The organism is Nocardioides sp., from assembly GCF_047606145.1.
In the GTDB taxonomy this organism is placed as follows: domain Bacteria; phylum Actinomycetota; class Actinomycetes; order Propionibacteriales; family Nocardioidaceae; genus Nocardioides.
On the sequence record NZ_JASGET010000114.1, the window covers coordinates 1 to 56,581 of the forward strand.

At 71.9% G+C, this 56,581-nt stretch carries 51 protein-coding genes (1 of these 51 cut by a window edge); 33 read left to right on the forward strand and 18 right to left on the reverse strand.

The window, feature by feature from the left end:
- Positions 1-263: 263 nt before the first annotated feature.
- Positions 264-896: an RES family NAD+ phosphorylase gene (locus QM638_RS14410; protein ID WP_415142836.1), complete on the reverse strand. Its 633-nt coding sequence runs from the start codon at positions 894-896 to the stop codon at positions 264-266.
- Between the two features lie 7 nt (positions 897-903).
- Positions 904-1,491: a hypothetical protein gene (locus QM638_RS14415; protein WP_415142837.1), complete on the reverse strand. Its 588-nt coding sequence runs from the start codon at positions 1,489-1,491 to the stop codon at positions 904-906.
- A gap of 561 nt (positions 1,492-2,052) precedes the next feature.
- Here QM638_RS14415 and QM638_RS14420 point away from each other — a divergent pair.
- Positions 2,053-3,165, forward strand: a complete 1,113-nt coding sequence (locus tag QM638_RS14420; protein WP_415142839.1) for a hypothetical protein — start codon at positions 2,053-2,055, stop codon at positions 3,163-3,165.
- Between the two features lie 85 nt (positions 3,166-3,250).
- The gene (locus QM638_RS14425) at positions 3,251-3,928 is read left to right on the forward strand and encodes a TetR/AcrR family transcriptional regulator (RefSeq protein WP_415142841.1); all 678 of its coding nucleotides are present in this window, start codon (positions 3,251-3,253) and stop codon (positions 3,926-3,928) included.
- A gap of 14 nt (positions 3,929-3,942) precedes the next feature.
- Here the strand turns inward: QM638_RS14425 and QM638_RS14430 are convergent, their stop codons facing one another.
- The gene (locus QM638_RS14430; protein ID WP_415142843.1) at positions 3,943-5,085 is read right to left on the reverse strand and encodes an acyl-CoA dehydrogenase family protein; all 1,143 of its coding nucleotides are present in this window, start codon (positions 5,083-5,085) and stop codon (positions 3,943-3,945) included.
- A gap of 76 nt (positions 5,086-5,161) precedes the next feature.
- On the opposite strand from QM638_RS14430, the gene QM638_RS14435 reads away from it, so the two are divergent.
- Genes QM638_RS14435 through QM638_RS14445 form a run of 3 tightly spaced genes read left to right on the forward strand, consistent with a single transcriptional unit; the run spans position 5,162 to position 9,250 of the window.
- Positions 5,162-5,782, forward strand: a complete 621-nt coding sequence (locus QM638_RS14435; protein WP_415142844.1) for a MerR family transcriptional regulator — start codon at positions 5,162-5,164, stop codon at positions 5,780-5,782.
- Positions 5,783-5,833: 51 nt separating this feature from the next.
- Positions 5,834-7,045, forward strand: a complete 1,212-nt coding sequence (locus tag QM638_RS14440) for an acetyl-CoA C-acetyltransferase (RefSeq protein ID WP_415142846.1) — start codon at positions 5,834-5,836, stop codon at positions 7,043-7,045.
- A gap of 27 nt (positions 7,046-7,072) precedes the next feature.
- A complete protein-coding gene (locus QM638_RS14445; RefSeq protein WP_415142848.1) occupies positions 7,073-9,250 on the forward strand; it encodes a 3-hydroxyacyl-CoA dehydrogenase NAD-binding domain-containing protein in 2,178 nt (725 codons plus the stop codon).
- Between the two features lie 158 nt (positions 9,251-9,408).
- Here QM638_RS14445 and QM638_RS14450 read toward each other — a convergent pair whose 3' ends face one another.
- Together QM638_RS14450 and QM638_RS14455 are read right to left on the reverse strand one after the other, a co-directional pair.
- Positions 9,409-10,065, reverse strand: a complete 657-nt coding sequence (locus QM638_RS14450; RefSeq protein ID WP_415142850.1) for a response regulator — start codon at positions 10,063-10,065, stop codon at positions 9,409-9,411.
- Positions 10,062-11,015, reverse strand: coding sequence for a HAMP domain-containing sensor histidine kinase (locus tag QM638_RS14455; protein ID WP_415142851.1), 954 nt, complete (start codon positions 11,013-11,015; stop codon positions 10,062-10,064). Before QM638_RS14455 ends, QM638_RS14450 begins: the two co-directional genes overlap by 4 nt.
- A gap of 122 nt (positions 11,016-11,137) precedes the next feature.
- Here QM638_RS14455 and QM638_RS14460 point away from each other — a divergent pair, with 122 nt between their 5' ends.
- Together QM638_RS14460 and QM638_RS14465 are read left to right on the forward strand one after the other, a co-directional pair.
- Positions 11,138-11,701, forward strand: coding sequence for an SPFH domain-containing protein (locus tag QM638_RS14460; protein ID WP_415142853.1), 564 nt, complete (start codon positions 11,138-11,140; stop codon positions 11,699-11,701).
- Positions 11,698-12,984: an SLC13 family permease gene (locus QM638_RS14465; protein ID WP_415142855.1), complete on the forward strand. Its 1,287-nt coding sequence runs from the start codon at positions 11,698-11,700 to the stop codon at positions 12,982-12,984. Before QM638_RS14460 ends, QM638_RS14465 begins: the two co-directional genes overlap by 4 nt.
- Before the next feature lie 9 nt (positions 12,985-12,993).
- Here QM638_RS14465 and QM638_RS14470 read toward each other — a convergent pair whose 3' ends face one another.
- The gene (locus QM638_RS14470) at positions 12,994-13,359 is read right to left on the reverse strand and encodes a VOC family protein (RefSeq protein WP_415142857.1); all 366 of its coding nucleotides are present in this window, start codon (positions 13,357-13,359) and stop codon (positions 12,994-12,996) included.
- A 170-nt stretch (positions 13,360-13,529) separates the two neighbouring features.
- Here QM638_RS14470 and QM638_RS14475 point away from each other — a divergent pair, with 170 nt between their 5' ends.
- From QM638_RS14475 to QM638_RS14505, 7 genes are read left to right on the forward strand one after another with little or no spacing between them, the layout of a single operon-like run.
- On the forward strand, positions 13,530-14,135 hold the full coding sequence (locus QM638_RS14475; protein WP_415142859.1) for a TetR/AcrR family transcriptional regulator: 606 nt from the start codon (positions 13,530-13,532) through the stop codon (positions 14,133-14,135).
- Positions 14,132-14,917: a TIGR03084 family metal-binding protein gene (locus tag QM638_RS14480; protein WP_415142862.1), complete on the forward strand. Its 786-nt coding sequence runs from the start codon at positions 14,132-14,134 to the stop codon at positions 14,915-14,917. Before QM638_RS14475 ends, QM638_RS14480 begins: the two co-directional genes overlap by 4 nt.
- The gene (locus tag QM638_RS14485; protein WP_415142864.1) at positions 14,910-16,640 is read left to right on the forward strand and encodes an acyclic terpene utilization AtuA family protein; all 1,731 of its coding nucleotides are present in this window, start codon (positions 14,910-14,912) and stop codon (positions 16,638-16,640) included. Before QM638_RS14480 ends, QM638_RS14485 begins: the two co-directional genes overlap by 8 nt.
- Complete coding sequence (locus QM638_RS14490) at positions 16,640-17,770, forward strand: acyl-CoA dehydrogenase family protein (RefSeq protein ID WP_415142866.1); 1,131 nt, start codon at positions 16,640-16,642, stop codon at positions 17,768-17,770. Before QM638_RS14485 ends, QM638_RS14490 begins: the two co-directional genes overlap by 1 nt.
- 17 nt (positions 17,771-17,787) lie before the next feature.
- A complete protein-coding gene (locus tag QM638_RS14495) occupies positions 17,788-19,437 on the forward strand; it encodes an acyl-CoA carboxylase subunit beta (RefSeq protein WP_415142943.1) in 1,650 nt (549 codons plus the stop codon).
- Positions 19,434-21,353, forward strand: a complete 1,920-nt coding sequence (locus QM638_RS14500) for a biotin carboxylase N-terminal domain-containing protein (protein WP_415142868.1) — start codon at positions 19,434-19,436, stop codon at positions 21,351-21,353. Before QM638_RS14495 ends, QM638_RS14500 begins: the two co-directional genes overlap by 4 nt.
- A 4-nt stretch (positions 21,354-21,357) precedes the next feature.
- Complete coding sequence (locus QM638_RS14505; protein ID WP_415142870.1) at positions 21,358-22,539, forward strand: acyl-CoA dehydrogenase family protein; 1,182 nt, start codon at positions 21,358-21,360, stop codon at positions 22,537-22,539.
- 165 nt (positions 22,540-22,704) lie between these two features.
- On the opposite strand, the gene QM638_RS14510 is transcribed toward QM638_RS14505, so the two are convergent.
- Positions 22,705-23,403 carry an RDD family protein gene (locus QM638_RS14510; protein WP_415142872.1) on the reverse strand — a complete coding sequence of 233 codons (699 nt, stop codon included), beginning with the start codon at positions 23,401-23,403 and terminating at the stop codon, positions 22,705-22,707.
- Positions 23,404-23,484: 81 nt separating this feature from the next.
- Here QM638_RS14510 and QM638_RS14515 point away from each other — a divergent pair, with 81 nt between their 5' ends.
- The 10 genes from QM638_RS14515 to zwf all read left to right on the forward strand — a co-directional run bounded on the left by QM638_RS14515 (position 23,485) and on the right by zwf (position 37,193).
- The gene (locus QM638_RS14515) at positions 23,485-24,834 is read left to right on the forward strand and encodes a YihY/virulence factor BrkB family protein (RefSeq protein WP_415142874.1); all 1,350 of its coding nucleotides are present in this window, start codon (positions 23,485-23,487) and stop codon (positions 24,832-24,834) included.
- 162 nt (positions 24,835-24,996) lie between these two features.
- Complete coding sequence (locus QM638_RS14520; RefSeq protein ID WP_415142876.1) at positions 24,997-26,481, forward strand: MFS transporter; 1,485 nt, start codon at positions 24,997-24,999, stop codon at positions 26,479-26,481.
- A gap of 117 nt (positions 26,482-26,598) precedes the next feature.
- Positions 26,599-27,342 (forward strand): enoyl-CoA hydratase-related protein, encoded by a 744-nt coding sequence (locus QM638_RS14525; RefSeq protein ID WP_415142878.1) that lies wholly within the window; start codon positions 26,599-26,601, stop codon positions 27,340-27,342.
- Between the two features lie 48 nt (positions 27,343-27,390).
- A complete protein-coding gene (locus tag QM638_RS14530) occupies positions 27,391-27,909 on the forward strand; it encodes a SigE family RNA polymerase sigma factor (RefSeq protein ID WP_415142880.1) in 519 nt (172 codons plus the stop codon).
- A gap of 1 nt (position 27,910) precedes the next feature.
- Positions 27,911-29,254, forward strand: coding sequence for a hypothetical protein (locus tag QM638_RS14535; RefSeq protein ID WP_415142882.1), 1,344 nt, complete (start codon positions 27,911-27,913; stop codon positions 29,252-29,254).
- 363 nt (positions 29,255-29,617) lie between these two features.
- Positions 29,618-31,816, forward strand: a complete 2,199-nt coding sequence (locus QM638_RS14540) for a HelD family protein (protein ID WP_415142884.1) — start codon at positions 29,618-29,620, stop codon at positions 31,814-31,816.
- Positions 31,817-31,912: 96 nt separating this feature from the next.
- Positions 31,913-33,916: an anthranilate synthase family protein gene (locus tag QM638_RS14545; RefSeq protein WP_415142886.1), complete on the forward strand. Its 2,004-nt coding sequence runs from the start codon at positions 31,913-31,915 to the stop codon at positions 33,914-33,916.
- Positions 33,917-33,946: 30 nt separating this feature from the next.
- A complete protein-coding gene (locus QM638_RS14550) occupies positions 33,947-34,495 on the forward strand; it encodes an anthranilate synthase component II (protein ID WP_415142887.1) in 549 nt (182 codons plus the stop codon).
- Positions 34,492-35,685 carry an anthranilate synthase component I family protein gene (locus QM638_RS14555; protein ID WP_415142889.1) on the forward strand — a complete coding sequence of 398 codons (1,194 nt, stop codon included), beginning with the start codon at positions 34,492-34,494 and terminating at the stop codon, positions 35,683-35,685. The genes QM638_RS14550 and QM638_RS14555 overlap by 4 nt, the downstream gene beginning before the upstream one ends.
- A 47-nt stretch (positions 35,686-35,732) precedes the next feature.
- The gene (zwf, locus tag QM638_RS14560) at positions 35,733-37,193 is read left to right on the forward strand and encodes a glucose-6-phosphate dehydrogenase (RefSeq protein ID WP_415142891.1); all 1,461 of its coding nucleotides are present in this window, start codon (positions 35,733-35,735) and stop codon (positions 37,191-37,193) included.
- A gap of 34 nt (positions 37,194-37,227) precedes the next feature.
- Here zwf and QM638_RS14565 read toward each other — a convergent pair whose 3' ends face one another.
- From QM638_RS14565 to QM638_RS14575, 3 genes are read right to left on the reverse strand one after another with little or no spacing between them, the layout of a single operon-like run.
- The gene (locus QM638_RS14565; protein ID WP_415142893.1) at positions 37,228-37,854 is read right to left on the reverse strand and encodes a hypothetical protein; all 627 of its coding nucleotides are present in this window, start codon (positions 37,852-37,854) and stop codon (positions 37,228-37,230) included.
- On the reverse strand, positions 37,851-39,284 hold the full coding sequence (locus QM638_RS14570; RefSeq protein WP_415142894.1) for an ATP-binding protein: 1,434 nt from the start codon (positions 39,282-39,284) through the stop codon (positions 37,851-37,853). The genes QM638_RS14565 and QM638_RS14570 overlap by 4 nt, the downstream gene beginning before the upstream one ends.
- Complete coding sequence (locus tag QM638_RS14575; protein ID WP_415142896.1) at positions 39,281-39,982, reverse strand: response regulator transcription factor; 702 nt, start codon at positions 39,980-39,982, stop codon at positions 39,281-39,283. The genes QM638_RS14570 and QM638_RS14575 overlap by 4 nt, the downstream gene beginning before the upstream one ends.
- A gap of 119 nt (positions 39,983-40,101) precedes the next feature.
- Here QM638_RS14575 and QM638_RS14580 point away from each other — a divergent pair, with 119 nt between their 5' ends.
- The 6 genes from QM638_RS14580 to QM638_RS14605 all read left to right on the forward strand — a co-directional run bounded on the left by QM638_RS14580 (position 40,102) and on the right by QM638_RS14605 (position 45,859).
- Positions 40,102-40,701, forward strand: a complete 600-nt coding sequence (locus QM638_RS14580; RefSeq protein ID WP_415142898.1) for a glucose-6-phosphate isomerase family protein — start codon at positions 40,102-40,104, stop codon at positions 40,699-40,701.
- A complete protein-coding gene (gene xylB, locus QM638_RS14585; RefSeq protein WP_415142900.1) occupies positions 40,698-42,215 on the forward strand; it encodes a xylulokinase in 1,518 nt (505 codons plus the stop codon). The genes QM638_RS14580 and xylB overlap by 4 nt, the downstream gene beginning before the upstream one ends.
- The gene (locus tag QM638_RS14590; protein ID WP_415142901.1) at positions 42,212-43,162 is read left to right on the forward strand and encodes an NAD(P)-dependent oxidoreductase; all 951 of its coding nucleotides are present in this window, start codon (positions 42,212-42,214) and stop codon (positions 43,160-43,162) included. The genes xylB and QM638_RS14590 overlap by 4 nt, the downstream gene beginning before the upstream one ends.
- 68 nt (positions 43,163-43,230) lie before the next feature.
- Complete coding sequence (locus tag QM638_RS14595) at positions 43,231-43,878, forward strand: bifunctional 4-hydroxy-2-oxoglutarate aldolase/2-dehydro-3-deoxy-phosphogluconate aldolase (protein ID WP_415142903.1); 648 nt, start codon at positions 43,231-43,233, stop codon at positions 43,876-43,878.
- Positions 43,875-44,804, forward strand: a complete 930-nt coding sequence (locus QM638_RS14600; RefSeq protein WP_415142905.1) for a shikimate dehydrogenase family protein — start codon at positions 43,875-43,877, stop codon at positions 44,802-44,804. Before QM638_RS14595 ends, QM638_RS14600 begins: the two co-directional genes overlap by 4 nt.
- Positions 44,801-45,859: a phosphotriesterase gene (locus tag QM638_RS14605; protein WP_415142907.1), complete on the forward strand. Its 1,059-nt coding sequence runs from the start codon at positions 44,801-44,803 to the stop codon at positions 45,857-45,859. Before QM638_RS14600 ends, QM638_RS14605 begins: the two co-directional genes overlap by 4 nt.
- Positions 45,860-45,872: 13 nt before the next feature.
- On the opposite strand, the gene QM638_RS14610 is transcribed toward QM638_RS14605, so the two are convergent.
- Positions 45,873-46,622, reverse strand: a complete 750-nt coding sequence (locus QM638_RS14610) for an ABC transporter permease (RefSeq protein ID WP_415142909.1) — start codon at positions 46,620-46,622, stop codon at positions 45,873-45,875.
- Positions 46,622-47,692, reverse strand: coding sequence for an ATP-binding cassette domain-containing protein (locus QM638_RS14615; RefSeq protein ID WP_415142911.1), 1,071 nt, complete (start codon positions 47,690-47,692; stop codon positions 46,622-46,624). The genes QM638_RS14610 and QM638_RS14615 overlap by 1 nt, the downstream gene beginning before the upstream one ends.
- Before the next feature lie 19 nt (positions 47,693-47,711).
- Between QM638_RS14615 and QM638_RS14620 the strand changes: the two genes are divergently transcribed.
- Together QM638_RS14620 and QM638_RS14625 are read left to right on the forward strand one after the other, a co-directional pair.
- Positions 47,712-48,605, forward strand: a complete 894-nt coding sequence (locus QM638_RS14620; protein ID WP_415142913.1) for an AAA family ATPase — start codon at positions 47,712-47,714, stop codon at positions 48,603-48,605.
- A 7-nt stretch (positions 48,606-48,612) separates the two neighbouring features.
- On the forward strand, positions 48,613-50,034 hold the full coding sequence (locus QM638_RS14625) for a VWA domain-containing protein (RefSeq protein ID WP_415142915.1): 1,422 nt from the start codon (positions 48,613-48,615) through the stop codon (positions 50,032-50,034).
- A 74-nt stretch (positions 50,035-50,108) separates the two neighbouring features.
- On the opposite strand, the gene QM638_RS14630 is transcribed toward QM638_RS14625, so the two are convergent.
- The 5 genes from QM638_RS14630 to QM638_RS14650 all read right to left on the reverse strand — a co-directional run bounded on the left by QM638_RS14630 (position 50,109) and on the right by QM638_RS14650 (position 54,773).
- On the reverse strand, positions 50,109-50,669 hold the full coding sequence (locus tag QM638_RS14630; protein WP_415142917.1) for a cysteine hydrolase family protein: 561 nt from the start codon (positions 50,667-50,669) through the stop codon (positions 50,109-50,111).
- 47 nt (positions 50,670-50,716) lie between these two features.
- Positions 50,717-52,069 (reverse strand): hypothetical protein, encoded by a 1,353-nt coding sequence (locus QM638_RS14635; protein WP_415142919.1) that lies wholly within the window; start codon positions 52,067-52,069, stop codon positions 50,717-50,719.
- The gene (locus QM638_RS14640) at positions 52,066-53,007 is read right to left on the reverse strand and encodes a hypothetical protein (protein ID WP_415142920.1); all 942 of its coding nucleotides are present in this window, start codon (positions 53,005-53,007) and stop codon (positions 52,066-52,068) included. Before QM638_RS14640 ends, QM638_RS14635 begins: the two co-directional genes overlap by 4 nt.
- Complete coding sequence (locus QM638_RS14645; protein WP_415142922.1) at positions 53,004-53,366, reverse strand: hypothetical protein; 363 nt, start codon at positions 53,364-53,366, stop codon at positions 53,004-53,006. Before QM638_RS14645 ends, QM638_RS14640 begins: the two co-directional genes overlap by 4 nt.
- A gap of 234 nt (positions 53,367-53,600) precedes the next feature.
- A complete protein-coding gene (locus QM638_RS14650; RefSeq protein WP_415142924.1) occupies positions 53,601-54,773 on the reverse strand; it encodes an aminotransferase class I/II-fold pyridoxal phosphate-dependent enzyme in 1,173 nt (390 codons plus the stop codon).
- Between the two features lie 83 nt (positions 54,774-54,856).
- Here QM638_RS14650 and QM638_RS14655 point away from each other — a divergent pair, with 83 nt between their 5' ends.
- Positions 54,857-56,353, forward strand: coding sequence for a potassium/proton antiporter (locus QM638_RS14655; protein WP_415142926.1), 1,497 nt, complete (start codon positions 54,857-54,859; stop codon positions 56,351-56,353).
- A 108-nt stretch (positions 56,354-56,461) separates the two neighbouring features.
- On the opposite strand, the gene QM638_RS14660 is transcribed toward QM638_RS14655, so the two are convergent.
- On the reverse strand, positions 56,462-56,581 hold the final stretch of the coding sequence (locus tag QM638_RS14660; RefSeq protein WP_415142928.1) for a LytR C-terminal domain-containing protein. The gene runs 420 nt beyond the window's last position; only the last 120 of its 540 coding nucleotides appear in the window; its start codon lies beyond the right edge, outside the window; the stop codon is at positions 56,462-56,464.

Here is a 56,581-nt window from a genome sequence, read left to right on the forward strand (position 1 = left end):
CACCACCCGCCGCGCCGAGAGCGCGTCCGGCGACACCCGGCGTGGCGGGAGCCGCGGCGGCGGAGCGGGAGCTGCCCCTACCGGCCAGGGCCGGGCGGATCGGAGCCGGGCGGGCCAGAGTCGAGCGGGCCGGACCGGCCAGGGCCGGACCGGCGCCCAGCGCCCTCGCTGAACGCCGGCTGAGCACGCCTGGCCGCGGGATCTCTCACCCCGGCTGGACACCGAGCGGTTCGGTCGCGGAGCCGGGAGCTCGAGTAGTTGGATCAGATCAGTCGATAGCTCGGATAGCGACGGGTGATCTCGCGCAGGATCGCCCACATCGGCGCGGCCTCGAGGTATTCGGAGAACTCCGGGCTCGCGGGGAACGCGTCGACTGCCCGCGTCCACAGCGTCACATTCGTACGCCCGGTCAGCGTGCTCTGGCTCCACAGCCCGTCGAGGTCGGACCAGGTCTCGGCGATCGTGCGCGCCCACGTCCGGCATGTCGACCGCGGCCCCGACGCCAACGAGTGCGAAGCCCCGTTGCGCAGCGCCCAGTCGTCGGTCAGGTTCAGCAACCGCAGCGGCCGGGTCGGCCGCCACGACGTCGCTTTGGGTCTGCCCCTGGCGGTGTCGATGAGCCGCTGCTGCTGGAAGGTCTCCGTGACCGCCGTCGCGACGTCGAGCGCCGTGTAGGTGACCCCGAGCTCCGGGTGTTCGCTCGGTGGCGGCGGGTGCGGGTCGAATCGCATGGTGTCTGCGGGACCCCAGTGACGTAGGGACGACCAGGGCAGCACGTGATCCCCCACGGTCCGGTGGATCCGCCACAGCACCGGCTGCTCGACCAGGACGTCCTCGTCCAGGCGCGTCAGTGGCCCAGCTGGCCGCGTCGGACGCTTCGGATACGACGAGCTCACGTAGCGATCACCAGTGCCCCAGCGCGACCAGCCGGTCCGCGACGACCTCGACCACCCCGTAGGAGCACAGGTGGTCCACCGGTGACCTATCCCCCAGGTCCTCCAGCGGCTCGGTCATGAACGACTTGACCGCCAGCGGGTGCATGTCCCGCGGGATCGCGGGCACGATCTCCGCCAGCCCGGGGATGACATCGCTCACCACCCCTCCGGGGTCCGCACGGAACTGCCACCGAGGCAGGTAGCGCCGACCCTGGATCGTGAACGCATACAGGCTCTGACCGCGGAGTCGGTGCGAGATCCGCGATCGCGACAACCCGAGCGATGTCGCGGCCTCCTCGATCGTCAGGCTCGTGGCCAGCAGCTCCTCGAGCGTCCGCGCCGCGGCGATCGCCCGGTTCTGCTGGACCACGGTCTCGTCGTACTCGTCGAGCGCCGCTCGGGCCTCCTCGCCGCCATGTTCGGTGAGGAACCGCAGCGCAGCTGCCGAGATCGGCGTCGCCCCGGCCGCCGGCGTGCGGCTCAGCTCGGCGTCCACCTGCTCCGGGGAGAGCCCCGGGAAGTGCCGAGCGAGGACGTCCTGCGCGGTGGTGGTCATGCGCATAATCTATCAACTAATGCGCTCATATGCGTGCTGGGACGGCCTCTCCTCAGTCTCACCCGCTCTCACCCGCTCGGCCCGCCAGGGTCGGTGCACCGACCAGGCAGACCGCGGCGACACCCGAAGAGCCGAGACAGGAGGATCCCGGCGAGCCACTGGCCGAGCGCCTTGGTGACCACTCCCGGTGCAGCGGGAGCCGCTCAGCCTTCAGCCTGGGCTGGGGCGGGTGCCGTCCCGGTGGTTGCGGTAGTTCTCGGCCGCGCGTTGATTGCCGCCCTCGCCGTGGAGCCACGGCACGAAAGATAATTGTTCACCAATAACGGTGGTCAATGAGTTGGAAAGGACCTTCAATTGGATGAAGCCGATGTCTCCACGGAGACATCACCTGGCCGACTTCGACGAGTAGGCCGCATCTCATCGAAAGGCTCGGACCGTGACCGTACGCCGCGATCACTCGACATGCGGCGCCGGGAGTTCGAGGCGCTGGCGAGCCGATGACCGCGCGTGGGCCGCGCGCGGCGGACCCGTGATGACCGAAACGAACTGAAGGAGATGGGTATGCGGCAATACATGCCGACCGGTGCGCCCCCCAGTGGCGCCAAGGTGGCCTGGGCGAGGCCCGGCTTCGACCAGGCGTCGTACGACGCCTCGCGCGCGGGCCGGAACGCGCACGCGATGCACGAGCTCTATCGTCGGTTCCCCGACGACGAGCTCAATCCCGAGGTCTTCGCCCACTGGGCGTCGTACGGCGTCCGCAAGGAGATGTTCGAGGCGGGCACCGAGCACCGGTACGCCGTCTACACGCCGACGGACATGGACCCGACCCAGCGCTATGCGCTGGTCTACGTCTCCCACGGCGGCAGGGAGCCGATCAACAAGACCGAGACCTCCGGCTTCCCGGCGCTGGTCGGCTCGCAGAAGTTCATCTGCGTCCTGCCGAACAATCTCGGCGAGTCGAACGAGGGCGTGGAGGAGGAGTTCCCGCGCATCCTGGGTGAGCTGGTCCGGGCCGGTTATCCGATCGATCACGGCCGGATCTACGCCGCGGGCTACTCGGCCGGCTCGGACGCCACCGGCGTGCTGGCGTGCGTCTATCCCGGCGTGCTCGCGGCGGTCTCGCCGAGTCCGGGAGGGAACCTGTACGCCAAGGGCCGGTGGTACGCCGACCCGACCTCCTACGCCCGGAACGCGCCCTATCAGCTGCCGCTGATCTCGGTGGCCGGCACCATGGACGGCGGCGATCGCTATCCGTTGGAGGAGTCGGAGCACCTGGCGAACTTCGGCATCTGGATGGAGCACATCGCCAAGGTCGCCGACTTCACCGCGCCGAGCCTTGCGGAGTCCCAGGAGCTGGTGACGAGCAGTCCCGACGCCGCCAAGCGCGCCTTCGGGTTCGACTTCCACCGAACCTTCAGCACCGAGCTGGAGGAGGTCGAGTGGCTCGTCGGCGACTTCCTGGGTCCGGCCGGTCACGTCGCCGCCCGGTTCGTCACCGGAGTCGGCCTGCCGCACGCGCAGACCGGCTATCACGTCCCGCTGATCTGGGACTTCATCAAGCACTACAGCCGCGACCTGACGACCGGCGAGAGCATCTACTCGCCGGTGGTGATCGACGGCATCCGGTCCGCGGCCGCGGCGTCGCAGCAGCCGGCGGAGCAGGTCGCGGGGTAGATGGGACAGGTGGCGGGATGCCGGGCCGGTGGCGGGGGCCTCGGCGGCGCTGACTCCCGACCGCGTCCGGCTACCCTGTGATCCTATGGACGGTCGGGCGAGGCGGTGGCAGGAGCACAACGACCAGCGCCGCCGCATCGTCGTGGACGCCGCCATCGAGCTGATCGAGGCCGAGGGGCCGCTGGTCAGCCTGCAGGCGATCGGCGAGCGGGCGGGTCTGTCCCGCTCGGTCGTCTACCGCCACTTCGCCGACCGCCGGGAGCTCGACGTCGCCGTCCAGGCCCAGGTGCTCGAGTCGCTGTGGGAGATCCTGCTGCCGAGCGTCCAGCTCGAGGGCACGATCCGCCAGACGGTGGAGCGGGTGATCGCCGCCTACGTCGGCTGGGCGGTGGCGCACCCGCAGTTGCACCAGCTCGCCGACGCCGACACCGTCTCCGACGGGGAGCGCCCGCTGCAGCAGGGTCTCGACATGATCTCCGAGCGGATCGGCGAGCTGGTCGTCCTCGCGCTCTCCCTGTCGGGCATCGGCCCCGAGGTCATGCAGCGGGCGGCGGCGGACCCGCTGATCCACGGCTTGGTCGGCATGGTCTTCTCCACCGTGCGCCGCTGGGTGCACCTGGGCGAGACCTATCCGAGCGCCGAGGAGCTGATCGTCTCGATCACCGACGCGGTGGTGGTGCTCTTCGGCGCCCGGGCCCGCTCGTACGGGCTCACCATCGACCCCGACATCCCGCTGGAGCAGGTCGTCGTCAGCCCGGCCTGAGCCACGGGCGGCTCTCACACGCCCAGGAACCTGCCGATGATCTCCTTCTGGATCTCGGTGGTGCCGCCGTAGATCGTCTGGACCCGGCTGTCGACGTACGCCTTCGCGATCGGGTACTCGCTCATGTAGCCGTAGCCGCCGTGCAGCTGTACGCCGGCGTCGACGACCCTCTTCTGCAACTCGGTGCACCACCACTTGGCCATCGAGGCGAGCGAGGTGTCCACCTCGCCGGCGTTGAGCCGCAGGATGCAGTCGTCGAGGAAGACCCGGGCGATGTGCGCCTCGGTGGCCATCTCGGCGAGCAGGAACCGGTTGTGCTGGAACCTGCCGATCGGCCGTCCGAAGGCTTCGCGCTGCTTGGCGTAGTCCAGACAGAGGCCCAGCACGTGCTCGATGACGGCGACGCCGATGGTGGCCACCGAGATCCGCTCCCGGGGCAGCTCGTTCATCAGATGGACGAAGCCGCCGTTCAGCTCGCCGAGCAGGTTCTCCTTGGGCACGGCGACGTCGTCGAAGAAGAGCTCGGCGGTGTCCTGCGCCTTCATCCCGATCTTGTCCAGGTTGCGGCCGCGCTCGAAGCCGGCCATGCCGCGCTCGACCACCAGCAGGCTGATCCCGTGCGCGCCGGCCTGCGGGTCGGTGGTGGCCACCACGATGACCAGGTCCGCCAGGATGCCGTTGCTGATGAACGTCTTCGAGCCGTTGAGCACGAAGTGGTCACCGGCGTCGACGGCGGTGGTGGCGATGCCCTGCAGATCGCTGCCGGCGCCGGGCTCGGTCATCGCGATGGCGGCGATCCTCTCGCCGGAGACGAGGTCCGGAAGCCAGCGCTGCTTCTGTGCCGGCGTGCCGAGGTGGGTGAGGTAGGGGACGATGATGTCGGTGTGCACCGGGAAGCCGAGCCCGGAGGCACCCACCCGGGTGATCTCCTCGGCGAGGACCGCGTTGTAGCGGAAGTCGTCGATGCCGGCACCGCCGTAGGTCTCGGGGACGTCGAAGCAGAGCAGCCCGGCCGCACCGGCCTTGCGCCACACCTCGCGGTCCACCTGCCCGGCCGCCTCCCAGGAGGCGTGGTGGGGGACGACCTCACGCTCGAGGAAGGTGCGTGCCAACGCACGGAAGTCCTCATGGTCGGCTTGGTAGATCGATGACTGCATGGCGGCCTCTCATCGCACGCGAATAGTGACAGTAGAACTGTCACATTAGTCCGGTCGCGATGCTAGGGTCGACCGCATGGCAGCAGCTGCGCTCACCATCGACGAGCTCTCGGCCGCCACCGGCGTCTCGGTCCGCACCACCCGCTACTACGCCAGCCTCGGGCTGATCCCGCCGCCGACCCGGCGTGGGCGGGTGGCCTACTACGGACCCGAGCACCGCGCCCGGCTGGAGTTGGTCCGAGCGTTGCAGGAGCACGGCTTCACCCTGCAGGCGATCGAGCGGCAGCTGCGGGCGCTCCCGGGCGGGGTCGGCGTGGACGACCTGGACATGCTGCGGATCATGATCACCGCCTGGACGGCCGCTCCCGGGGATGACATCCAGGCGCGGATCGGGCGCGAGCTGCTCGAGCTCGGGCTGCCCCGGGACACCATGGCGGCCTCCTACGAGGCCACCTCGCGGCACATGGCCGGCCTGGCCGCCGAGCTCGGTGAGATCCTGCGGGTCAAGGTCGTCGAGGAGTTCGTCCGGCGCCCGCGCGACCCCGCCGAGATGGCGCGTCTCGCCGAGGTGCTGCCCAGGCTGCGGCAGCTGACCATCGAGGCGGTGGTCGTCTCCTTCCAGGACGCCGTCAACCGGGTCATCGCCGAGGCGCTGCAGGCCCACGAGCCGCCGCTACCGAAGATGGATCAATCGTGACAGTCTTAGTGTCACCATCACATCAATCACCGCGAGCTTGGCGAGGAAGTCATGGCTGAGGCATTCATCTACGATCACGTGCGCACGCCCCGCGGGCGCGGCAAGAAGAGCGGCGCCCTCTACGAGGTCAAGCCCATCGATCTGGTCGTCGGGCTCATCGACGAGATCCGCAAGCGCAACCCCACCCTCGACCCCGACCGGATCGAGGACGTCGTCCTCGGTGTGGTCTCCCCGATCGGCGACCAGGGCATGGACATCGCCAAGACGGCCGCGCTCAAGGCGGGCCTGCCGGAGACCACCGCGGGCGTCCAGCTCAACCGCTTCTGTGCCTCCGGGCTGGAGGCGGTCAACCAGGCGGCCTCGCGGGTGCGGGGCGGCTTCGAGGAGCTGATCCTCGCCGGTGGCGTGGAGTCGATGAGCCGGGTGCCGATCGGCAGCGACGGCGGTGCCTGGGCGATGGACCCGGCCACCTCGCTGGCGACCGACTTCGTGCCGCAGGGCATCGGGGCCGACCTGATCGCCACCCTCGAGGGATTCGGCCGCGCCGACGTCGACGCCTACGCCGCTCGGTCGCATGCCCGCGCCGACCATGCCTGGCGATCCGGCCACTTCGCCGATGCGGTGATCCCGGTGCACGACCTCACCGGCCAACTGGTGCTCGACCACGACGAGCTCATCCGGCCGGGGACCACGGTCGAGACGCTGGCCGGTCTCAAGCCGAGCTTCGCCCAACAGGGTGCCGACGCGGGGTTCGACGACGTGGCGCTCTCGAAGTACACCTGGGTGGAGAGGATCGATCACGTCCACCACGCCGGCAACTCCTCCGGCATCGTCGACGGCGCCGCGCTGATGCTGATCGGCTCCGAGCAGGTCGGCGCCGACCTCGGCCTCTCCGCCCGAGCCCGGATCGTCTCGGCGGCCGTCTCCGGTGCCGACCCCACGATCATGCTCACCGGCCCGGCGCCGGCCGCGCGCAAGGCGCTCGCCAAGGCGGGACTCGAGGTCGGCGACATCGATCTGTGGGAGATCAACGAGGCCTTCGCCGCCGTGGCGATGCGCTTCATGAAGGACATGGGCATCACCGAGGAGATCACCAACGTCAACGGTGGCGCCATCGCGATGGGTCATCCACTGGGCGCCACCGGGGCGATGATCCTCGGCACCCTGGTCGACGAGCTGGCCCGTCGGGGCCAGCGCCGTGGCCTGGCCACCCTGTGTGTCGGCGGCGGCATGGGTATCGCCACCGTGGTCGAGCTGGTCTGAGTCGGGCAGAGAGAACGGAAGACGACAATGAACGACGCAACCTCCGCCGTACGCCTCGAGCGCGACGCCGACGGCATCGCCACCCTGGTCCTCGACGACCCGCACGGCTCGGCGAACACCATGAACGACCTCTGGGTGACCTCGATGAAGGACGCCGTCGACGAGCTCGCGGCACAGCTCGACGACATCGTCGGGGTGGTGGTCACCAGCGCCAAGAAGACGTTCTTCGCCGGTGGTGACCTGAAGAAGATGAGCCGGGCCACCCGCGCCGACGCCGCCACCGTCTTCGCCGAGACCGAGGGGGTCAAGGCGACCCTGCGCCGCCTGGAGACCCTCGGCAGGCCGGTCGTGGCGGCGATCAACGGCGCTGCCCTCGGCGGGGGCCTGGAGATCGCGCTCGCCTGCCACCACCGGATCGCCGCCGACGCGCGCTACGACATCGGCCTGCCCGAGGTGACCCTGGGCCTGCTGCCCGGGGGTGGCGGCGTGACCCGGACGGTGCGGATGTTCGGCATCATGACGGCGCTGATGGACATCCTGGGCCAGGGCACCCGGTTCAAGCCCGCCGCCGCGCTGGAGAAGGGCCTGGTCGACGAGCTGGTCGCACCGGAGGCCCTGCTGGAGACCGCGAAGGCGTGGATCCGGGCGAACGCGGACGATCCCGAGGCGGCCACGCAGCCGTGGGACCGGGCCGGCTACAGGCTCCCCGGCGGCACGCCGAGCAGCCCCAAGCTGGCGGCCTTCCTGCCGGCCTTCGCCCCGATCCTGCGCAAGCAGCTCAAGCAGGCCGACATGCGCGCGCCGAAGGCGATCCTGGAGGCGGCGGTCGAGGGTGCCCAGGTCGACTTCGAGACCGCCACCCGGATCGAGTCGCGCTACTTCGTCGACCTGGTCACCGGCCAGCAGTCCAAGAACATGACCCAGGCATTCTTCTTCGACCTCGGCGCCATCAACGCGGGCACCCTGCGGCCGGACGGCCACGAGAGGTACGCCGCCACCAAGGTCGGCGTCCTCGGCGCCGGGATGATGGGCGCCGGGATCGCCTACGCCTGCGCCCGGGCCGGCATGGACGTCGTGCTCAAGGACGTGGCGGCGGAGAACGCCGAGCGGGGGAAGGCCTACACGGCCGGGCTCAACGAGAAGGGCGTCGCCCGCGGGAAGATCAGCCAGCAGAAGGCGGACGAGATCCTCGGCCGGATCACCCCGACCGCGGACCCGGCCGACCTGTCCGGCTGTGACCTGGTGATCGAGGCGGTCTTCGAGGACGTCGCGCTCAAGCAGGGGGTGTTCGCCGAGATCGCGTCCCATGTCGCCCCGGACGCGTTGCTGTGCTCGAACACGTCCACACTGCCGATCACCGAGCTGGCCAAGGGGATCGACCGGCCGGCCGACTTCATCGGCCTGCACTTCTTCTCCCCGGTCGACAAGATGCCGCTGGTGGAGATCATCCGCGGGGCGGAGACCTCGGACGAGGCGCTCGCCAAGGCCTACGACGTGGTGCAGCAGATCAAGAAGACCCCGATCGTGGTGCACGACAGCCGCGGCTTCTACACCTCGCGGGTGATCGGCACCAGGATCGAGGAGGGGCTGGCGATGCTGGCCGAGGGGCTGGCGCCGTACACCCTGGAGCGTGCGGCCACCCAGGCCGGCTACCCGGTGGGCCCGCTGCAGCTGGCCGACGAGCTCAACCTGGAGCTGATGGTCAAGATCGCCTCGACCACCCGCGCCGCCGCCGGTGTCGTGGAGCCGACCGTGACCGAGCGGGTCTGCGGCGCGATGATCGAGGCCGGCCGGCCGAGCAAGCTGAAGGGGGCCGGGTTCTACTCCTACGCCCAGGGTCGCCGCGGCTCGATCTGGCCCGGCCTCGGGGACCTGTTCCCGGTCTCGGCCGAGCAGATCCCGCTCGCCGACGCCCGGGAGCGGATGCTGTTCCGGGAGGCGATCGAGACCGCCCGCTGCTTCGAGGAGGGTGTGCTGACCTCGGCCGCGCACGCCAACATCGGGTCGATCTTCGGCATCGGCTTCCCGCCCGCGACCGGCGGCGCCGCCCAGTTCATGACCGGCTACGAGGCGGCCGACGGCTCGATCGGGCTGGCCGCCTTCCTGGCTCGCGCCGACGAGCTGGCCGACGCGTACGGTGAGCAGCTGCGCCCCACGGCGTACCTGCGCGAGCTCGCCGCGCGCGGGGAGGGGTTCCCGGCCTGACGCCGAGCAGAGGCAAATGGTGGCCTGGAGTACGGCGAGCAGAGGCAAATGGTGGCCCGGAACACGGCGAGCAGAGGCAAATGGGCTGGCCCCCTTGCCTCTGCTCGCGGACGATCGCCGTACATGATGCGCCGACTCGACCCGGCGCCGACGTGGCGTCAGGGCTCGATCAGGCCGGCGCGGATCGCGTAGCGGGTGACCTGAGTCCGGTCCCGCATGCCGAGCTTGGCCAGGATGTTGGCCCGATGCCGTTCGACGGTCTTGTACGAGATGGTCAACAGCCGGGCGATCTCGCGTGAGGAGTGCCCTTCGGCGATCAGCTTGAGCACCTCGTCCTCGCGCTCGGTCAGCACGGTGCGCGGAAGGTCCTCGCCGCGGGCCAGCCGGTCGAGGTAGTCGCGGACCAGAGCGCTCATCGCGCCCGGATAGACGAACGCGTTGCCCCGCATCGCGGTTCGACAGGCCCCGACCAGGTCCTCGTCCGCGACCGACTTCAGGACGTAGCCGCTCGCGCCGGCCTTCAACGCCTCGAAGAAGTACTGCTCGTTGTCGTGCATGGACAGCATCAACGTCCGCGGCGGCTGCCGTCGCCGGGCGATCTCGCGCGCGGCCTGCAGCCCGGTCATCCGCGGCATGGCGACGTCGAGGATCACCAGATCGGCCGTCACCTCGCGCAGCGCGGCGACCGCCTCGGCGCCGTCCCCGGCCTCGGCGACGACGGCGAGATCGGGCTCGGCCTCGAGGATCAGTCGCACCCCGCGGCGTACCAGCGCGTGATCGTCGGCCAGCACGATCCGGATCGGCCCGGCGCTCACCCCGGCACCGCCAGCCGCACCGTGGTGCCGCGCATCGGCGAGCTGTCCACCTCCAGGTCGGCGCCGATCAGCAGCGCGCGCTCGCGCATCCCGTTCAGCCCCGCTCCGGCGACCAGGTCGCGGCAGCCGTGCCCGTCGTCGGAGACCTCGAGCACCACCCGCTCGCCGACCCTGGTGAACGACAGCGTGGCGGTGCTCGCCGCGGCGTGGCGGACGACGTTGGTGAGCGCCTCCTGCGCCACCCGGTAGACGACGATCTCGGTCTGCTCCGGCAGATCGGGGAGTCCGCGCCCGACCGTGCGCCGTACGGTGACCCCGCCGTGGGTGCCGACGTCGGTGCACAGCGCCGAGAGCGCGGCATGCAGCCCCAGGTCGTCGAGTACGCCGGGGCGCAGCGCGCGCGCCACCCGGCCGACGTCGTCCAGCCCCTCGCGAGCGCTCTCCCGCACCGTGGCCAGCTCGTCGCGCACGTCCTCGGGCACCCGCGACTCGAGCCCCTTCAACCCGAGGAGTACGACGGTGAGCGACTGACCGACCTCGTCGTGGAGCTCCTGGGCGACCCGACGGCGCTCGGCCTCCTGCGCCGCGAGCGCCTTGGCGTTGCTGGTGCTGCGCTCGGTCTCCAGCCGGTCGAGCATGGCGTTGTAGCTCTCCACCAGGCGTGCGCCCGGGCCGCTGCCGTGCGGCGTCAGCCGCTGTCCGGGGGCGAGCCGGCGTACCGAGTCCATGGTGCGGATGACCCGGTCGATCGGCGCCAGGCTGCGCCGCAGCGCGAGGGCGTTGAGCAGCGCCATCAGCGCGAGCCCGCCGGCGAGCACCGCCGCCTCGGAGGCGAGGACGCGCTCGGAGACGCGGGCCGGGGAGAGCGCCAGCGCGATCGTGCCCACACAGAAGACGCCGCCGTTGATCAGGCAGACCTTCCAGTAGAGGGGCAGATCGCGCAGTCTCACGCCTCCAGCGTGACAGGTGGGCGATGGCAGGAAATGGGTGTCAGCACCCATTCGCCCGCAGGCGTCGTCCGGCGACCCTTGATCCATGAGGGCGGTGAGACGGGACGACGGAGGTGGTGGCGATGTCGGCGGTCGTGGTGGTCGGGGCGGTGCTGCTCGGTCTGCTGTTCGCGGCCTCCGTCCGGCTGGCGGGCCCGGGTGAGCGGCTGGTCGTCCTGCGCCGCTGCCGGATCCGCCGCGTACCGCTCGGGCGGATGGTGCTGGTGCTTCCCGGGATCGAGGAGACGCGCCGATGGCCGACCGAACCGGTCGAGCTGCTGGTGGGGGTCCGCGCCGAGACCCGCGACGGCGCGGACGTCAGGGTCCTGGTCACGCTCGTGCTGGACGTCGATCCGCCGCGGCCGGGGACCGCGTACGTCGCGCCGGTCCGGGCGCTGCGCGCGGTCGTCGAGCGCAAGCTGATCGCCGCGGTCCGGGAGCGGGACCTCGACCGGCTGGTGGATCGCGACGGCGGTGTCCGAGCCGTTCTCGACGGCAGCCGCCTCGGCGGTCCGGCCGGCGGCGTGGTCGACCGCTTCGTGCTCGACGCGGTCGAGGTGTTGCTCATCTCGGCCTCGCGACCGTCCCGAGCCGCCGGACCCGCTCGAGCTGCCGGTGACGAGACCGATGCGGGGAGTCGCCGGTGACCACGTACGCCGCCGTGGTGATCTTCGTGGTGGCCTACGCGCTGATCGCCACCGAGCGGGTCCACCGGGTGGCGGCCGCGGTCGGCGGGGTCGCCGCGATGACGGTGATCGGCCTCGTCGACGCGGAGACGGCGTTCTTCGACCACGAGACCGGGATCGACTGGAACGTCGTCTTCCTGCTCTTCGGGATGATGGTCATCGTCGGTGTGCTGAAACAGACCGGGCTCTTCGAATACCTCGCGCTGTGGGCCGCGCATCGCTCCGGTGGCCGGCCGCGGCGGCTGGCGATGCTGCTCATCGTGGTCACCGCCGGGCTCTCCCCGATCCTCGACAACGTCACCACGGTGCTGCTGGTCGCTCCGGTCACGCTGTCGGTGTGCGCCCGGCTGGGCCTGCGCCCCGAGCCCTACCTGATCTCACTGGTGCTGGCCGCGAACGTCGGCGGCATCTCCACCCTGATCGCGGACCCGCCCAACATCATCGTCGGCAGCCGGGCCGGGCTGACCTTCGACGACTTCCTGGTGCATGCGCTGCCGCTCTGCGTCGTGCTGCTCGGCCTGCTGGTGGTGTTGGTCGAGGTGCTCTTCCGGCACGACCTGCGCGGTCGAGTCGAGCTCGATGACCTGCTCGAGGAACCGGTCTCGGCGATCACCGACCGGGGACTGCTGCTGCGCTGCCTGGTGGTCCTCGCTGCGGTGATGCTCGCCTTCGGGCTGCACCCGCTGCTGCACCTGGACGCCTCGATCGTCGCGATGCTGGGCGCCGGCGCGATGGTGCTCGTCTCGGGCTTCGGCGCCGAGCGATTCCTCGAGGAGGTGGAGTGGGCCACGCTGGCGTTCTTCATGGCCCTGTTCGTGCTGGTCGGCGCCCTGGTCGAGGTGGGGGTCATCGGTGACCTGGGCGAGGCCGCGGCGCACCTGATGGGCGACAACGAGCTGCTCGGGGTCACCGGCCTCCTGGTCGGCTCGGCCGCCGTCGGCGGCTTCGTCGACAACATCCCCTACACCGCCGCGATGGTGCCGATCGTGGAGCAGATGGTCGAGGCCACGCCGAGCTCGGGTGCCGAGAGTCCACTGTGGTGGGCACTGGTGTTCGGCGCGGACCTCGGCGGCAACACCACCGCGGTCGCTGCCGGCGCCAACGTCGTCGTCCTCGGCATCGCGGCGCGGTCCGGTCATCCGATCAGCTTCTGGCAGTTCACCAGGCACGGCCTGGTGATCACCGCCGCGACCCTGGCGGTCGCCTGGGTCTACGTCTGGCTGCGGTACTTCGCCCTGGCCTGACGCCGGTCCTCAGGCCGACGCCTGGCACAGGCAGAACGGATGTCCCGCCGGGTCGAGGAAGACCCGGAAGCTCGTGCCCGGCTGGACCGCGTGCTTGGTCGCGCCGAGCGCGAGGGTCGCCGCCTCGGCCTCGTCGAGGTCGTCGACGTACACGTCGAGGTGGAACTGCTGGGGCACCTCCTGGCCGGGCCACGCGGGCGGCCGATAGTCGGGGACCTGCTGGAAGCTGAGGAGCTCGCCGGGCTCGGATCCTTCGACGTCGGCCCAGTCGCCGTCGTCGGTCACGGTCCAGTCGAGCAGGGCGCCGTAGAAGGTCGCGAGGGCCTTCGGGTCGGGGCAGTCGAGAACGGTGTGTGGTGTGCGTGCGATAGCCATGTGGCCCACGGTAGAGCTTGTTCCGGACGGTTCGCGTCCGTCTATGCGGCGAGCGACCGCAGGTGGGCATCGGGGGACGTCGGCGCCCTCCGGGTCCCGTGCGGTGACGCCGGCCCGCGACAGAAAAAGACAGGCTTGACTGTTTGTTAGATGGACGAGAGGGTGGGGCGGTGACCATCACCCGGGTGCCGCAGGCCGAGCGCACCAGACTGATGCGGGCCCGGCTGCTCGAGGCCTGCGTCGAGCTGCTGGTCGAGCGTGGCTTCGCCGGGACCAGCACCACGCTGGTCTCCCAGCGGGCCGGGGTCAGTCGCGGGGCGCAGCTGCATCACTTCCCGACCAAGAACGACCTGGTCGTCGCCGCGGTGGAGCACCTCGCCGAGGCCCGTGGTGACGCGCTGCGTGCGGCCGCGACCGGGATCAGGCCGGGCCCGAAGCGGACCCGGAAGGTGCTGGAGATGCTGGCCGAGCACGTCACCTCGCCGGTGTTCACCGCCGCTCTCGAGCTCTGGGTCGCGGCGCGCACCGACCCGGTCCTGTTGGCCGCGGTGGCGCCACTGGAGCAGAAGATCGGGCGCGAGCTGCACAGCCTCACCGTGGAGCTGCTGGCCGCCGACGAGTCGCGGGCCGGCGTACGAGAGCTGGTGCAGGCCACCCTCGACCTGATGCGTGGTCTCGGCCTGGCGGCGACCCTCTCCGACGACGCCCGCCGGCGGCACCGGATCCTGGACCGCTGGGCGTGCACCCTCGACACCGTCCTGGAGGAGCCCGCATGACGCTCATCGACGAGCTGTTCGCCGACCTGTCCGCGGAGAGCCTGGACCTGCGTGCGGTGGTCGCCGAGCTGGACGAGGACGGCTGGCGTACGCCGACCCCGGCGGTCGGCTGGGAGGTGGCCACCCAGATCGCCCACCTGGCCTGGACCGACGCCGCGGTGGTGGCCGCGGCGACCGACCGGGCCGGCTGGGACCGGCTGGTGGAGCTCGCGCTCGCCGACCCGGCGCACTTCGTCGATCGCGCGGCCACCGAGCTCGCCGGCCTGCCGCCGGACGGCCTGCTGGGCCTGTGGGACGAGGGCCGCGCCGAACTCGAGGCCGCGCTGCGCGGCCTCGCGCCCGGGGAGCGGCTGGCCTGGTTCGGACCGGCGATGTCACCGGCCTCGATGGTCACCGCGCGGATCATGGAGACCTGGGCGCACGGGCTCGACGTCCGGGACGCGCTCGGGGTGCCGGTCGTCCCCACCGACCGGATCCGGCACGTGTGCCATCTGGCGGTGCGCACCCGCGACTTCGCCTTCGGCGCTCGGCGGCTGGCCGTGCCGGCCGGCGAGTTCCGGGTCGAGCTGACCGGACCCTCGGGCGCGCTGTGGACCTGGGGGCCCGAGGACGCCGAGCAGCGGGTGAGCGGGTCGGCGTACGAGTTCGCCCGCCTGGCCGCCCAGCGCATCCACCGCGCCGACACCTCGCTGCGGGCCGGCGGACCCGAGGCCGCGCGGTGGCTCGACATCGTGCAGGCCTTCGCCGGACCGGCGGGAGCGGGGCGGGCGCCTCGTGGCTAGCGCCGATCACACCACCCGGCCGATCAGGATCGGCAACTGCTCGGGCTTCTACGGCGACCGGCTCACCGCGATGCGGGAGATGCTCACCGGGGGTCCGCTGGACGTGCTCACCGGCGACTACCTCGCCGAGCTCACCATGCTGATCCTCGGCCGCGACCAGCTCGAGGACGCCTCGGTCGGCTACGCCAAGACCTTCCTGCGCCAGCTCGCCGAGTGCCTCGACCTCGCCCTGGAGCGCGGCGTGCGGATCGTCGCCAACGCCGGCGGGCTCAACCCGGCGGGCCTGGCCGAGGGGATCGGTCGGCTCGGTACCTCCGCGCTGGTCGCCTACGTCGACGGGGACGACCTGCGCGGCCGGCCTGAGGCCCCGGGTGCGCTGACCGCGAACGCCTATCTGGGCGCGTTCGGCATCGCCCGGGCACTGGATGCGGGCGCCGACGTGGTGGTCACCGGGCGGGTCACCGACGCCTCCCTGGTGATCGGTCCGGCGATCGCCCACCACGGCTGGACCCGCGCGGACCTGGACGCCCTGGCGGGCGCGACGGTGGCGGGTCACGTCGTCGAGTGCGGCGCCCAGGCCACCGGCGGGAACTTCGCCGGCTTCACCGGGCTCGATCTCTCCGCCCCCCTCGGGTTCCCGATCGCCGAGGTCGCCGCCGACGGGTCCGCGGTGATCACCAAGCATCCCGGCACCGGTGGCGCCGTCACCCCCGACACCGTGACCGCACAGCTGCTCTACGAGGTGCAGGGGCCGCTCTATCTCGGGCCCGACGTCAGCGCCGACCTGACCTCGATCCGGCTCGCCGCGCAGGGGGAGGACCGGGTCGCGATCACCGGCGTGATCGGCCAGGCTCCGCCGGCCCGGCTCAAGGTGGCGGTCAACGAGCTGGGCGGCTGGCGCAACCGCGCCGAGTTCGTCCTCACCGGACTCGACCTGGAGGCCAAGGCCGCCCTGGTGCGGGCCCAGTTGGCGCCGGTGCTCGAGGGCGTCGAGCACCGCTGGGCGACCGAGTTCGGCCCGGTCCCGACCCTGGCGACCGAGTCCCAGGCGTCGGCGCTGCTGCGGCTCGACGTCTACGCCGCGGACGCCGAGACGGTCGGCCGCGCCTTCACCGCACCGGTGATCGAGCTCGCCCTGGCGTCGTACCCGGGCTTCCACGTGACCCGGCCGCCGGAGCGGCCCACGCCGTACGGCGTCTTCCGGGCGAGGTACGTCGACCGGGACGCCGTCACCGAGACGGTGCATCTGCCGGGCGGATCGGTGGAGGCCGTCCCCGGCCCGACCGAGGTCACGAGCAGCCCGGCCACCGCCCCGCCAGCGGCCGCCCTGTCAGCCCCGCGCCGCTGGTCCGGGAACGACGAGCGCGTCCGGATCCGACCGCTCGGCGACCTGGTCTTCGCCCGCTCCGGGGACAAGGGCGGCGACGCGAACCTCGGCCTGTGGATCCCGCAGAGCCGGCCGGACGCCGCCCTCGACTGGCTCTACGACCAGGTCGACGAGGAGTTCGTCCGCGACCTGGTCCCGGGCTCGGAGGAGCTCGACCTCGACCTCCACCGGCTGCCGAACCTGCGCGGCCTCAACATCGTCCTGCACGGCTGGCTCGACCAGGGGGTGGCGCAGACCAGCCGCTTCGACCCGCAGGCCAAGGCGCTGGGCGAGTGGGTGCGCAGCCGCCGGGTCCCGATCCCCATCGACCTTGTCGAGCTGGTCGAGGAGGCGTGATGGGCGAGCTGTTCGACCTGGGTGCGGAGTTCACCCGGCGCGAGGTGACGCCGTACCTGGCGGAGTGGGAGGACGCCGGCCGGGTGCCGCGCAGCCTCCATGCGCGGGCGGCGGAGCAGGGGCTGCTCGGCCTCGGCTTCGCCGAGCAGGTCGGCGGTGAGGGCGGCACGCTGTGCGACGTGCTGGCGATGAACGAGGGCATGCTCGCCGAGGGCGCCTCCTCCGGGCTGCTGGCCGCGCTGTTCACGGCCGGCATCGCGCTCCCGCATCTGGCCGCACACGGCAGCCCCGAACTGGTCGAGCGCTACGTCCGTCCGACACTGGCGGGCGCGAGGATCGGCGCGCTCGGCGTCACCGAGCCCGATGGCGGCTCCGACGTGGCCCGGTTGCGCACCACCGCGATCCGCGACGGGGACCACTTCGTGGTCAACGGCGCCAAGACCTTCATCACCTCGGGCGTCCGGGCCGACTTCGTCACCACCGTGGTGCGGACCGGCGGCCCCGGCGCCGCCGGCCTCAGCCTGCTCGTCGTCGACGCCGACGCCCCCGGGTTCGCCGTCACCCGCGACCTTCGCAAGATGGGATGGCACTGCTCCGACACCGCCGAGCTCTCCTTCGTCGACGTCCGGGTCCCGGCGACCAACCTGGTCGGCGAGGAGGGCGCCGGCTTCGGCTACCTGGCGGAGTCGTTCGTCACCGAGCGGATCGCGCTCGCCGTCCAGGCCTACGGCATCGCCGGGCGCTCGCTCGCCCTCACCGCCGGCTACGCACGCGAGCGCGCCACCTTCGGCGCACCGTTGATCGCGCGTCAGGTCGTGCGGCACCGGCTGGTCGAGATGCACCGCCGGGTGGCGGTGGCCAGGAGCTACGCCCACGCCGTCGCGGAGCGCTACGACCGCGAGGGGTCGAGCCCGACGGCGATCGCCGAGGCCGCGCTCGCCAAGCAGACGGCCGTCGAGGCGGCGGCGTACGTCTGTGACCAGGCGGTCCAGCTGCACGGCGGCACCGGATACATGCACGGGACCGAGGTCGAGCGGCACTACCGCGACGCCCGGATCCTGCCGATCGGGGGAGGAGCCACCGAGGTGATGACGGATCTGGCGGCGTCGCTGTTGGGATACGCACCGTGAACGGGAACCGGGCGGCCATGGAGGCCCGGCTCGCCGAGCTCGATGCCGAGCACGCTAAGGCGGTGGCCGGCGGTGGCCAGAAGTACGTCGACCGGCACCATGCCCGCGGGAAGCTGCTCGCCCGGGAGCGGATCGAGCTGCTGGTCGACGAGGGCTCCGCGTTCCTGGAGCTCTCGCCGCTGGCCGGGTGGGGGTCGGACTTCGCGGTCGGCGCCTCGCTGGTCACCGGCATCGGCGTGGTCGAGGGCGTCGAGTGCCTGATCACCGCCAACGACCCGACCGTCAAGGGCGGTGCGTCGAACCCGTTCACCCTGCGCAAGGCGTTCCGGGCCAGCCAGATCGCCGCGGAGAACGGGCTGCCGACGATCAACCTGGTCGAGTCCGGCGGAGCGGACCTGATGACGCAGAAGGAGATCTTCATCCCCGGCGGCAGGATGTTCCGCGACCTGACCGTCGCCTCCGCGGACCGCCGGCCGACGATCGCGCTGGTCTTCGGCAACTCCACCGCCGGCGGCGCCTACATCCCCGGGATGAGCGATTACACGGTGATGGTGCGCGGCCAGGCGAAGGTCTTCCTCGGCGGGCCACCGCTGGTCAAGATGGCCACCGGCGAGGAGGCGGACGAGGAGTCGCTGGGCGGTGCCGAGATGCACGCCCGCACCTCGGGCCTCGCCGACTACCTGGCCGCCGACGAGGCCGATGCGATCCGGATCGGCCGACGGATCGTGGCGCGGCTGGGGCGGGGGCCGGTGTCACTTGCGTCACAGGAATCACCGGTTCACCGGCGAAACTGCCACTTCTCGACGGTTGCAACCCCCGATAAGTGCCGGTTTCACCGGTTCACCGGTGAAACCCGCCCCCGGCCCGACTTCGCCGAGCCCGACGCCGACCCCGAGGAGCTCCTCGACCTCATCCCGACCGACCTCTCCGAGCCGTTCGACCCCCGCGAGGTGATCGCGAGGATCTGCGACGGGGTCGGCCCGGGCAACGGCGCGGTCTTCGACGAGTTCAAGCCGCTCTACGGCCCCAGCCTGGTCACCGGATGGGCGCAGCTGCACGGCCGGCAGATCGGCATCCTGGCCAACGCGCAGGGAGTGCTGTTCAGCCAGGAGGCGCAGAAGGCGACCCAGTTCATCCAGCTGGCCAACCAGATCGACGTGCCGCTGCTCTTCCTGCACAACACCACCGGCTACATGGTCGGCACCGAGTACGAGCAGGGCGGCATCATCAAGCACGGCGCGATGATGATCAACGCGGTCTCGAACTCGACGGTGCCGCATCTGACCGTGATCATCGGCGCCTCCTACGGCGCCGGCAACTACGGCATGAACGGGCGCGCCTACGATCCGCGCTTCTGCTTCACCTGGCCGAACGCGAAGTCGGCGGTGATGGGGCCGGCGCAGCTGGCCGGTGTGCTCTCCCTCGTCTCGCGTGCCTCCGCGGAGGCGAAGGGCCAGCCGTACGACGAGGAGGCGGATGCCCAGATGAGGGCGTTCGTGGAGGGTGCCGTCGAGGAGGCGAGCCTGCCGTTCGCGCTCTCCGGGATGGTCTACGACGACGGCGTCATCGACCCGCGAGACACCCGGACGGTGCTCGGCATCTGCCTCTCGGTGATCGCCGGTCGCCCGACCGCGGGCACGAGCCGATTCGGGGTGTTCCGGCCATGACCGACGAGCTGACCGGACCGACCGGGCTGATCGGGCGGCTGCTGGTCGCCAACCGGGCCGAGATCGCGAGCCGGATCTTCCGCACCTGCCGCCGGCTCGGCATCGAGACGGTCGCGGTCCACAGCGATGCGGATGCCGACCTGCCCTATGTCGCCGAGGCCGACCATGCGGTCCGTCTCCCGGGGAACAGCCCGGCGGAGACCTACCTGCGCGGCGACCTGCTCGTCGATGCCGCCCGCCGGACCGGCGCGGATGCGGTCCATCCGGGCTACGGCTTCGGCTCCGAGAGCGCCCCGTTCGCCGCGGCGGTCGAGGCGGCCGGGCTGACCTGGGTGGGGCCGACCCCGGAGTCGATGGCCGCGATGGGATCCAAGATCGAGGCGAAGCGGATCATGGCGGCGGCCGGCGTACCGATCCTGGAGGCCCCGCCCAACCCCGGCCCGGCCGACTTCCCGCTCCTCGTCAAGGCGAGCGCCGGCGGCGGCGGTCGCGGCATGCGGATCGTCCGCGACGCCGGCCTCCTGGCCGGTGAGCTCGCCGCCGCGCGGGCCGAGGCGGCTGCCGCGTTCGGCGATGGCCGTGTCTTCTGCGAGCCGTACGTCGAACGGGCCCGACACGTCGAGGTGCAGGTGCTCGGCGACGGCCACGGCGAGGTGCTGGTGCTCGGCGAGCGGGACTGCTCGCTCCAGCGTCGGCACCAGAAGGTGCTCGAGGAGTCGCCCGCGCCGGGCCTGAGCGAGGAGACCAGGTCGGCGCTGCACCGGGCCGCCGGCGCCGCCGCGGCCTCGCTCTGCTACCGCGGCGCAGGCACGGTGGAGTTCCTCTACCACCCGGTCACCGCCCGGTTCTGGTTCCTGGAGATGAACACCCGCCTCCAGGTGGAGCATCCGGTCACCGAGCTCGTCCACGGCGTGGACCTGGTCGAGTGGCAGCTGCGGGTCGCCGAGGGTGGCCGACTGCCACGCCGGGAGCACCCGGCGGACGGCCACGCGATCGAGGTCCGGCTCTACGCCGAGGACCCGGCCGCCGACTATCGACCGCAGTCCGGCGTGCTCACCCGGTTCGAGATCCCGGAGTCGCCGGGGATCCGGGTGGACGCCGGCTACGCGGCCGGCAGCACGGTGAGCACCTTCTACGACGCGATGCTGGCCAAGGTGATCGCCCACGGCGACACCCGCGCCCAGGCGGTACGCCGCCTGCTCGGCGCCCTGCGCCGAGCGCGGATCGGCGGCCTGGTGACCAATCGCGAGCAGCTGATCGACGCGCTCGGCTCGCCGGCGTTCGCGGCCGGGGACGTCTCCACCGCGCTGCTCGGCGAGCGGGACCCCACCGTGGTCCGGACCGACGCCGGCGCACCGATCGCCGCCGCCCTCGCGCTCGCCGAGCGGACCCGGGCGCGTCGAGCCGTGCAGCGCGGCATCCCGGTGGCCTGGCGCAACGTGGTCTCGCAACCTCAGCGCACCGAGTTCGAGGAGCATCCGGTCGTCGAGTGGTACGGCACCCGCGACGGCTACCTGGTCGACGGCGCGGAGGTGATCGACGCGGCCCCGGACCGGGTCGTGCTGGCGCGCGACGGTGTGCGGACGACGTACGAGGTGGCGATCGACGCCACCGGGACCCTCGTCGAGGTGGACTCGCCGGTCGGCCACACCCGGTTGGTCCGTCGGCCGCGCTTCGCCGACCCGAGCGCGGTGATGGCTCCGGGCAGTCTGGTGGCGCCGATGCCGGGGACCGTGGTGAGCGTCGCGGTCGCCGTCGGCGACCGGGTCGAGGCCGGCCACCCGCTGCTGGTGCTGGAGGCGATGAAGATGCAGCACACCGTGAGCGCGCCGACCGGCGGCGTGATCGCCGCGGTCGCGGTGGAGCGCGGCCGACAGGTCGCCGCGGGAGAGACCCTCATCGTGATCGAGGAGTGAGGAAATGATGTCCACGACCACCGCGTTCAGCGAGCCCGAGGAGCGGGTGGCGCTACGCGAGTCGGTGGCGCGCCTGGCCGGCGGCTACGGCCAGGAGTACGTGATCGCCAAGGCGAAGGCCGGCGAGAAGACCACCGAGCTGTGGCAGGAGATGGGCCGGGCGGGATTCCTCGGCGTCAACATCGCCGAGGAGTACGGCGGCGGTGGGGGCGGCATGGCCGACCTGGCTGCCGTCCTCGAGGAGGCCGCCGCCGCGGGGGCGCCGCTGCTCATGATGGTGGTCTCGCCGGCGATCTGCGGCTCGATCATCGGCCGGTGCGGCACCGAGGAGCAGCGGCGGCGCTGGCTGCCCGGCATCGCCGACGGGTCGCTGCTGATGGCGTTCGGCATCACCGAGGCCGACGCCGGGTCGAACTCGCACGCGATCACCACCACCGCCACCCGGGACGGCGACGGCTGGGTGCTGAACGGGCAGAAGACGTTCATCTCCGGCGTGGACGAGGCCTCCTGCGTGCTGATCGTCGCCCGCACCGCGGATGCGAGGACCGGCCGGCTGAAGCCGGCGCTGTTCGTGGTCCCGACCGATGCCGACGGGTTCAGCAGGCAGCCCATCCCGATGTCGTGGCAGGCGCCGGAGAAGCAGTTCACCCTCTTCCTCGATGACGTCCGGGTGCCGGCCACCGCGCTGGTCGGTGACCCCGAGAGCGCCGAGGGCGGACTGTGGCAGCTCTTCGCCGGGCTCAACCCGGAGCGGATCATGGGCGCCGCGCTGTCCTGCGGGATGGCGCGCTATGCGCTCGGTCGGGCGGTCGAGTACGCCAAGACCCGGTCGGTGTGGGGATCGCCGATCGGCGTACACCAGGGCATCGCGCACCCGCTGGCCAAGGCGAAGGTCGAGCTCGAGCAGGCCCGGCTGCTGTGGCAGAAGGCGGCAGCGCTGTGCGATGCCGGCGACGACTTCGGCGCCGGCGAGTACGCCAACATGGCCAAGTACGCCGGCGGCGAGGTCGCGTGTGTCGCCACCGACCTCGCCGTTCACACCCACGGTGGCAACGGGCTGACCGAGGAGTACGGGCTGGCCAACATGATGGTGGCCGCCCGGCTCGGTCGGATCGCCCCGGTCAGCCGGGAGATGATCCTCAACTTCGTCGCGATGCACACCCTCGGCCTGCCGAAGTCCTATTGACCGGACTGGCCGAACCGACCGGACTGGCCGAACCGACCGGACTGGCCGGGCCCGGTGGAGGATCTCGATCGTCACTTGTGACGATCGAGATCCGGGGTCGACCGCGCTACTGACCGACTCGACCGCGCTATCGACCGACTCGACCGTCATTTCGACCGACTCGGCCTATCGGGGGAGGCCCTTCGGCGGCTGTGGCTCGTCGATCACGACGGTGGAGACGATCTTGTCGGCGAAGGTCTGCCGCTTGGCGTCCCACAGCGGCCACAGGTAGCCGATGTAGAAGACCGCCCCGTCCACCACGTGCAGGATCTGGCGACCGAAGGCGAGCCAGCCGCCGACCGGCTGCAGGGTGGCCTCGCGGACGAGCTTGATCCCCACCCAGCCCTTGCCGAGGGTGTAGCCGGTGCGACCCTGCCGGACGCAGTAGTTCCAGATCTGGAAGACGACCGAGCCGATGCCCGCCGCGATCATCACGATCAGGCCGACCGCGAAGACCGCGCCGTTGCTGACGCTCGCCTCCGTCACCGATCCGGTGGCGTCGGTGCGCGTCTCCATCCCGGCGAACATGATCACCATGCCGACGACGATGGGGATCAGGAAGATCAGCGAGACCAGGTAGTCGAGCAGGAAGGCGCCGACCCGGCGGCCCCAGGAGGAGTACGCCGGAGTGCCCCATCCCGGTTGGCCGTAGGGCTGTTGTCCATAGGGCTGTTGGGCGTACTGGGGCTGCCCGTACTGGGGCTGTCCGTAGGGGGATTGGCCGTACTGGGGTTGGCCGTAGGGCTGACCGTACGGGGGCGGGTTCTGGCCGGACTGGCCGGACGGGTCGTGCGGGGAACCGGGTGGTGGGCCGTAGTTGGACATGTCTTCCTCGCAGGTCGGGGACGGTCGGTGTGCCGCCAGCGATGCCGCTGGGCGACGCCGCCTGCGAGTACGCTGAGGCATGTGGCCGGTGTGATGCAAGCGGTGGACCGGGCCCAGCGCCGGATCCCTCCGGTCGCCTTCGTGCTCGGCGTCATCTACAAGTTCTTCGACGATCAAGGCAACTATCTCGCCGCGATCGTGACCTACTACGCCTTCATCGCGATCTTCCCGCTGCTGCTGCTCGGCTCGTCGATCCTCGGCTTCGTGCTCCAGGACAATGCCCATCTCCAGGACGAGCTGCTCGACTCGGCGCTCAGCCAGTTCCCGATCATCGGCGACTCGCTGGGCCGTCAGGAGCTGACCGGTTCGACGGCCGGCATCGTGGTCGGCGCGATCACCGCCCTGTACGGCGCGATGGGGCTCGGCCAGGCGATCCAGAACACCGTCAACACCGCCTGGTCGGTGCCGCGCAACAGCCGTCCCAACCCGTTCCTGCTCCGGTTGCGCAGCCTGGTGCTGTTGGCCACCGCAGGAGTCGCCGTCCTCGGCGTCTCGATCCTGTCCACGCTGTTCGGCTCGACCAACGCCTTCGGCGCCCAGGCCGACAAGGCGACCCGATGGCTGTTGGTCATCGGCACCATCGCCATCGTCACCGCGATGTTGACCGTGCTCTTCCGGCTGGCCACCACCCGGGAGCACTCGCTGCGCAACGCGCTGCCCGGCGCCTTCGCCTTCGCGCTGATGTGGCAGCTGCTGCAGTACCTCGGGACGGTCTATGTGGAGCGGGTGATCAAGGCGACCAGCGGAATGAACGGGACCTTCGCGCTGGTCCTCGGCCTGATGGGCTTCATCTACATCGCCGCGGTGATGGGCGTGCTCTCCATCGAGGTCAACGTGGTCGTCGCGCGCCATCTGTGGCCGCGGGCCCTGCTGACCCCGTTCACCGACCGGGTGGACCTGACCGAGGCCGACCGGCGGGCGTACGCCGGCTATGCGCTGATGCAGCGGCACAAGGGCTTCGAGACGGTGGCGGTGACCTTCGACGGCCGCGACGGGCACACCCACGAGATCGTGATGGACCCCTCCTGGCTGCAGAAGGCGACCCGCAAGCTCCAGGTCAGACCGCGCGACCAGCTGGGAGAGAAGCTGCCGGCCGATCCCGAGGCGCCGCCGGCCGGGTTCGCGCCCGAGCCGGGCGGCGCCGCGGCCGAGCCCACGCCCAGTCCACGCGATGAGCTGGACTCCCCGGACAACGACGCGTTCACCCGTCCGGTCAGGGTGGTGCGGCGCGGCCATCTGCGCGGCGTACCCAACGAGCCGGAGGAGAGCCCCGCGCCGCCGACCGGTCCGCCGCCGGCCACTCGACCGGATCGCGCGGAGCCGGATCATGGGGAGTCCGGCGAGCCGCCGCGAGGCTCGGCGCGACGCTGACGGGGTCGTCGCCGGTGACGGACGCTCGGTCGCGGCGTGGTCGGAGCGCGACGTGAAAGCGCCGCGAAGCCGGGTGAAAGTCGGCTGAAGGTGTGCTGAAACCGCTCGCTCCTAGCGTTGCCGGTGAAGCGTTCGATGCGCGACCACCGACGAGGAGCCAGCATGTCCACCACCGCGAGTTCTACCGCCACCGGCGACGACACCGGCAGCGGCGCGTCGTCGCGCACCTACCGATCGCTGCGAGCGGCGTGGATCCCGCTGGCGGCACTCTGCCTGGCCTTCTTCGTCGAGATGGTCGACAACACCCTGCTCTCGATCGCGCTGCCCACCATCGGGCGTGACCTCGGCAGTGGCACCACCGCGCTGCAGTGGGTGACCGGTGCGTATTCGCTGACCTTCGGCGGCCTGCTGCTCACCGCCGGCTCGATCGCCGACCGGTTCGGCCGGCGTCGAGTGCTCCTGGTGGGACTGGCGGCGTTCGGCCTGATCTCGCTGTGCGTGGTGGCCGTGCACAGCTCGGGTGAGCTCATCGCCCTGCGTGCCGCCCTCGGCATCGCCGCCGCGGCGATGGCGCCGATCACCAACTCGCTGGTCTTCCGGCTCTTCGACGACAAGGGCCTGAGGATGCGCGCCATCACCGTGATGATGGTGGTCGGCATGTCCGGGTTCATCCTCGGTCCGGTGCTCGGCGGCACGGCACTCGCCCACGTCAGCTGGGAGTGGCTGCTGGTGGTCAACGCCCCGATCGCGCTGATCGCGTGCCTCGGCGTCCGGTTCGGTGTCGCCCCGGATCGCCGCGAGGACCTGACCCACGATGTCCTCGACCTGCCCGGTGCGGCGCTGAGCGTGCTCACCATCGGCCTGGCCTGCTACGCCGCGACCTCCGGTGTCGACTACGGCTGGAGCTCCGTCGTCACCCTCGGCTCGATCCTCGGCGCCGTGCTCGCCGCGATCGGATTCGTCTGGCACGAGCGTCGTACGGCGTCGCCGATGCTCGACATCCGTCTCTTCTCCAACGGCACCGTGCGCGGTGCCACGATCGCCCAGGCCGGTACGGCGATCGCGATGGCCGCGGTCATGTTCGGGCTGGTGCTGCACTTCCAGTACGCCTACGGCTGGTCGCCGGTGCGCGCCGGCCTGGCGAACCTGCCGATGATCACCACGATGCTGCTGGCCACCCCCTTCTCCGAAGGACTGATCCGGCGCTACGGCCACCGGATCGCCTGCCTCGTCGGGGCGGTGCTGCTCGCCTGCGGGGTCGGCGGGCTCGCCTGGGGCGTCGAGCACGGCTACCTGGTGATCGTGATCGCGATGGTGGTGATGACCGTCGGTCTGCGCACGGTGATGACGATCTGCGCGGTCGCGCTGGTCGACGAGATGCCGGAGAACCGCACCTCCATCGGGGCGGCCCTCAACGACACCGCGCAGGAGGTCGGCACCAGCCTGGGCACGGCGTTGGTGGGCACGCTGATCGCCGCGCTGGTCACCGCCGAGCTGCCCGCCGGCACCTGGAGCAGCACGCTGGTCGCCTCGTTCTTCCACGGTGAGCGGATCGCCTACGGGGTGATCGCCGGGGTCGTCGGCGTGGTCGCGGTGCTGGGTGCGTTGACCCTCACCGACTCCCGCAGCGCCGAGGAGGCCCACTGACGACCGCGGACCACCCGCCCGTCGTCCCGGCCAGCTCGGACCCTTCTCCTCGAGCCCGAACCTCGGCCGGCACCCTCGGGTAGGCAGGAACGTCTTTGCAGTGGCAGGGTGCCGTCCATGACCGAGCTCGTGCACCTCGACGTCGCCGCCGGAGTCGCCACCATCACCCTCGACTCGCCGGGCAACCGCAACGCGCTCTCCGCGCAGCTGGTCACCGAGCTGTTCGCGGCGCTGCGGTGTGTCGACAAGGACGACTCCCGGGTGGTGGTGCTCCGCGCCGAGGGGAGGGCGTTCTGCGCCGGCGCGGACCTGAGCGAAGCGGCCACCATCGGGATGGAGGAGGGCACCCGCCAGATCGTGGCGCTGCAACGGGCCCTGCTGACCCTGGGCAAGCCCGTGGTCGCGCGGGTGCAGGGGCCGGCGCGAGCGGGCGGCGTGGGGCTGGTCGCCGCCGCCGACATCGCCATTGCCGCCGACTCGGTCAGCTTCGCCCTGACCGAGGTCCGCCTCGCGCTGGCGCCGGCCGCGATCTCGTTGACTCTGCTGCCCCGGCTGGACCCGCGCGCGGCGTCGTACGCGATGCTCACCGGCGAGCCCTTCGATGCCGCCCGCGCCGCCGAGATCGGGCTGATCACCACCGCCGTGCCCGACGATCGGCTCGACACCGAGGTCGACCGTGTCGTCGCCGCGCTGGCGGCGGGAGCGCCCCAGGGCCTGCGGGAGACGAAGCGGCTGCTGGTCAGGGAGACCGTCGCTCGGATCGACGCCCAGGGCGACGACGTCGCCCAGCTCTCCGCCCGGCTGTTCGGCTCCGCGGAGGCCCGGGAGGCGATGCTGGCCTTCCTGGACCGGAAGAAATAGTCGGGCCGCTGGGCAACCATCGCCCCGGCTCGGCCGGTGATGGCAGGTATGACCGCTCAAGCACCGAGTCTGGTGCCCGTGACTCCTCGGGAGGCGACGGTGGAGTTCGACGAGTTCGTCGGCGCTCGCTCCGGCGCCCTGCTGCGTACGGCGTACCTGCTCACCCGTGACCACGGACTCGCCGAGGACCTGTTGCAGACGGCGCTCTCCAAGGCCTGGTTCGCCTGGGGACGGATCCAGGGCGAGCCGGAGCCGTACGTGCGCAAGGTGCTGGTCAACACCTACGCCAGTTGGTGGCGCCGCAAGTGGAACGGCGAGCATGCCACCGACGAACTGCCCGACCGGGGCGTCGCGCACCCCGAGGAGGGCGCCCACGACCTGTGGACCGCGCTCGGTCGGCTGCCACGCCGACAGCGGGCGGTGGTGGTGCTCCGCTACTTCGACGACCTCACCGAGGCCGAGACCGCCCGTCTGTTGGGCTGCTCGGTCGGCACGGTGAAGTCCCAGGCGTCCAAGGCGCTCGCCAAGCTCCGTATCGATCCCGCTCTCACCAGCGAGGTGAACTGACATGCCCACCCTCGAGGACCTGCGCACCCAGTTGGCCGAGCGTGCCGAGATCGACACCGCCCTGCCCACCCGCGCCGGTGACGTACGACGCCGGGTCGGCCGCCTCCGTGCCCGTCGGCGCGCCGGGGCCGCCGGGGTGCTTGCCGCCGTGGTGGCGGTGGCCGGAGCGGTGGTCTGGATGCCGCGCGACCACGGCGCTGAGCCTCTCGCCGGTCATGCGCTGGCCGAGCATGTCGAGGTCCTCGGGCTCGACTACCAACTCTCGACCACCGAGCAGAGCGATCCGGGTCAGAAGAAACTCTCGGTCACGTTGCCGAAGTCCGACCGAGAGCAGGTGGTCGCCCTTGCGGCGACGGATCTCGACGGTGGGCGAGCGACGCTGGCGGTGGACGGTGAGGACACCGACCGCATCATCTCCGCCAGCGCGCTCGACGCCCCGGTGAGCGTCGACTCCTCGAAGCAGACCCTGACGGTCACCGTGCGTGGCGCCGGCCCGGACGCGGTGGTCGGGGTAGCCGTCTACCGTCGCTCCGACGTTGCCGCACAGGGAATCGCCGGCAAGAGCCGAGTCTTCCCGAGGACCGTCGGCGACGCGAGACTCGTCAACGGTGCGTGGTCGACCGGTTCGAGCGCAACGGTGACGGTCGACGGCGCCGACAAGGTGCGCCGGATCGCATACTCCTGCATCCAGCCCGCCGGCCGAACCCGGGTATGGCTGCGGTTCACGATCGACGGCAAGCCGGAGGGCGGCATGCAGTGCGACACGCTGACCAAGGGCGAGAACGTCGCGACGACGTACGGCGAACGCGCCGGCGACTCCTATCTGTCGGACGCGCTCACGACCCCGGGCACGCATGTGATCCGCGTCGACACCGCCACCGGCTATCGCGCCTCCGCCAAGCGGGTCCACCTACCGGACACGGAGATCGGGGTCGCTGGCTATACCGGTGCGGCGACAGTCGCAGTAGGCGGACTCCGGATCGACCGGGTGACGGAGTTCGACGGACAACGGTGGACGGTGGCGCGGGTCGTTCCCATCGCCGAACGGACCGATCGGTTTTCCACCACGCTCAAGCAGAGCGCCGAGAACCGGGCACTGGGTGTGGCGCTGAGTCCGAACTCGGCGGTGGATCAGCGGATCACCGCGGTGAGCAGTGGGTCGAGGTTCCCGGAGGGATCCAGCGAGATGATCCGCCTCAACGGGGTGCCGTCCTGGGAAGGTGGTGGCCCGGGCCAGATGCTGCTGGCTGGCGACCCCTACACGATCTCGCTCTCGCAGGAGGCCGATCAGACGAAGAAGAAGACCTTCGGCGGCGCGTTGGTGATCTACCGGCGGCTGGACTGACGGCTGGACTGACGGCTGGACTGGCCCGCAGGGGTTGGCCTCGAGGTTGCGGCCCCGCGTGACAGGGCCAGGCCGGACCTTCGGCGGCGCGATCATTCCGTATCGGCGGTCGGGTGACGCGGCGCGGGCGCGCGCATTCGGCAAGGTATGCGGCCCGACAGGCACTTCCCGGGTGGAACTCCACTGGGGAAGTGCCGATTCGGCTGCATACCTTGCCGAACCGTCGCCGGCCGCAACCGTCGCCGGCCCCCGCACCTTGCCGAACCGTCGCCGCCCAACCCGACCGGGTAGAGTTGGGCGCCTTGTCGTCGCCGACCTCGGCGGGTGGCACGTCCGGTCCGGTTCCTGGGGGAGCAGCAAGCCTTGAGTGACGAGGTGGTCGAGCGCGAGATCGCGCGCGAGCAGGAGTTCGTGGACCGGGTCTACGCCCAGCTCGAGGTGTCGGCGAAGGCGGCGCAGAGCCTGGCGCGGGAGGGTCACGCCCGGGGTGGGCTCGGGCACGAGGGCGGTCTCGTCGAGCGGGACGCCATGGTCTTCCAGGCGGCCCGGCGGATCGCCCAGCTCGATGCCGCCCACGAGGGCCTGGTCTTCGGCCGGCTCGACCTCGATCCCGACCTCGATCCCGAGCCGCGCTACGTCGGCCGGATCGGACTGCGCGACGCGGACCGCGACTCGCTGCTGATCGACTGGCGCGCGCCGGCCGCGGCGGTCTTCTACCAGGCCACCGCGCTGGAGCCGCGGCACGTCATCCGGCGTCGGGTGCTGCGCTCCGACGGCCAGCAGGTGGTGGGGGTCGAGGACGAGCTGCTCGACGCCGAGGCCGCCCAACGCGTCGAGCAGACCGGCGGAGCAGCGCTGCCGATCATCGGCGAGGGCGCCCTGATGGCGCAGCTCTCCCGCGCCCGGGACCGTCAGATGCACTCCATCGTGGCCACCATCCAGGCCGAGCAGGACAAGGCGATCCGCGCACCCGGCAAGGGCGTGACCCTGATCAGCGGTGGCCCCGGGGTGGGCAAGACGGTGGTCGCGCTGCATCGGGCGGCGTACCTGCTCTACACCGACCGCCGCCGCTACGAGTCCGGTGGCGTCCTGGTGGTGGGGCCGTCGGGCGTCTTCATGCGCTACATCGAGCGGGTGCTGCCCAGTCTCGGCGAGACGGCCGTCGCGCTGCGCTCGCTGGGCGAGGTGGTCGACGGGGTCCGCAGCACCCGTCGCGACGAGCCCGCGGTCGCGGCGATCAAGGGCTCGGCCCGGATGGCGGAGCTCCTTCGTCGTACGGCGCGCCAGCAGGCGCCCGGCTCGCCGGGCGAGTTCCGCATCTTCTACCGCGACGACGTCCTCGCGCTCGACCGCGGGCGGCTCGGTCAACTGCGCCGTCAGCTGATGGGCCAGGGCCGCCGCAACCAGCAGCTGCGCCGGGTGCCCGGTGCGCTGCTGGACCTGCTGTGGCGCCAGGTCCGCTCCGACCGCGGTCGGGAGCGCGGGCGCGAGGCGTTCGAGGACGAGCTGCTCGGCACCGACTCCTTCCTCGACTTCGTCGCCGGCTGGTGGCCGCCGCTGAGCGCCACCGAGGTCCTCGGCTGGCTGCGCGACCCGGCCTTCCTCGGCCGGGTCGGCGACGGCGTCCTCACCCCCGAGGAGCAGAAGGTGCTGCTCGGCTCCTGGATCGGTCGCGCCGAGGACGATCTCTCGGTCGACGACGTGGCCCTGCTCGATGAGCTGCGCTATGCCATCGGCGACGTGCCCGAGAGGCCGGCCGACGAGCGCGACCAGGACGCCGGCGGCATCGACGTCGCCGAGCTGCTCACCGCCGCCGATCGGGAGTACGGCGGCGGCCGGTCCTGGTCGCCGCCGACCTACCGCATCGACGACGACCCGTACGCCCACGTGCTCATCGACGAGGCCCAGGACCTCACCCCGATGCAGTGGCGGATGGTCGGCCGACGGGGCCGGACCGCCTCCTGGACCATCGTCGGCGACCCGGCACAGTCCTCCTGGCCGGTCCCGGCCGAGGCTGAGGCGGCGCGTGAGGCGGCCCTGGAGGGCAAGCCGGTGCACCGGTTCCACCTGTCGACCAACTATCGCAACAGCGCCGAGATCTACGCCTTCGCCGCCGGGTACGCCGAGCGCGTCGGCCTGCGTGCCGACCTCCCGACGGCGGTGCGTTCGACCGGCGTCGAGCCCGACGTGCGCCGGCCGGTGGGCTCCTTCGAGAGCGCCACCCGCGAGGCCGTCGCCGAGCTCGCCGGGAAGGTCGCCGGCACCGTCGGCGTCGTCGTGCCGGCCGCCCGTCGTGCCGAGGTGAACGGCTGGCTGGCCTCCTGGCCGGAGTTCGCCGCCGACGCTCCCTCGGCGCCGACCGCGGCGGCCGACCCGACCCGACCGCCGTCCGGCGAGGACCGGATCGTGGTGCTGACCGGTCTCGACACCAAGGGCCTGGAGTTCGACGCCATCCTCGTGGTCGACCCCGGTGGCATCGAGGAGGAGTCGCCGACCGGCGCCGCGACGCTGTACGTCGTCCTCACCCGCGCCACCCAGCTGCTCACCGTGCTCGCCCGCTGACCGGGATCCGACCGGGGCCGGGCGGGATCTGACCGGGATCTGACCGGGATCTGATAGGGCGCGCTGCGGCCGCGTCGGCCCGATTAGGCTCGGCCCATGAGCCAGACCGCCCCCCAGGACGTGCAGCGTGCGATCGAGGAGATCACCGGGCACGAGGCGTGGGCGATCATCCGCCGCTCCAGCAGGGCCGGCGATCGCGACACCGTCGGCGTGCTCGGCGGTCGACGTTGGGTGGCCTCCTCGCTGCTCGACGTACCGCTCGAGGAGGGCGCGCCGCAGGCCGGCAAGGTCGCCGACCGGCTGCTCGCCGTGCCGTTCAGGCAGGTGGCCGAGCGCGGCTTCGAGGCGCACGACGACGGTACGCCGCTGGTCGTGGTCGACATCGAGACCGAGCGGGAGTTCAGCGTCGCCGAGGTGATCGAGGCGCTGCCCGACGTCGAGGTCGCCTTCACCGACCGGGGCGGCTTCGAGACCGACGACCACGCCTACGCCGAGGTGGTCAAGACGATCATCAACGACGAGATCGGCCAGGGCGAGGGCGCCAACCTGGTGGTCGGCCGGCACTACCGGGCCACGGTGGCCGACTGGGACCACACCCGGGCGCTCACCGTGCTGCGTCGGCTGCTCGAGCGTGAGCGCGGCGCCTACTGGACCTACTGCTTCTTCACCGGCGACCGCTACCTGATCGGTGCCAGCCCGGAGCGGCACGTCAGCGTGCACGGCGCCCCGGACGGTGCGCACGTGCGGATGAACCCGATCAGCGGCACCTTCCGGCTGCCGCAGGACGTGCCGGCCCAGGTCTCGGCCGGCACCGACCCGAACGCGCTCGCGCTCAAGCGGCAGCTGCTGGACTTCCTCGCCGACGAGAAGGAGATCTACGAGCTCTTCATGGTCGTCGACGAGGAGCTGAAGATGATGTGCGACCTGTGCGCCGGCGGCGGCCAGGTGCTCGGCCCGTTCCTGAAGCCGATGTCGCGGCTGATCCACACCGAGTACCTGCTGGCCGGCCGCTCGACCCGCGATCCGCGCGAGATCCTGCGTGACACCATGTACGCCGCGACCGTGACCGGGTCTCCGGTGGAGAACGCCTGCCGGCTGATCAAGAAGTACGAGGCCGAGGGCCGCGGCTACTACGGCGCCGCGCTGGCGATCCTCGGCCGGGACGCCACCGGCGAGCCGGTGGTGGACAGCCCGATCGTGATCCGCAGCGCCGACGTCGACCTCGACGGCCGGCTCAAGGTGACCGCCGGGGCCACCCTGGTGCGCGACTCCGACCCGGACTACGAGGTCGCCGAGACCCACGCCAAGGCGGGTGGCATCCTGGCCGCCTTCGGGCTGGTCCCGCGCGCGGCGGAGCAGCGTCTGGACGTCTCCGAGCTGGTCAGCGACGAGGACGTCCTGCTCGCCCTGAACGCGCGCAACCGGCGGCTCTCGTCGTTCTGGCTGGCCGATCAGGGCGGCGGGGAGCCGGACCCGCGGCTGGCCGGCAAGCACGTGGTCATCCTGGATGGCGAGGACGACTTCGTCCGGATGCTGCGCCACCTGCTGCGGGTGATGGGCATGTCGTCGGCGGTGGTGCGGCACGAGGACTACGCGCCGGGTGCCTTCGACGGCGCCGACCTGGTCATCGTCGGGCCCGGCCCCGGCGACCCGCGCGACGACGGAGACGCGAAGATGGCGCGGCTGCGGGCCGCGGTCGCCGAGCTCTTCGAGACCGGGCAGCCCTTCGTGGCCGTCTGCCTGGGGCACCAGGCGCTGTGCCATCGGCTCGGCATCGACCTGACCTACAAGGACATCGTCTTCCAGGGCACGCAGTCGCCGGTCAGCCTGCCGGCGGTGACCGGGTCGAGGCGCACCGAGCGGGTCGGCTTCTACAACACCTTCGTCGGCCGGGTCGGCGACGAGGCCCAGGCGGCCGCCCTGGCCGCGGCCGGGGTGCGTCTCGACGCCGACCCCGGGACCGGTGACATCAACGGCCTGGCCGGGCCGCACTACGTCGGCATCCAGTTCCATGCCGAGTCGATCCTGACCGAGCATGGCTTCGACCTGTTGCACGACGCGATCTGCAGACTGCTCCTGGCCGAGACCGACGGCGACTGACCGGCTCTGTTGCGGGGCCGGGGGGTGGTGGTGGTCGACCACCACGACTCCTACACCCACAACCTCACCCACCTGATCGCGGGCGTGACCGGTGAGCTGCCGGCGGTGGTGCAGCACGACGAGGCAGGCGCCGCCGACCTGGCCGGGTTCACCCACGTCGTACTCTCACCCGGGCCGGGGCACCCGGCGCGCCGGCGCGACTTCGCGCTGGGGACCGGGCTGCTGCGCGCCGCCGCGACCCCGATCCTGGGCGTCTGCCTCGGCATGCAGGGACTGGTGACGGCGTACGGCGGCCGGGTCGACCGCACCCGTCCGGCGCACGGCGAGGTCGCCTCGGTGAGCCATCGCGGTCTGGGGGTCTTCGCCGGCATCCCCACGCCGTTCGCCGCGGTGCGCTACCACTCGCTGGCGGCGGTCGAGGTCCCGGCCGAGCTCGAGGTCACGGCACGCAGCGAGGACGGGGTGGTGATGGGGGTGCGTCACCGGCTGCGTCCGCTCGAGGGCGTGCAGTTCCACCCCGAGTCCGTCGCGAGCGAGTACGGCGACCGGCTGATCGCGAACTTCCTGGAGCTCCGGTGAGCGGGCGGGTCGCGATCTTCGGTGGCCGGCGGTGGGAGCTGGCCCCGGGGGAGACCTCGCTGAGCTTCGACGCCACCCGCCGCGAGGTACGCCGCCACCGCGACGGCTGCTCGGAGATCGTCGGCGACGACATCTGGACGGTGCTCGGGGAGCAACTGGCCGGCGGCGCCACCGCGATCGGCTATCTCGGCTACGCCTGTCGACCCGACCTGCCGGCGTTGAGCGGGGGCGACCGACCGGGGATGCCCGACGCGGTGCTGCTGCTCACCCACCGGCCGGGCCGAGCGGTGAGCTCCGCCGAGGCCACTCGGCGCCGGCCCGCGCCGCCTGCCCCGCCCGAGGCGTCGGAGGCGTCGAGGCCGCCGGCCTGGTACGCCGACGCCTTCGCCGCGGTGCAGGAGGCGCTGCACGCGGGGGAGACCTACGAGACCAACCTGACCTACCGGATCGAGGTCGCCTCCACCGCCGACCCCGAGGAGGTCTTCGGTCGGTTGTGCGCGACCAGCCCCGCGCCGTACGCCGGCTATCTCGGCCACGACGTCGACGGAGCCCGGGTGTGGCTGACCGGCAGCAGCCCGGAGCGGTTCGCCCTGATCGAGGACGGCTGGATCCAGACCAAGCCGATCAAGGGCACCACGCCGCGTGCCGCGGACACGACCGAGGACGCGGCCAACGCCGCGCTGCTCCTCACCGACCCCAAGCTGCGCAGCGAGAACCTGATCGTCACCGACCTGCTCCGCAACGACCTGGCGATCTGCTGCGCGGCCGGCACCGTCACGGTGCCGCGGCTGATGGCGGTGGAGTCCTATGCGAGCGTGCACCAGCTCGTCACCACGGTCCACGGCCGACTGAGCCCGGGCGTCACGCCGACCGCCGCGGTGCGAGCGCTCTTCCCGCCCGGCTCGATGACCGGCGCCCCGAAGCTGCGCACGATGGAGTTGATCGGCCGGGTGGAGCCCGGGCCGCGTGGTCCGTACGCGGGCGTCTTCGGCACGTTGAGTGCCGACGCCGCCGATCTGGGGGTGGTGATCAGGACGGCCGTCACCGCCGGCGACGGCCGCTGGCAGGTGGGCACCGGCGGTGGGATCACCGTCGCCTCGGGCCTCGAGGGCGAGTGGGCCGAGACCTGGTGGAAGGCCGAGCGGGTCCTCGCGGCCCTGGCCGCGGGCGAGGATGTTCCCGTGTGTTAACCGGGAGTCGTTGGCCGGCGCCCGCACGTCGTAATACCGTTGAGCCGATGGCTACCCCAGACGAACTCGCCAACCCGCAGGTCATCGTGCTCTTCGGTGCGACCGGAGACCTGGCCCGCCGCAAGCTGCTGCCCGGCCTGCTGCGCCTCTTCGAGGCCGGTCTGCTGCGTGACGCGATGATCGTGGGCACGTCGCTGGAGACGCTCGACGACGCCGAGTTCATCGCTATGGCCCGCAAGGCGTGCGAGGAGTTCGGCAAGGGCGAGGTCACCGACGAGCGGTGGGACCCGTTCGCCGCGATGCTGAGCTACGTCTCCACCGCGGAGGGTCCGCACGAGCTGGCGGTCGCGGTCAAGGACGCCGAGAAGAAGCTCGAGGGCCTGGGTCGCGAGGTCCATCTGCTGCACTACCTCAGCGTGCCGCCGAAGGCGGCGCTGGACGTGATCCAGCAGCTGGAGGAGGCCGACCTGGTCGACCGCGCGCGGATCATCATGGAGAAGCCGTTCGGCACCGATCTGGCCTCGGCCAAGGTGCTCAACGCGAAGATCCACGAGGTCTTCGACGAGGAGCAGATCTTCCGCATCGACCACTTCCTGGGCAAGGAGGCGGCGCAGAACATCCTCGCCTTCCGGTTCGCCAACGGTCTCTTCGAGCCGATCTGGAACCGGAACTTCATCGATCACGTCCAGATCGATGTCCCCGAGACGCTGGGCCTGGAGGGCCGTACGGCGTTCTACGAGGGCACCGGCGCCTATCGGGACATGGTGGTGACCCACCTGATGCAGGTGCTCGCCTTCATGGCGATGGAGCCGCCCACCTCGCTCGCCCCCGGCCCGATCTCGGACGAGAAGAACAAGGTCTTCCGATCGATCCGGCCGCTCGATCCGGCCAACGTCGTGCGCGGGCAGTACACCGGCTATCGCGGCAAGAACGAGGTCGCCGACGACTCCGACACCGAGACCTTCATCGCGTTGAAGGTCATCATCGACAACTGGCGGTGGGCCGGGGTGCCGTTCTTCCTGCGGACCGGGAAGAAGATGGCGGAGGGTGCACGGATCATCTCGATCGCGTTCAAGGAGCCGCCGCTGACCATGTTCCCGGCCGGCTCCAACGCGGGCACCCAGGGGCCCGACCACCTCACCTTCGACCTGGCCGACCAGTCCCGGATGTCGCTCTCCTTCTACGGCAAGCGGCCCGGTCCCGGGATGAAGCTGGAGAAGCTGTCGATGCAGTTCGCCACCCAGGAGACCTCCTCAGCCATCGGCGTCCTCGAGGCCTACGAGCGGCTCATCTACGACGCCATGCGCGGCGACCACACCCTGTTCACCACCGCCGAGGGCATCGAGACGCTCTGGGAGATCTCCCAGCCGCTGCTCGCCGACCCGCCGCCGGTCCGGCTCTATGCGCCCGGCTCGTGGGGACCCAACGCCATCCACCAGCTGATCGCCCCGCACGCCTGGCGGCTGCCGTTCGAGCGCTCGTGGCGGGAGCACAAGGGCCACGTCTGAGTCCCTTCGGCCCCCAGGGGCACCATGGGTGGGCTCAGCCCGATGCGGAGGCCGAGGCGGAGGCCGACGCGGAGACGGCGGACGCGCCGGCGGAGAGCTGGGCCATGATCAGCAGGGTGGCCCGGCGCAGCTTGGCGGCGTCGTACGGCGCCGGGGCGAGGAGGTTCACGTCCTGGATCAGCTCGCCGTTCTGGATGAACCCGGTGATCGCGTAGGAGTGCCGCTTCTTCTTGTCGATCCGCTGCACCACCAGCCGGGCGGAGTCGGCGCCGGCCACCGCGGGCTTGGTGACGGTGCCGGCCTTGATGTTCATCGTCTTCCAGGCCGCGTCCAGCCCACCGGCGAACCACGTGTAGTTGAGCCCGAAGGTCGGGCCGTTCTCGGCGACCGGCAGCAGGGCGCACCGGCTGACCTTCTTGGTGCCACGGTTCATCGTGACCCGCTGGCCGAGCGTCTTCGAGACCGCCGCGACGTCCAGGCTGTCGCACGGGTCGTACGCCGGCTCGCTGGCCTGGCCCGAGGAGCTGGCCGTCGCCGTCGCGTCCTCCGGTGAGCCGTCGCCGCAGGCGGCCAGCGCACCGGAGCAGGCGAGCACGGCGGCACACAGCGGAAGGACGGCCCGCCGGATCAGGGTGGGTCGGGTCGGAGAGGGTCGGCTCACGGCAGCGGGGCTCCTGTCGGGGTCCTGGTCGGCATCGGAAGGGGTGACCCGGGCAGATGCAGCACCAGCCGGGCGCCGCCGGAGGGGGCGCGGTCGGCGTGCACGGTGCCGCCGGCGCGCTCGGCCACCTGCCGGACGATGGCGAGTCCCAGGCCGGAGCCGGGCATCGCCCGCGACTCGGTGGCTCGGTAGAACCGGTCGAAGACCAGCGGCCGGTCGTCGATCGGGATGCCCGGGCCCTCGTCGTCGACGGTGAGTGTGCCGGCGGCGAGCCGCACCCGCACGGTCCCGTCGGCGGGGCTCCACTTGGCGGCGTTGTCGAGCAGATTGGTGACCGCGCGCTCCAGGCTCCCGGCCTCGCCCAGCACCCACCACGACTCGGCGTCGACCTCGAAGGTGACCGTGGGGGCGCGCAGTCGCACCCGCGCCAGCGCGCTGTCGAGTACGTCGACCAGGTCCACCGCCTCCACCACCGGCAGCTGCGGCTCGTCGCGGGCGAGCTCGACCAGATCGCCGATCAGGGTGGTGAGCTCCTCGATCTGGGCACGGATGTCGCCGAGCAGCTCGGCGCGCTGGCTCCGGTCCAGCGACTCGTCGGCCTGGGTGAGGAGCTCGATGTTGGTGCGCAACGAGGTCAGCGGCGTACGCAACTCGTGCGAGGCGTCGGCGACCAGCTGCCGCTGCCGCTCCTGGGATCTGGCCACGGCCGCCAGCAGGTCGTTGAACGAGCTGGTCAGGCTGGCGATCTCGTCGTCACCGTCGACCGGGAGCGGGGTCAGGTCCTCGGTGTCGGCGCTGTGTTTGACCGCGGCGGTGAGCCGGCGTACCGGCCGGAGGCTGCCGTTGGCCACCGCCCACCCGGCCAGCCCGGCGACGATCACGCCGGCCGCGCCGAAGAAGAGCACCACCAGCCCGAGCCGTCGGTACATCCGCTCCTGCGGCTCCAGCGACTGGGCGAGCATCAGCGCCTCGTCGTTGGTTCCGGCCAGCGGCACCGTCACCGCGCGGTAGACGTCGGTCTTGGTGGTGATCGTGCGCACCTCCGAGGAGGACTTCCCGGCGGCCACGGCGAACTCCGGCGCACCCGGCTCGGGGAAGTCACCCTGGCTCGGGGTCCAGTACCCGTCCAGGCCGACCTCGAGGATCTCCACGTCGCCGGCGTTCAATGCCCAGGTCGGCACGGTGTCGCCGGTGCGCCAGTTCACCACGATCTGGGCGTCTTCGGCGGTGCTGCGCGCCCGGCGCAGCAGCGAGTCGTCCATGTTGGCCTGCAGCTGGATGCGCAGCACGAAGTAGACCCCGAGGGCGATGGCGGCTATCGAGATCCCGACCGCGAGGGTGGTCAGCAGCGTGACTCGGCTGGCCAGGGAGCGGTGGTAGTGCCACCGAGCGCCGGCGCGGCGGGCCGCGGTGGCCAGGCCCAGGTTCATGACTCCTTCAGCACATAGCCGATGCCACGCACGGTGTGGATCAGCCGCGACTCACCTTCGGCCTCGGTCTTGCGGCGCAGGTAGCCGACGTAGACCTCCAGCGAGTTGGCGGTGGTCGGGAAGTCGTAGCCCCACACCTCCTCCAGGATGAAGGAGCGCTCCAGCACCCGGCGTGGCCGACGCAGGAACATCTCCAACAGCGCGAACTCGGTGCGGGTCAGGTCGATGCCGCGGCCGCCCCGGGTGACCTCCCGGGTGGCCAGGTTCATGCTGAGATCGGCGAAGCCGACCACCTCGTCGTCCTCGCCGTCGACCGGCGTGGCCCGGCGCAGCAGCGCCCGCAGCCGAGCGAGCAGCTCCTGCAGCGCGAACGGCTTGGTCAGATAGTCGTCCGCGCCCGCGTCCAGTCCCTCGACCCGGTCGCCGACCGCGTCCCGGGCGGTCAGCACGATGATCGGTACGTCGTTCCCGGCATTGCGCAGCGCCCGGGTGGTCTCGATGCCGTCCAGTCGCGGCATCATCACGTCCATCACGACCAGGTCCGGCGCGTGGGTGGCGATCCCGGCCAACGCCTCGGCGCCGTCGCCGGCCAGGGTCACCTCGTAGCCGTTGAACTCCAGCGAACGACGGAGGGACTCCCGGACCGCCTTGTCATCGTCGACGACGAGGATCCGTGGCTTCTGCGAGGCACCAGTCACGGGCCAAGACTGCCACGGATCGCTGAGTCCCCGCTGAGAGGGAATCCGTCGATGCCTTGCCGAAATGTCATGACAGGATTACAGTTCTCTCGACGAGGAGACACCCCAGGAGCTGCCCCATGGCACCATTCGCCACCCCGCCGATCAGGCCGTTCGCCATCGAGCTGGATCGGTCCGCTCTCACCCTGCGCCCCGAGGGTCCGGTGCTGACCCGTCGCCTCTCCGACCTGGCGGGTCTCTTCCTCGACACCGCGGCCTGGCGGGCGGCCGTCGAGGACGGCGACCCGGTGGTCTACACCGTCTCCTCCTCGCCGGTGCCGGAGAGCCCGGCCGAGCTGCCGCAGTCGATCACCACCATCCGCCCCGGCGACGTCGGCGGCGAGCTGAACTTCACCAAGGGCCACATCCACCCGCGGCCGGAGGGCGAGATCTACCTCGGCCTCGACGGTGAGGGCGGGCTGTTGATGTTCGACGGCACCGACCACGTCTTCCTCGAACTGTCCCGCGACCGGGTCGGCTACATCCCGCCGGGCTGGGCACACCGCAGCATCAACACCGGGGAGGCGGACTACAGCTTCCTGGCCGTCTACCCGGGAGGCGCCGGTCACGACTACGGCTGGGTCCTCGAGCACGGGTTCGGTGCGCGGGTGTACGCCGGCAGCGCCGGGCCCGAGCTGCGGCCGTTCGGCCACCCCCGGCCGGAGCCCGCGCCACGATGATCATCGCGCACGATCTCGGCACCACCGGCGACAAGGCCTCGCTGCACGAGGAGGACGGAGTGCTGCGGGCCGCCGTCACCGTCCGCTACGGCTCGTACTTCGCCGACGGCGGGATCGCCGAGCAGGATCCGGAGGACTGGGTACGCGCGGTGGTCGAGGCGACCGGGAGGCTGCTCGCCGAGTCCGGGGTGGACCCCTCCGCGGTGCAGGCGATGAGCTTCAGCGGCCAGATGATGGGCGCGGTCTTCCTCGACCGGGAGCACCGCCCGGTCACCCGGGCGATGATCTGGGCGGACACCCGCAGTGGCGCGCAGAGCCGCCGGCTGGTGGAGCGGGTCGGGATGGAGCGCGGCTACCGGATCACCGGGCACCGGCTCAATCCGACGTACTCGCTGACCAAGGTGATGTGGCTGGCCGAGGAGCGGCCCGAGCTGTTCGGCCGGACCCGGCACGTCTGCCTGGCCAAGGACTACGTGGTGCACCGTCTCACCGGCCGGCTGGTCACCGACCCGTCGGACGCGTCCAGCACCAACGCCTTCGACCAGCGCGCCGGGGTCTGGTCGACCGAGATCCTCGACGCCGCCGGCGTGCCGGTGGAGCTCTTCCCCGAGGTGGTGCCCTCGACCGAGGTCGTCGGCGCCCTCCGCCCGGAGATGGCCGACCGGCTGGGCCTCTCCCGGCGGGTGCGGGTGGTGCTGGGCGGCGGCGACGGTCCGATGGCCGCGCTCGGCACCGGCATCCTCGACCCGGAGGACGGCGCCTACGCCTACCTCGGCACCTCGTCCTGGGTCTCGATGGCGGCTCCCGAGCCGCTGCACGACCCGCAGATGCGCACCATGTCGTTCACCCACGTGGTCCCCGGCCGGTTCGTGCCGACGGCGACGATGCAGACCGGCGGCGGCTCGTTCGAATGGATCGCGGACGTGCTCGATCCGAGCGAGGACGGCCGGCGCTTCGACCGGCTGGTCGCCGAGGCCGAGACGGCCGCGGCGTCGAGCGAGGGGCTCTACTTCCTGCCGCACCTGCTGGGTGAGCGATCCCCGTACTGGAACCCGGACGCGCGGGCCGCCTTCGTCGGGTTGGCCCGGCACCACACCCGGGCGCACCTGGTGCGGGCGGTGCTCGAGGGGGTGGCGTTCAACCTGCTGACCTGCCTCGACGCCTTCCGCGAGGCCGGCCGGGAGGTCACCCGGGTCGAGGCGATCGGCGGCGGGGCCAGGTCGGACGCATGGCTGCAGATCCTGGCCGACGTCTGGGGGGTGACGGTACGACGCCGCACGATCGTCGAGGAGGGCAACAGCCTCGGCGCCGCGGTGGTGGCCGCCGTCGGCAGCGGCACGCTGGGCGGCTTCGGCGCCGCTCGGCGGCTCTCCGACCCCCTCGCCGTCGTCGAGCCCGACGGCGACCGGCATCGGGCCTATCGCGCGCGGCATCGGCTCTTCGTCGACGCCTATCAGCGGCTCGAGCCCTGGTTCGGCAGCCTGGGACGGGCCACCACGCGAGGAGCGCGATGAGCGCGACGGTGGTGGTGACCAGCCGATCGTTCTCCTCCGGCGCGGCCGACGTCGAGTCCCGGCTGGCCGAGGCCGGGCTGCGCGTCGTCCGAGCCGATGCCAGCCACGCCCGGGAGGCACTCGCCCCGATGCTGTCCGACGCGATCGCCTGGATCGCGGGCACCGCGCCGGTGACCGCCGACCTGCTCGACCTGGCGCCACGACTGCGCATCGTCGCGCGCTACGGCGTCGGGTTCGACGCGGTCGATCTCGAGGCCGCCCGGGCGCGCGGGATCGCGGTGACCAACACCCCCGGTGCCAACTCCGCGTCGGTCGCCGATCTCGCGCTGGCGCTGACGCTCGCCTCGTTGCGCCGGGTGGTGACCGGGATGGACGCCGTACGGCGCCGGGACTGGTCGGCGATCCGCGGCCGCGAGATCGCGACGCTCCGGGTCGGGATCGTCGGATTCGGTCGGATCGGGAGGCACTTCGCCGACCGGGTGCGTGCGCTCGGGGCGGACTGCCTGGTCCACGACCCCTACCTCGCCGGGACCGCGGAGCTGCCCGACCGCACCGACCGCACCGAGTCACTGGCCGAGCTCGCCGGCTGCGACGCGGTCTCGCTGCATGCGCCCGGCGGCAGGTGCCTGGTCGACCGGGACTGGCTGGCGAACGCTCGCCAGCTCGCGCTGGTCAACACCGCGCGCGCCGACCTCATCGACGAGCAGGCGGTCGCGGAGGCATTGCGGGCGGGCCGGCTGGCGTCGTACGCCGCCGACACCCTGGGCGTGGAGGGGGGAGCCCCCGGGCGTTGCCCGCTGATGGCCGCCGACCTCGCCGACCGGGTGGTCGTCACGCCGCATCTCGGGGCGCAGACGGTCCAGTCGATCGACCGGATGGGGCTCGGGGCGGCCGAGAACGTCCTGGCCGTCGTCGCGGGCCGGCCGCCGGTCAACCCCGTGTCCTAGCGCTGTCGATGTCCATCCGCCTCACCCGCCCCCATCCGCCCCATCCGCCCGTCAGTGAAGGGATCGCCATGCTGCCCGTGCTCGACCAGCTCGCCGACGTCGGGGTGATCGCGGTCATCCGCGGCCCGTCCCCGCAGGCCGCCGTCGACGGGGTGCGTGCCCTCGTCGACGGCGGGATCACCGGGATCGAGATCACCTACACCACGCCGGAGGCGCCGGCGGTCATGGCCCGCATCGCGAGGGAGTACGGCGAGGACGTGCTGCTCGGGGCCGGCACCGTCCGCACCGCCGACGACGCGGCCCGCGCCGCCGACGCCGGCGCCGGGTTCCTGGTCGCGCCGGGCTTCGAGGCGGCACTCGCGACCGCGATGACCGAGACCGGACTGACCACCATGATCGGCGCACTCACGCCGACCGAGGTGATGGCGGCCGACGCGCACGGCGCCGACGTGGTCAAGATCTTTCCGGCCTCCCTGCACGGCCCGGCGCTCATCCGCAACCTGCGCGGCCCGTTCCCCGACGTCGCGTTCATGCCGACCGGTGGCGTCTCGGCCGACAACGTCGCGGCCTGGGTCGCCGCCGGGGTGGTGGCGGTCGGGGCAGGCGGAGACCTGGTCTCGACCGCGGACCTGGCGCAGGGCCGGTTCGACCAGATCCGGATCAGGGCCCGGGAGCTCGTCGCCGCCTACCGCGCCGCCCGCGCGACGACCGCATGATCGAGCACGGCCGGATGGGGTTCGTCGGCGTCGACACCGCGCGCTCGTCCATCCAACGGGTCTTCCCGCTGTGGGCCGATCACCTCGGCCTGCCCACCCGGGAGCTGCGCGGCTTCGACCTCCCGTTGGGCGCCCCCGACGCCGCCTACCGCGACGTGGTCGAGGCGATCCGCGACGATCCCGGCCAGGCGGGTGCGCTGGTCACCACCCACAAGATGCGGCTCCACCAGGCCGCCCACGACCTCTTCGACCACCTCGACGACTTCGCCCGTGCCTGCCATGAGGTCTCCTCGATCTCGAAACGCGACGGTGCGCTCCACGGGCATGCGAAGGATCCGATCACCGCTGGGCTCGCGCTCGAGGCGATCGTGGCCGAGGACTACTTCGCCCGCACCGGCGCCGAGGTGGTGGTGCTCGGCTCCGGCGGGTCCGGGATCGCGCTGTCCTGGTACCTCGCCGGCCGGAGCGACCGGCCCAGCCGGGTGCGGCTGGTGGGGCTCGGCGCCGCGAGCATCGAGCAGGCTCGCCGGATCCACGCCCGTGGCGGCCTGCCCGTCGAGCTCTTCGACTATCACGTGCTCGACCCGGCGGCGGCCGTCGCCGACGCCACCGCGCAGGTCGAGGCGGCCACGCCGGGCGCGGTGGTGGTCAACGCCACCGGGATGGGCAAGGACCGACCGGGCTCCCCGCTCTCCGTCGACGCGGTGTTCCCCGCCGACGCGGTGGTCTGGGAGTTCAACTACCGCGGCAGCCTGGAGTTCCTGCGCCAGGCACGGGCGCAGCGCGAGCAGCGGAACCTGACGGTCAGCGACGGCTGGACCTACTTCGTGCACGGGTGGAGCCAGGTGGTGGCCGAGGTCTTCGACCTCACCCTCACCGACCGGACCGTCGAGGAGCTCTCCGCGATCGCCGAGACCGTGCGATGACCCGCGAGGTGACCGATGACGTGACCGGTGGGATGACGGGTGGGATGACGGGTGGGATGACGGGTGGGATGACGGGTGGGATGACGGGGATGGTGCGCACCGTGCTCGGCGACCGGGACCCGGCCGGGCTCGGCATCCTCGACTATCACGAGCACCTCTTCCACGCCTCGCCGCTGCTGCCCGGGGAGGACCTCGACGACGCGGCCGCCAGCGAGCGGGAGTTCGCCGCGCTGCTGCACAGTGGATTCGACGGGATCATCGACGCCACGCCGATCGGGCTGGGGCGGCGTACCGCCGAGCTGGCCGGGATCGCGGCGCGCACCGGCGGGGTGGTCGTCGCCTCCACCGGGCGGCACCGCGACGCGCACTACGCCGAGCCCCTCCCGATCGCCGACGACGACCTGGCCGAGGTGCTGGCGCGGGAGCTGGTGGTCGGCGTACCGGCGGACGACGCGGCCTACCGGCGTACGGCGACCCCGGAGCCGGCGACGCGATCCGGAGCCCCGATCCGCGCCGGCCAGATCAAGGTGGGCATCGACTACTGGCGGATCAGCGGCGCCGAGCGGCAGGCCCTGCTCGCCGCGGCCGAGGCGCACCGTCGTACCGGCGCACCGGTGATGGTGCACACCGAGCGGATGAGCGCCGTCCTCGAGGTGCTCGCGCTGCTCGGCGATCACGGTGTGCCGGCCGCGAGCGTGGCGATCGCCCACGCCGACCGGAATCCGGATCCGGGGCTGCACGCGGAGGTCGCCGAGACCGGTGCCTACCTCGGCTACGACGGAGCCGCGAGGCTGCGTGACTGGCCGGAGTCGGTGCTGCTGGACTGTCTGGCCGCCGTCGTCGAGCGCGGCCACGGTGATCGCGTCCTGATCGGCGGGGACGTCGCCCGCCGGTCCGGCTACGTCAGCCACGGCGGCCTGCCCGGGCTCTCCTACCTCGGCGACCGCTACCTGCCGCGTCTGCGACGACGGGTCGGTGAGCGGATCCTCGACCAGATCCTGCGGGTCAACCCGGCGCGCTACCTGACCTGGCGCCGGCCGGCTGCCGGAGGCTAGCGGCCGAGGATCGCTAGGCGTTCTCCTTCCGGAAGACCGCCACACCCCACCACACCGCCAGGCCGAAGAGCACCACCGACCAGCCCACGCCCCACAGCATGGAGGCGTGGAAGTCGCCGAAGAAGGCATCCCGGACGGCGTTGACGACGTGCTTGATGGGCATGAAGTCCGAGAGCCGATCCAGCCAGTGGGCGCCGATGTTCATCGGCAGCAGGATCCCGCTGAGCAGCAGCACCGGCATCATCACCAGGTTGATCACCGGCGCCATCACGTCCTCGCTCTTGGTGGTCAGGGCGAAGGCGTTGGACGCGGCGGCACAGGCACCGCCGAGCAGCAGGGTGAGCAGGACACCCACGACGATCCCGCCGGCGGAGGCGTCCATGCCGAGGATGAGACCGAGCACGACCAGGATGACGGCCTGGACCAGGAGTTGCAGCAGGTCGCGGTAGAGCCGGCCGAAGAGCAGCGCGGCCCGGCTGGCCGGGGTCACCCGCTCGGCCTCGATGACGCCCTCGCGCCATTCGCCGATCAGGCTGAACCCGGCGAAGAACGCCCCGAAGATGCCCAGCTGGACCAGCATCCCGGGGACGAACCAGGTGTACTTGTTGCCGCCGAGCTGGCTGATCACCGGCTCCAGCAGTGGCCCGAAGAGCAGCAGGTAGAGGACGGGCTGCAGCATGCCGATGATCACCCACGCGGGATTGCGCAGGTTCATCCGCAGCTGGCGGTTGAACACGATCCAGGACTCGCGCCAGAAGTTCATCAGCGGCCTCCTTCGGTGGCGGGCTTCTCGGTGGCCGCCTCGGCGTCGCGCAGCGAGCGGCCGGTCAGGGTCAGGAAGACATCGTCGAGAGTGGGTCGGACCACCTCGATGGAGTCCAGCGAGACGCCACCGGCCTCCAGGTCGCGCAGCAGACCGGGGACGGCCTTGCCGGCTCGTGCCACTCGGCCGCGCACGTGTCGGTCGACGATCTCGACCTCGTCGCTGATGGTGGCCAGCTTGTCGCGCGCGACGGCCAGCTCGGTCCGATCGCTGACCTCGAGGTCGACCAGGTCGCCGGCCACCGCGGCCTTGAGGTTGTCGGAGGTGTCGGCGGCGACGATCCGGCCCCGGTCGATCACCAGCAGCCGGTCGGCCAGCACGTCGGCCTCGTCGAGGTAGTGGGTGGTCAGGAAGACGGTGGCGCCCTGGCGGGCGCGCAGGTCACCGATGTGCTGCCACAGGTTCGCCCGAGCCTGCGGGTCCAGGCCCGTGGTGGGCTCGTCGAGGAAGACCAGGCGCGGTGAGTGGATGAGGGCCATCACGATGTCCAGCCGTCGCTTCTGCCCGCCCGACATGTGCTTCGGCATCCGCCGCCACAGCCCGTCGAGCTGCAGTCGGTCGAAGAGCTCCTGGCCGGTGGCCACGGCGTCCCGCCGGGACAGGCCGTACAGCATCCCGTGGTCGACCACCTCGTCGCCCGCGTAGGCGCCGGAGAAGGTCGATCCGACCTGCGAGCAGTACCCGATGCTGCGCCTGACCTGGACCGCCTGGGTGGCGACGTCGAAGCCGGCCACGCTCGCCGTGCCCTCGGTCGGCTTGAGCAGTGTCGTCAGGATCCGCAACGTGGTCGTCTTGCCGGCGCCGTTCGGACCGAGGAAGGCGACCACCTCCCCCTCGGCCACGTCCAGGTCGACCCCGTCGACGGCCTGCACCGGCTTCTTCTCCTTGCCCCGTCCGGACCAGAAGGTGTGCTTGAGTCCTCGTGCGTGGATCATCATGCTCCCGTGGATCGACAGCGTCGTCGGTCGGGCCAGTCCAGCACAGTCCACCGACAGTTCGCGACGGGTCATCGCCCCGTAGCCTCGGTCCATGACCTGGTTCTCCTCCCCGGACGACGCCGCCGGCCGGCTCGGCGACGCGGGCTACCTGGCCGATCCCGCCACCGCCACCACCGCCTACCTGGCCGGCCGGCTGGAGAAGCCGGTCCTGGTGGAGGGCCCGGCCGGGGTGGGCAAGACCGAGCTGGCCAAGGCGATCGCCCGGGTCACCGGTGCCGAGCTGGTCCGGTTGCAGTGCTACGAAGGACTCGACGAGGCCCGCGCGCTGTACGAGTGGAACTACAAGAAGCAGCTGCTGCGCATCCAGGCGGCGGTGGTCGAGCGTGACTCCGGCGGTCGTGACGAAGCGGTCGACCGGTCCGCCGACTGGGACCAGGACATCTTCGGTGAGGAGTTCCTGCTCACCCGCCCGCTGCTGACCGCCATCCGCAACGAGCGGCCGACGGTGCTGCTCATCGACGAGGTGGACAAGACCGACGTCGAGGTCGAGGGGCTCCTCCTGGAGGTGCTCTCGGACTTCCAGGTCACCATCCCCGAGCTGGGCACCATGACCGCCCGCCGGCGTCCGTTCGTGGTGCTGACCTCCAACGCCGCCCGAGAGCTCTCCGAGGCGCTCAAGCGCCGCTGCCTCTACCTGCATCTGGACTATCCGGCCGCGGCGCGGGAGCGGGCGATCGTGCTCTCCCAGGTCCCCGAGCTGGACGAGAAGGTCGCCGGCCAGTTGGTCGCCGTCGTCGCCCGGCTGCGCGAGCTCGAGCTCAAGAAGGCGCCGAGCATCGCGGAGTCGGTCGACTGGGCCCGCACCCTGATCGCGCTGGAGATCGACGACCTGAGCGACGAGGCCGTCCGGCGGACGCTGGGCGTGGTGCTCAAACACGTCTCGGACGCCGACCGTGCGATCCGAGAGCTCCGGCTGCCGAGATGAGTCCGCGATGAGCCTGCTCGACCGGCACCTCGCCTTCCTCGAGGCGCTGCGCGGCGCCGGGGTGCCGGTCTCGCTGGCCGAGGGACTGGACGCGGTCGCCGGGACCGGGGCCATCGGCTGGTCCTCGCGGGAGCGGGTCAAGGACGCCTACGCCGCCACCCTGATCAAGCGCCAGGCGAACCGGCCGACCTTCGATGCGCTCTTCGAGCTCTACTTCCCGCGGATGGTCGGCAACGGCGAGTACGGCGCTCGGGCCGGTCTGCCGCCGATCCCGCCGCCCGGGGCGATCCAGGAGCCGCCCGGGCCGCCGCCGGAACCGCCGGACGCCGCCGCGGCGGCCGAGTTCCGCGACCGGGTGAGCGAGGCGCTCGGCGTCGGCGGCGCCGACAGCGCCGAGTCCCAGGAGGTGCTGCGCCGGCTGGCGGCCGAGGCGATGGCGCGGTTCGGCGCGATGCCGGGCCGCGGTCCCGGGCTGAGCAGCTGGTCGGCGTACACGGCCATGCGCCGGATCTCCGCGGACGAGCTGGTGGCCCGGCTGCTCGACGCGCTGCGGGCGGGTGGCTGGACCGAGGCCGAGGCGGCGCGATCGGCCCATCGGCGGGTGGGTGGGTTCACCGCGCTGGTGGAGGCGGACGCGCGCCGCCGGATCGCCGAGGAGAAGGGGCCGCAGCGGTTGGCCGCGCAGCAGCGGCCGGCGCTGGACCGGCTCGACCTGGTGAGCCTGCGCCGTACCGATCTGGACGACGTACGGCGCGAGATCTATCCGCTGGCCCGGCGACTGGCCGCGCGGCTGGCGCGCGAGCAGCATCACCGTCGGCGTGGGCCGCTCGACATGCGGGCCACCCTGCGGGCCTCGATGGCGTCCGGCGGTGTACCGCTGGAGACCCGGCATCGACCCAAGCGGCCGCACCGCAGCGACCTGGTGGTGCTCTGCGACGTCTCGGGATCGGTGGCCAACTTCGCCTCCTTCACCCTGCTCCTCGTCTTCGCGCTGCAGGAGGTGTTCGCCCGGGTCCGCGCGTTCACCTTCGTCGACGCCGTGCACGAGGTGACGCCGTACTTCGGCGCCGGCGGAGACCTCGGCGAGACGATGACCAGGCTGGTGCGCGCCTCCGAGCACGCCGCGCTGCTCGGCCGGACCAACTACGGCCGGGCCTTCGGCCAGTTCACCGACCGGTACGCCGACGCGCTCACGCCGACGTCCACGCTGTTGATCCTGGGCGACGCCCGCGGCAACTATGCGGATCCCAACCTGCCCGCGCTCTCCGCGATGGCCGGCGCCGCTCGTCGCGCCTTCTGGCTCAACCCGGAGGCCCGGCATGCCTGGGACACCGGCGACTCCGAGGCCGGCCGCTACGCCGGCGTGGTCGAGATGGTGGAGTGCCGTAACCTCGCCCAGCTCTCCGAGTTCGTGCACCAGGTGGCCTGAGCCCGGACCCAGGCAGCCTGACCTGGGCAGCCTGACCCGGGCAGCGGGCCGTGACCTCTCCGTCCGGACGGGGCTCAGAAGCTCACCTGACCGGTCGGGATCACCGCGGTGGTGATCCCGGGGTACTCGGTGTCGGCGACGAAGAAGTTGGTGTAGGCGATCATCTGCTCGGCGCCGATCGGCACCTCCTCGCCGTCGGGCAGCGGCAGCGGCCAGGGCCCGGCGTCGCTGGTGTGGGCGTCGGCGACCAGCGTGACGTCATAGCCCTCGATCTGGGCACGCGCGGTGGTGGCCCGGATGCAGGCGTCGGTGGCGGCGCCGCAGATCACCAGGTGGCCGATGCCGAGTGCGTCGAGCCGCTCGCGCAGGGCGGTGTCCACGAACGCGTCCAGATACTGCTTCCCGATCACCGGCTGACCCGGCTGCGGACGGACCTGCTCGACGATCTGCCACGCCTCGGAGCCGGGCACGAAGCGGCCCGCCTCGTGCTGGACCCAGATCACCGGGGTCCCGGCGGCCTGGGCACGGTCGATGAGGTCGCGGACGTTGGCCAGGAACTCCTCGCGGTGCCAGGCGTCGGCGGTGTTGCCGTGCTGGACGTCGATGACCAACAGTGCGGTGGGGCGATTGCTCATGACGACGACGATAGGACTGTTTCCGGACGTACGGCGTCCTGCTCGTCTCAGCCGAGGTAGCCGAGCTCCCGCAACCGGTCCAGCTCGGCCCGCAGCTCCGGATGGGAGGCCCGGTCCGCGGCCCGTCCACCGAGGGTGTAGCCGGTCTCGTCGGCCGCCTCGGTGCCGTCGTAGACCACGGTGAGCCGGTGACCGGCATCGGCGTTGATCAGCCCGCCGAGCAGGGCGACCGGGTCGGCGCGATCCTCCAGTGAGAGCACCCGGGTCCGTGCGGGGATCCGCGGCGCGGCGGCGGCCGGAGCACCGACGGTGACCACCTGGTCGATGTCGTAGCCGGCGCTCGGAGCCGCGGCCAGGCTCGCCGCGGTGGCGCCGCCGGCCGCCGCGCCGACCAGCATCAGGTGCGCTCCCGGCTCGACCGCGGCCTCGATGGCTGCGGTGGCCTCGGCGGCATAGCCGGAGAGGTCGCCGGAGACTAGGCGCAGCCGCTGCCGTCCGGCGTACGGTCCCGGCAGGTAGGCGATGTAACGGCCGGCGGTGGCCGGCCGCACCGAGACGCCCGACTCGACCGACTCCAACGTCGCGATGAGCTCCTCCAACGAGCTCGGTACGCCGCCGGTAGCGTCGGCGCTCCGGTCCTCGCCCTGGTCGGCAGCGTCCGGCTGGCTCTCGCCGACGACGTCGCCGGCGACGTCACGCAGCGCCGACCCGACGTCCGCCGGGAACGGCGCCATGCCCACCGCGCGCCTCGCCCCGGCGGCCGCGACCGCGGCGTCCTCACCCCGCGGTGCGGACGCGGTCAGCAGCGAGCGCAGCTGCAGCGATTCGGCCAGACCACCGCCGCCGACGATGTGGTCCATCAGCTCGGGATGCTCGGCAGCGAGCTCGCCGAGGTAGGCGGTGACGCCCTCGCGGTCGAGCGCATCGGTCTCGATCAGCCCGGCCGAGACCAGCGAGCCGCCGAGCTCGACCTCGGGGGCGAGATAGCCGATGGCGCGGCCGGCGATCTCGCCGAGACTGTGGTAGGCGGCGCTGGCCAGCTCGTCGATCCACCGGTAGGTCAGCACCGTCGCGCGGACCATCAACGCGTCGGCGTCGAGCTCGACCCCACGGTCGAGCAGACCGTGCTTGCCGGAGGTGGCGGCGAGGATCTCCTCCTCGGCCACGGCCCAGGTCCTCGGCGCGAGCTCGGCGGACTCGGCCACCTCCGGGTCGTGCAGGATCGCGGCCCCCAGCTTGGCCCGGTCCCGCAGCTCCCGGCCGACCAGGTCGAAGGAGTCGGCCAGCTGCAGCATGTCCTCGTACTTCTCCCCGGTCCTGCCCGCGGGGACCTCGCCCGCGGTGCGGGCCGCGGCGACCCGGCCGGTCGGGCGGTCGGTGGAGGGTGGCAGATCGGTCATCGGGCAACCTCGGCGAGGACGGGAGCGAGCTCGGCGGCGAGATCGGTCGGCTGGACGCGGGTGATGACGAGGGTCGGCTCGCCGTCGGTGATGGCCGTGCGCAGAGCGCACCATCCGTCGGCGACGAGCGTCCAGGCGGTCACGCCGATGGGCCGCTCGGCCGTCGGGTCGCCCGGCCGCGGCACCGCCCCGACCACCGCACGCAGCCGGCCACGGGTCTCGGTGGTGAACGCGGTCAGGGTGCTGGTCAGGGTCGCGTCCCCGGAGGTGAGGACGCCGACCAGGTCGGTGCGGCCGGCCCGCAGCGCCTCGAACACGGCATCGGCCAGCTCGAACGGCACCTCGACGTGATCGGGCACCCGGGAGGCCGGCCGGTCGGTGTCGTCCTCCGAGGGCAGCGCCGCGACCCGGGCCAGCTCGGCCGGCCAGTGCTCGACCCCGAACCAGGCGAGCTCGAAGACCAGGCCGTCGGCGGTGGCGAGGGTGGCCACCACGTCGCCGGCCTGGCGCTGCCAGGACCGGATCCGGACCTCGTCGGTGACCACGTCGATCTCCACCGCCACCTCGGGGGTGGCCAGCAGGCCGAGCGCGCCGGCCAGACCCGCGTCGAGCGCGGCGCGGGCCGGATCGGCGCCATCCTCATGCATCAGGTCGCGCGCACGCAGCGAGACCGCGGGGTCGCCGAGCGCGGTCACCGCCGCGGCATAGGCCTCGTCCTCGGCACTGCGGCGGGAGCGGCCGAGCCGCGCGTCGAGGGCACTCGCCGACTCGGCCGTCCGCACCTCGAACGGCATCGGTGCGCCGATCACCGCACACGCCAGTCGCAGCTCGGCGATGGTCAGCCCGATCCGACGGGGCACGCCGGCCCAAGGCTCCTCGATCGGCGGCGGGACTGCGTCGGCGGCGTCGGGAGAGACGCCCAAGTCGATCGTGGTCATCCGAGCTCGACCTCCAGCCAGTCGCGGTGCCCCGGCGGTGGGGCGGTGACGTCGCTCAGCCCACCCTCGGCGCGCAACGACTCGGCACGCTTCTCGGTCTCCTCGATGAGCTCCTTGCGGGAGGCCACCTCGTGCTCGTGTCGGGCCAACGCCTCGGCGGCCGTCTCGTGCCGCTCGGCCACCGCGCGCAGGACGACCGCGCGCTCGGTGATCCGGGCCCGCATCGCCTCGGCGGCCCGGCCGTGCCACGGCACCGCCTCGGCCCGGGCGACCAGTCGGTCGGCAGCCCCCCTGAGGTCGGTGGCCTGCTCACGCAGCTGGGTGACCCGGCGGCGGATCACCTCACCCTCGCCGTACATGCATCTCCTCCACCGGCCTGGCAGCGGCCGCTCGCCCGAGGTTGGTCCGGTCCCTCCTCCGGTGGCCGGGCCGAGACCGCCCGAGGGTTGCGTCAGGGACGGGAACGGAGGCCACCGACGTGCGCGTACCCCACCCGTGCGAGGCTCAAACACCCACCTGCGTCGAATCTTCAACTATTTGCCGTGGGCTCCCGACGGGTTTCCGATGGCCCCTTCCCGGAAACCGTCGGCGGCTCACAGCACCGTCGAGAGCCGGTCCAGCGCGGCCGTGATCTCGGCACCGTCACCGGCGAAGGAGAAGCGGACGAACCGGTGACCGGAGGTGGTGTCGAAGTCGATGCCGGGCGCGACCGCGACCCCGACGGTGTCCAGCAGCCGATGTGCCCAGGCGGTGGTGTCCTCGGTCCACCGGGACAGGTCGGCGTAGACGTAGAAGGCGCCGTCGGCCGGTGCCAGCTCGCTCACCCCGAGGTCACCCAGGCCGTCCAGCAGCAGCCGCCGGTTGGCGGCGTAGCGGGCGACATGGCCGTCCAGTTCGGCGTACGACGCCTCGGTGAAGGCCGCCGACGCGGCACGTTGCGCCAGCGCCGGCGGGCAGATGGTGAAGTTGCCGACCATCACGTCGATGGCGCGCCGCAACCGGCGCGGGGCCAGCAGCCAACCCAGCCGCCAGCCGGTCATGGAGAAGTACTTGGAGAAGCTGCCGAAGCAGATGGCCTCACGACTGGTCGCCCACGCGCTGCTGCCACGTGAGCCGTCGTAGGTGATCCCGTGGTAGATCTCGTCGGAGACCAACTGGATGCCGTGCTCGGCACAGAACCGGGCCAGCGCGGCGAGCTCGTCGGGCGTCGTCATGGTGCCGGTCGGGTTGGCCGGACTCGCCACCACCAGTCCCTGTAGACCGCCCGGGGCGCCGACCAGCTCGGCCAGCCGGTCGAGGATCGTGGGCTGCGCCGGACCGGTCGGGATCTCCACCACCTCGCCACCCAGCGCGGTCAGCACGTTGCGGTAGCAGGGGTACGTCGGCCGGGTCATCGCCACCCGGTCGCCGACATCGAAGGCGGCCAGGAACGCGGCCAGGAAGCCGCCGCTGGCACCGGTGGTGATCACCACGTCCGCGGGATCGACCTCGATGCCGTGCCAGCGACGGTGATGCGCGGCGATCGCCTCGCGCAGCTCCGGGATGCCGGTGGCCGGGGTGTAGCCGAGCGGCTCGCCGCTGCTCAGCAGCCGGATCGCCGCCGCGGTGACCTCGGCGGGCGCCCCGGTCGAGGGCTGGCCGGTCATCAACGAGAGGGCGTCACCGTGGGTGCGCTGCCGCTCGGCCGCCCGGGCGATCATGTCCATCACATGGAACGGCGGCACTCCGGCCCGCTCGGCGACGCGCAGGCGGCTGGTCTCGGACATGGAGCCGACGGTACCGGTGGGCGCGCCGCGGCCGCCGCGATCGGTAGGCTGGTCACCCGCCACCCCCGAAATCGCGAGGTGACATGAGCATCGACGTCGAGCAGCTCGATCAGTTCGTGCTGGTGGGCTCGGCGGTCACGCTGCTCGCGATCCTCGCCGTCCGGGTCTCCAGCAAGGCGGGGCTGCCCTCGCTGCTGATCTACCTGCTGATGGGCGTCGCGCTCGGCGAGTCCGGGATCGGGATCAGGTTCGACGACGTCGAGGCGGCACACGCGCTCGGGTTCGCGGCACTGGCGATCATCCTGGCCGAGGGCGGCATCACCACCAGCTGGCGCGAGATCCGACCGGCGATGCGGCTCGGCCTGACGCTGGCCACCGTCGGGGTGGCGGTCTCGATCGTGGTGACCGCGCTGGGCGGACACTATCTGCTCGGACTCTCCTGGCAGCTGGCCTTCCTGCTCGGCGCGGTCACCTCGCCGACCGATGCGGCGGCGGTCTTCTCGGTGCTGCGGGTGGTGCCGCTGCCCCGTCGGCTGACCGGCGTGCTCGAGGCCGAGTCCGGCCTCAACGACGCGCCCACCGTCGTGGTGGTCACGCTGATCTCGCACGGCGGGTTCAGCGAGCACCCGCCGTGGCTCGTGGTGCTGATGATCCTCGGCGAGCTGCTGCTGGGCATCGTCTGCGGCCTGGCCGCGGGCTACGGCGGCGCCTGGCTGATGCGGCGGGCGGCGCTGCCGGCCTCCGGGCTCTACCCGCTGGCCGTGCTGGCCCTGGCCTTCCTCGGGTACGGCGCCGCGGCCACCCTGCACGGCTCCGGGTTCGCCGCGGTCTACATCGCCGCGCTGGTGCTGGGCAACTCCGACCTGCCCCACCGGGGCGCCACCCGCTCCTTCACCGAGGGGGCGGCCTGGCTGGCCCAGATCGGGCTCTTCGTCATGCTCGGCCTGCTGCTCTCGCCCGGGCGGATCTCCCTCTCCACGGTCGCTCTCGCCCTGCTCGGCGGGCTCATCCTGACCGGGCTCGCCCGGCCACTCTCGGTGCTGGTCAGCACCGGCGTGGCGCGGCTGCCTCCGGCCGAGGTGCTGTTCATCTCCTGGGCCGGCCTGCGCGGCGCGGTCCCGGTCGTGCTGACCACCATTCCGCTGGCCGCCGGGGTGGCCGGGTCCGAGCGGCTCTTCGACCTGGTCTTCGTGATGGTGGTGGTCTACACCCTGCTCACCGGGCCGACCCTTGCCGTGGTCGCGCGGGTGCTGGGGCTGTCCCGCCCGATGGACCCGCGCAGCCTCGATCTGGAGGTGGCGCCGCTGGAGCGGATCGCCGCGGACCTGATCCAGTTCCGGATCCCGGAGGAGTCCGCGCTGCACGGCGTGGAGATCGGCGAGCTGCGCCTACCGCACGGCGCCTCGGTGTCGTTGTTGATCCGCGACGACGAGACCCTGGTCCCCGAGCACCGCACCGTGCTGCGCGCGCGGGACGTGATGCTGGTCGTCGTACCTCGCACGCTGCGGGAGGAGACCGAGCGCCGGCTGGAGCAGGTGAGTCGGCACGGCCGGCTGGCCCAGTGGCTCGGCGGGGAGTGAGCCCCGGTCCGGGGTCGGTCGAGCAGCGCGGAGCTGAGCGAGACCCACCGTGCCGGCCGTGGTCTCGACCGACGATGGTGTCCGGGTCAGTCCGGGTCCAGTCCGGGTTCAGTCCGGGTTCGGGCTGCAGATGGTGGTCGTCTCGGCGGCCTTGACCGCCTTCTTCCCGCCGGAGACCCGCGGGAAGCCGTGACCGACCACCACCACGACTCCGGGCTGGGTGGTCTT

What these genes read in the sequence shown, in the direction of transcription:
- QM638_RS14415 (WP_415142837.1), bottom strand. Translation starts at nt 1,491, where the DNA reads ATGACCACCACCGCGCAGGACGTCCTCGCTCGGCACTTCCCGGGGCTC.
- QM638_RS14420 (WP_415142839.1), top strand. Translation starts at nt 2,053, where the DNA reads ATGCGGCAATACATGCCGACCGGTGCGCCCCCCAGTGGCGCCAAGGTG.
- QM638_RS14425 (WP_415142841.1), top strand. Translation starts at nt 3,251, where the DNA reads ATGGACGGTCGGGCGAGGCGGTGGCAGGAGCACAACGACCAGCGCCGC.
- QM638_RS14430 (WP_415142843.1), bottom strand. Translation starts at nt 5,085, where the DNA reads ATGCAGTCATCGATCTACCAAGCCGACCATGAGGACTTCCGTGCGTTG.
- QM638_RS14435 (WP_415142844.1), top strand. Translation starts at nt 5,162, where the DNA reads ATGGCAGCAGCTGCGCTCACCATCGACGAGCTCTCGGCCGCCACCGGC.
- QM638_RS14440 (WP_415142846.1), top strand. Translation starts at nt 5,834, where the DNA reads ATGGCTGAGGCATTCATCTACGATCACGTGCGCACGCCCCGCGGGCGC.
- QM638_RS14445 (WP_415142848.1), top strand. Translation starts at nt 7,073, where the DNA reads ATGAACGACGCAACCTCCGCCGTACGCCTCGAGCGCGACGCCGACGGC.
- QM638_RS14460 (WP_415142853.1), top strand. Translation starts at nt 11,138, where the DNA reads ATGTCGGCGGTCGTGGTGGTCGGGGCGGTGCTGCTCGGTCTGCTGTTC.
- QM638_RS14470 (WP_415142857.1), bottom strand. Translation starts at nt 13,359, where the DNA reads ATGGCTATCGCACGCACACCACACACCGTTCTCGACTGCCCCGACCCG.
- QM638_RS14480 (WP_415142862.1), top strand. Translation starts at nt 14,132, where the DNA reads ATGACGCTCATCGACGAGCTGTTCGCCGACCTGTCCGCGGAGAGCCTG.
- QM638_RS14490 (WP_415142866.1), top strand. Translation starts at nt 16,640, where the DNA reads ATGGGCGAGCTGTTCGACCTGGGTGCGGAGTTCACCCGGCGCGAGGTG.
- QM638_RS14495 (WP_415142943.1), top strand. Translation starts at nt 17,788, where the DNA reads ATGGAGGCCCGGCTCGCCGAGCTCGATGCCGAGCACGCTAAGGCGGTG.
- QM638_RS14500 (WP_415142868.1), top strand. Translation starts at nt 19,434, where the DNA reads ATGACCGACGAGCTGACCGGACCGACCGGGCTGATCGGGCGGCTGCTG.
- QM638_RS14505 (WP_415142870.1), top strand. Translation starts at nt 21,358, where the DNA reads ATGATGTCCACGACCACCGCGTTCAGCGAGCCCGAGGAGCGGGTGGCG.
- QM638_RS14510 (WP_415142872.1), bottom strand. Translation starts at nt 23,403, where the DNA reads ATGTCCAACTACGGCCCACCACCCGGTTCCCCGCACGACCCGTCCGGC.
- QM638_RS14520 (WP_415142876.1), top strand. Translation starts at nt 24,997, where the DNA reads ATGTCCACCACCGCGAGTTCTACCGCCACCGGCGACGACACCGGCAGC.
- QM638_RS14525 (WP_415142878.1), top strand. Translation starts at nt 26,599, where the DNA reads ATGACCGAGCTCGTGCACCTCGACGTCGCCGCCGGAGTCGCCACCATC.
- QM638_RS14530 (WP_415142880.1), top strand. Translation starts at nt 27,391, where the DNA reads ATGACCGCTCAAGCACCGAGTCTGGTGCCCGTGACTCCTCGGGAGGCG.
- QM638_RS14535 (WP_415142882.1), top strand. Translation starts at nt 27,911, where the DNA reads ATGCCCACCCTCGAGGACCTGCGCACCCAGTTGGCCGAGCGTGCCGAG.
- QM638_RS14545 (WP_415142886.1), top strand. Translation starts at nt 31,913, where the DNA reads ATGAGCCAGACCGCCCCCCAGGACGTGCAGCGTGCGATCGAGGAGATC.
- zwf (WP_415142891.1), top strand. Translation starts at nt 35,733, where the DNA reads ATGGCTACCCCAGACGAACTCGCCAACCCGCAGGTCATCGTGCTCTTC.
- QM638_RS14570 (WP_415142894.1), bottom strand. Translation starts at nt 39,284, where the DNA reads ATGAACCTGGGCCTGGCCACCGCGGCCCGCCGCGCCGGCGCTCGGTGG.
- QM638_RS14580 (WP_415142898.1), top strand. Translation starts at nt 40,102, where the DNA reads ATGGCACCATTCGCCACCCCGCCGATCAGGCCGTTCGCCATCGAGCTG.
- xylB (WP_415142900.1), top strand. Translation starts at nt 40,698, where the DNA reads ATGATCATCGCGCACGATCTCGGCACCACCGGCGACAAGGCCTCGCTG.
- QM638_RS14590 (WP_415142901.1), top strand. Translation starts at nt 42,212, where the DNA reads ATGAGCGCGACGGTGGTGGTGACCAGCCGATCGTTCTCCTCCGGCGCG.
- QM638_RS14595 (WP_415142903.1), top strand. Translation starts at nt 43,231, where the DNA reads ATGCTGCCCGTGCTCGACCAGCTCGCCGACGTCGGGGTGATCGCGGTC.
- QM638_RS14600 (WP_415142905.1), top strand. Translation starts at nt 43,875, where the DNA reads ATGATCGAGCACGGCCGGATGGGGTTCGTCGGCGTCGACACCGCGCGC.
- QM638_RS14605 (WP_415142907.1), top strand. Translation starts at nt 44,801, where the DNA reads ATGACCCGCGAGGTGACCGATGACGTGACCGGTGGGATGACGGGTGGG.
- QM638_RS14610 (WP_415142909.1), bottom strand. Translation starts at nt 46,622, where the DNA reads ATGAACTTCTGGCGCGAGTCCTGGATCGTGTTCAACCGCCAGCTGCGG.
- QM638_RS14615 (WP_415142911.1), bottom strand. Translation starts at nt 47,692, where the DNA reads ATGACCCGTCGCGAACTGTCGGTGGACTGTGCTGGACTGGCCCGACCG.
- QM638_RS14620 (WP_415142913.1), top strand. Translation starts at nt 47,712, where the DNA reads ATGACCTGGTTCTCCTCCCCGGACGACGCCGCCGGCCGGCTCGGCGAC.
- QM638_RS14625 (WP_415142915.1), top strand. Translation starts at nt 48,613, where the DNA reads ATGAGCCTGCTCGACCGGCACCTCGCCTTCCTCGAGGCGCTGCGCGGC.
- QM638_RS14630 (WP_415142917.1), bottom strand. Translation starts at nt 50,669, where the DNA reads ATGAGCAATCGCCCCACCGCACTGTTGGTCATCGACGTCCAGCACGGC.
- QM638_RS14635 (WP_415142919.1), bottom strand. Translation starts at nt 52,069, where the DNA reads ATGACCGATCTGCCACCCTCCACCGACCGCCCGACCGGCCGGGTCGCC.
- QM638_RS14640 (WP_415142920.1), bottom strand. Translation starts at nt 53,007, where the DNA reads ATGACCACGATCGACTTGGGCGTCTCTCCCGACGCCGCCGACGCAGTC.
- QM638_RS14645 (WP_415142922.1), bottom strand. Translation starts at nt 53,366, where the DNA reads ATGTACGGCGAGGGTGAGGTGATCCGCCGCCGGGTCACCCAGCTGCGT.
- QM638_RS14650 (WP_415142924.1), bottom strand. Translation starts at nt 54,773, where the DNA reads ATGTCCGAGACCAGCCGCCTGCGCGTCGCCGAGCGGGCCGGAGTGCCG.
- QM638_RS14655 (WP_415142926.1), top strand. Translation starts at nt 54,857, where the DNA reads ATGAGCATCGACGTCGAGCAGCTCGATCAGTTCGTGCTGGTGGGCTCG.